Origin of the sequence: Achromobacter sp. ES-001 (genome assembly GCF_019448355.1) — a bacterium.
In the GTDB taxonomy this organism is placed as follows: domain Bacteria; phylum Pseudomonadota; class Gammaproteobacteria; order Burkholderiales; family Burkholderiaceae_B; genus Achromobacter; species Achromobacter spanius_B.
Window position 1 is genome coordinate 4462178 of sequence record NZ_CP079940.1, and the last position, 57092, is coordinate 4519269.

Genomic DNA, 57092 nt, shown 5'->3' on the forward strand with positions numbered 1-57092 from the left:
ACACCCACCCAACCCGGCTGACGCGCCAGGCCTTGTCGAACCACAATTGCACCAGCGCGCGGTAGTTGCCCGGCTGCGTGGCCGCCGCCGCGCACAGGGCGCGTTTCAACGCCGTCTGCACCACGGCGGCGTAAGGCGTGTCGCGCAGGCGCTTGCCCGCCGCGCCGGCGCCTGCCGCCGTGTCCTCGTCCTTGGCGACCAGCGTGAAAGACCGCGCGCTGGCATAGCGAATCGATAGCGGCGAGCCGGCCAGCAGCCGGCGCAACGCTTCGCTGGGCGTGTAGGCGCCCACCACGGCGGGCGCCTGCCTGCCCGCCGTCAAGGTGCTGTCCACCAACACGGTCAACCCGCTGGCCAGGCTGTATTCCACCAGCGCCTGCGCCAGGGGCTGCGCGGCAATCTCGAAGCGCATGGGCTTGGCGGGGGGTGCCGCGGCATGCCCAGTCGGCGACAGCGCCAGCAGGCCCCAGGCCAGACACGCGCGCAAGGCCACGCCACGGCCCTTGAAGACGCTCTTCATAAACGTGACCGCAAGGGAAAAGTGCCTGACATGGCCGCAACAGAGAACGCCATCAGCGCCCGCGCCTGGAAAAGCCGCCATGCTAGAGCGGCTGAATGACGCATTCGTGACACTTGACGCGCGCGGCGCGCGCCGCCGCCACGCAACGGTCACCTACGGGGTGCGGGCGGTCTCTATACTTTTTGGATTGCGTCGGCCACGTTTGGCCGGACCGTTCAAGGGAGCGCGCATGCGCAAGGTGCGGGGGGCCAGGGGCCTGTGGCTGGAGATCGTCGTGATGGGCGGCGGCGCGCTGGGCGTGGTTGGCGCGTTGGGGATTGTGGGCGCGGGCGCCATGGCGCAGACCGTGGAGGCGCGGACCGTGCAGGAGCAAAAGCCGGCGCAGTCGGCCCTGCCACCGGCTTCGGCCCGATCAAGCGGCGCGTGCATCGAGACCGAGGTCAACGGCTACCGGGCCTTGTCCTACGACTGCCTGAACCAGAAGATGGCGCCGGACACCACGGCTAACCGGCCGTCTCCGGGGCTGGCGTCCGAGGCCATCACGCAACGCCCGCCCAACCAGATGGGCCTGCCCACGCCCGCCACCATCGGCAACCGCATGGGCAACACGTTTGGTACGTCAGCCTATCCGCAACGGCCGCAGCCGTAATGGAAGTACTGTGGCGCATTCCCGCGCGGCGCTACACCGTGCGGCAGATGAAATAGATTTTCTTGACGAACTGATCCACTTCCCAACGCCCCGTATACCCCTCGGGCATCACGAAGGCTACGCCCGCAGTCAGTTCGTGCACGGTGCCGTCCGGATCGACCAGCCGCGCCGCGCCTTCCACGATGGTGCCAAATTCGATATAGCCCGTCGTGTTCGCCTGGAACGCCCCGGCGGTGCTTTCCCAGACGCCCGCTTCCGCCTTGCCGGCGTTGCCTTCAAAGGCGGTGACGGTCTGAAAGGCCGCATCGCCCGAGATCGGGCGGCGGGGCTTGCCGGGCACCGGATTCTTCATCGGGCCGGCGTCGATGCGGACTAGCCGCGATGAGTCGTGCTTCATGGCTTACCTATGCAAAGTTGTCTTGATTTCAGTGCGCCGCCACCACCAACACCTCGGCCATGGCGCGGCTGACCGTGCGCATGCGGTGCGGCAGTTCGGAATCAAAGTAGACGGAATCACCGGTTTCCAGGCGGAACTGGCGTTCGCCCACCTGCACTTCGACAGCGCCTTTGAGCACCAGCAGGAATTCTTCGCCCGGATGCGGGAACACCGCCGTCGCGTCAGGAAATTCGCGCGGCGGATGCACCACAAACGGTTCCATCGCCTTGACCTTGCGACGCCCGGCCAGTGATTCGTAGTGGTATTGCACGCCCGGCCCGCCGCGTTGCAGCGCCTCGCGGTCGCCCACACGCACCACGCTGACCACTTCGTCTTGCGCGGCGCCGTCTTCGCCGACCAGTTGGGATACGCCCACGCCATAGGCTTCAGCCAGGCGCAGCACCGTCGAAATCGACGGTTCGCTCAGGCCGCGTTCCAGCTTGGACAGGTAGCTTTTGGTCAGCCCGGTGCGCTGCGCCAGCTGTTCCAGGGAAAGCGCTTGCTGGCGGCGCAGGGTGCGAAGGCGGGGGGGCAGGTCGATCATGGCGGGGGGTGGAAAATCGGACCGGTAAGAATGCCCGAAACCTGCGCCGCCGTCGAGCCGGCCCTGCCCGGCCTGGCTGCCCGATCCGCGCCGCATCCTGCTCGCCTGTCCGGTGCCCTAACCGGTCCCCTATCCGGTCTTCTATGCGGTTTCCTATCCGGTCTCCTATCCGGGCGCCCGCTGCCTCGGGCTACGACAACACGTCCGGATGCGCGCGCAGCGCCCGGCGGGCGTAATACGAAAACCCCACCTGCGACCGCTTGGGCGTCAGGATCCAGTCATGCGCTTCGCGTCCCAACGCGGGCGGAATAGGCTGGATCTTGCCCGCCGACATCGCCAGCAACTGCATGCGCGCCGCGCGTTCGAACTGCAAGGCCAGCACGCAGGCCTCTTCCACCGACCCGGCCGCAATCAACATACCGTGGTGCGACAACAGAATCGCCCGCTTGTCTCCCAGCGCCGCCGAGATGATCTCGCCTTCTTCATTGCCCACCGGCACGCCCGGCCAGTCCTTCAGAAAAGCCACATCGTCGTACAGCGTGCAGTTGTCCATGTGCGACACCTCCAGCGGTACCTCCAGCATCGACAGCGACGCCACGTGCAAGGGGTGCGTGTGGATAATGCAATTCACATCAGGGCGCGCGCGATAGATCCACGAATGAAAACGGTTGGCCGGGTTGGGCATGCCGCCGCCCTCTTGCACGCGCAAATCTTCATCCACCACCAACAGATTACTGGCCGTGATTTCATCAAAGCCCAGGCCCAGCCGCTGCGTGTAATAGCGGCCCGCTTCGGGCGTACGCGCGGTGATCTGCCCCGCCAGGCCGGAATCGTGGCCGCCATCGAACAAGATGCGGCACGTCAGCGCCAGCTGTTCGCGCAAGCTCCATTGCGGCGTATCGAACTGGCGCTGCATCTCGGCTTGCGCACGCGCGATCAGTTCGTCTTTTCCCAGGTGCATCGTATCGGTCATCATGTCTCCGTCGTGCCGTCCTTCATCAACGGCGTAAATCCCGGCCGCGCACATGGGCGCGCTTGCCGGGGTGTCCATAGCATAAAGGGCGGCCGCGTCGCGCCCGCCCGCCGGTCAATCCATCTTGATGTTGGCGCGCTTGACGATGTCGGTCCACTTGGCATTCTCGGCTGCGATAAAGCGCCGATATTCCTCTGCCGACCCCGTGTACAACTGCGTGCCCTGCGCCGCCAATCGATCCTTCAATTCCGCCGACGCCAGCGTCTTTTGCAACGCGGCGTTCAAGGCGGCCACCACCTCGGGCGGCGTGCCTGCGGGCGCCAGCAACGCGTTCCACGAACTGATCTGCAAGGCCGCATCGCCCACTTCCGCGCTGGCGGGCACGGCGCTCGCCGACGCCAGCCGCTTGTCCGCCGCCACCGCCAACGCGCGCAATTTGCCCGAGGCCACGTGCGGCATGATGATCGGGCTGGCGTCCATCACCACATCCACCTGTTCGCCGATGGCCGCGTTGACTGCTTCGCTGCCGCTCTTGAACGGCACATGCACAATATCCACGCCGGCCGTCAGCTTCAACAATTCCAGCCCCAGATGCGGTGAACTGGCATTGCCCGCCGACCCGAAATTCAACCGCCCGGGATTGGCACGCGCGTAGGCAACAAACGCGGCAAAGTCCGCAGCCGGCAACCCGGCGCGCGTAGCCAGCACGAAAGGCGACCCGGACACCATGCCCACCGGCACGAACTTGGCGGCGTCGTAGCTCAGCTTGCTGTAGATCAGCGGATTCACGATCTGCGTGCCCACGGTACCCATGAAGACGGTGTAGCCGTCCGCCGGCGCGCCGGCCGCCAACTGCGCGGCAATCACCCCGCCGGCCCCGGGCCGGTTTTCAATGACGACGCTTTGCCCCAAGGCATCACCTATCCCCTTGCCCACCTGCCGCGCCACGATATCCGTGATCCCGCCCGCACCAAACGGCACCACCAGCCGGATCGGCCGATCGGGATACGCCGCATGCGCCCCACCCGCCCAGGCGGCCATTCCCGCCGTCACACACATCGTCGCCAGCGCGGCGAACTTGCCAAGCACCTTCATGTCATTCCCCTTGGACGGGCTTTATTTGCCCTAATGACACAAAGTGTCCTACAGAACATTGATTTTCCGCAAGGGGAATTTTGGATGGAGGGTGTATGAGGGGCGGCGAATAAAGTTCGCGATTTTTGATGAAGTTCGCCTGTTGGCTTTGGGGGGCAACGTCTGCTATTGCGCGGGGGAGCTTCTTTTCTTCTGTGCAGATGAACGGCCTGCGGGTTGGAGAAAGGCGAACTTCGCGTTAAGCGCGATTAAATTGGCGCGACAGGCTAAGCCCGCAGATTCGGGGCTTTCCCTAAGGGCATTAGACAAAGGGCGACGGACGTCTCGAGGCACTCCGCTCCAGGTTGGGAGCGGTAAGAGAAGAAAGCTGTCTTGTGTGGAAGGCCCGGAGGATCCTGCGGTCAGTGGCCGGTTTCGGCCATCTACAGCCGTTGGCCAGCGTTTTCGCGCGGACATTTGAACATCCGATGCCCACCAGACACCGGACGTTCAAACACATGCGCAATCTGCTAAGGCGTGGGCCTTTACGGTCGTTCGCGCCCCGTCGTGTTTTGTGCGCAACAAGTGGCTGTCCAGACGGCCCCGTAGGCACCCGTCGCGCTTCGATTAAGCCGAGTGTTCGATAGTGGCTGGTCGGAAAGGATGCTGCGAACAGCCCAAGCTGTGTAAAATTTGCGTCGCAGGACCGATGGCTCTCGAAAGGAAGATCGGGTTGTGCTTGTAGCATCACTCACAGAGAAGCCATGGGCGTGCGTGTGAGACAAATGAAAGCCCCGCGGTTAAAACTCACACTGAAATGGCAAAAGGGAAGAAAGTCTCGTATGGACGATAACGAACGCGAAAAACTATTAAACCTTGCATTTCGCCCGCATTATCCGATCGAAGATCGCGAAAGCTTCTTCGGTCGCGAGCAGGAACAGCAGCGCGTGATTCAGGCACTGCACAGCCCTGGGCAGCACGTCGTCATTTATGGTGAGAGAGGCGCTGGCAAAACCTCGTTAGCGCGGGTGAGCACGATCGGCAGCCCTCGAATTGACGTTTTCTGCGAAAGCGATTCATCTTTCTCAAAGCTTGCACGTGACGTGATCCTTAAGTATCAGAAGGCATTTCCCACCAAGTTGGTTTATGACGCCGCGACCGATCGAGTATCCATCGAAGGGGTCATGCGTTCAATCGACAATTTGGATGGAAACAGCCTGAAATCGCTGCTGCCAAACGAGCCGCTCGTGATCATCTTCGATGAGGTTGATCGACTTCCGGCAAATACGCTCGCGAGCCTTGGCGAATTCGCAAAGAATGCAGCCACCGACCTCGGTAACTCGACTCTTGTGTTCGTCGGCGTTGGCACTACAGTAAACGATCTGCTACGCGGTCACGAGTCCGTCTTCCGAAACATCAAATCTGTGGGGCTAGGCAGGTTTGAGCGAGACTCAGACATAAAAGCGATTTTGGAAAAAGGAGGCGGCATTCTAGGACTCAAATTTTCCACGTCAGCCGTCTCCGATATCATCCTCGCGTCTGACCGCCTGCCGTTTTATGTCCAGTTACTCGGGATCACGTCCGCTCGTGTGGCGATGATCGAAGGCTCGAATATAGTCACAAAGGAGCACGTTACAAGAGGTGCTGAGGATGCGGCTCAAGACGCGGATGAAACGCTGCGTGACGCGTACGAATCGGCAATCCTCTCCTCGCGGAGTGACGTCTACAAGTACATCCTGTGGGGATTGGCGTCGTTGGATGGGCGCATGGAGGGCGCCGTCGGACAGATCGCGGAAGTAGCATCAAATTTTGCGTATGGCAAAAACATAAGCGCACAGGTGGCGGGTACCGCTTTGAAAGAGCTGATCTCTGACAATCGACAGAGCATCATTTCGGCTCGCACAATGGGGCCGAGGAAAACCTTCTATTCTTTTTCACACCCGTTGATGCGCGGGTATGTAAGGTTGCGAATTCATGCCGCTAACAACCGCACTGAGTGACTTTCAAAAAAATACGCAGGTCTGCTTGCATTCATATTGGCAGATTAGAGCCGCGAACGCCGCAATGATGCATTTCACTCAATCTGGACCGTGGACGACCCTCCCACTGGAGTTCGGTAACTTGCCTCACACGGCGCAAGTTCCACCACCGCAAAAAGTGCCAGTTAGCGCAGCATTACGTGAGATTGAGAGCTATATCAAGAACGGAAGGGCCGTCACGGACTTCTTTTTCGCGGTGATCTCGTACTTCGAGTCTTTCCTTTCCGCAGCGTTGGCCGCAAAAACTCTATCCACCGATGGGACACTCGGCCAGCTCATGGCGCGGGCGAAGCAGGGATATTCCCTCCCAACTTCGCCGGAAACAGAAATGGCTGACGAAGTTCGGGAGCGTCGGAATATGCTGGTGCACCATCAGGGAGTAGCACAGCAGCGCTACGTGTCTGTTGCCAGTGTTACATCGCTACCTGACCACATCCGTTCGGCAACGCTTGGACAGGCTTTATCTATCGACGACAGTTATTTTGCCTACGTGTGTGACGGCCTAATCACTTACGCGCGACTTTTTTAGTTGCACCCTAAGTGTGAGTCAGCGCAGTGCGCATCTTCCGCCACGCCGCTATAGACGGCGGATGCCGAAGACAGAAAAGTCTTCGTACGCGCGAAAGAGAGGCAGCCAATATAAAGGGTTATGCGTAGCGACTTGCTGAGCGGCTTGAGAACTGGACGACCGTGAAACCTTGGAAGCGGACGCGGAAGCCACGCGAGAGCGAACGACGGCAACGGGTCGGTAGCGGACAGCGTCCCCTCTACACGAAACCAGAGCAGCGTGCAGCTCCACCGCCCCAATCCCTGCCCGCCAAACCGGCGGCAAGACGCCTCGCTGGCGTCCGCCGCGCGCCGGGCTCGCCTTAATCGATGACAATATTCTCCCGCTTCACCACATGAGACAGCTGATCGACCTCACGCCCGATGCGCGTGGACAATTCCTTCGGATTGCTCATGACGACGCTACCCTGCGCACTGAGTGAAGACTTCGCAGCGGGCTGTTCCATCGCAAGCTTGGACTGCTCGTACAAGGAGTCGACGATCTGGGCAGGCGTGCCTGCCGGGGCGAACAGGCCCAGCCAGAAAGTGACGTCGATGTTTGGATAGCCTGCCTCGGCCATCGTGGGGATATCCGGCATTTGGGAAATCCGTTGCTTCTGCGTGACCGCCAGGGCTTTCAACTTGCCGGCTGCCACTTGCGGTGCGCTGGCCAGCGTATCGAAAGACGTGTTCACCTCGCCCGCCATGACCGCCATGCTTGCTTGCGAGGCCGACTTGTAAGGGACATGGGTTGCCTTGAACTGCGTGTCGTTGCTCAGTTGCGCAAACGCCAGATGGGCCAGGTTGCCTTGGCCTCCCGACCCATACGTGAGCTCGCCCGGATTCTTTTTGGCGTACTCAACCAGGTCCTTGACCGACGCGATGGCGTGCTTCTTGGCCCATTCGGGGTTGACGTTCAGAATGAACGGCGCGTCCAGTACCAGGGCGATGGGCGCGAAATCCTTGGTCTTGTACGGGGAGTTCTTGTAGATCAAGGGGTTGACGGTGATGCTGCTGCTGTTGGTGGCCAGCAGCGTGTAGCCATCCGGCGCCGAACGGGCCACCTCGGCCGCGCCGATCGATCCATTGGCGCCGCCCTTGTTTTCCACGATGACGGGCTGCTTGAGCGTCTTGGACAAAGAGTCCGACAGCAGGCGAGCCATCGTGTCCGTGATTGAACCGGCCGGAAACGGCACGATGATCTTGATGGCTTTGGTGGGCCATGCCTTGTCCTGCGCGAACGCGGCGGTAGTCCCCAAGCCCAATGCCGAAGCCACGGCAAGGTGCGCGGAAGCGATGAGGAAGTGACGGCGGGAATCGGATGTAGCCATTTTTTGTCTCCACGAAGTTAGGTCTTGTGCATTGCGTCGTGCTTGCGGGGCTTGTCAGGCCGCCTTTCTGGTTGCGGTGCTTCCGATGATTCCGTCGCGCTCCAGCGACTGTTGCTGATCCACGCTCATGCCCAGCACGCGCGAAAACACATCGCCATTGTGCTGCCCGAGCGTAGGCGCCGGACGCACCGCCGCGACCGTAGCGTCCGGCTCCCTGAACCAGGGCGTGGTCGCCAGAAACTCGCCGATATAAGGCCGGGAAGTCGCCTTGAAAAACTCACGGGCTTTCAGATGCGGGTCATCGAGCAGCGTCCAGACCGGTTTGACTTCTCCTGCGCTGATGCCCGCCTGTTGCAGTTCGGTCATTGCGCTTTGCGCGGAGCGCGCGCGGGTCCATGCGTTGATCCTGCGGTCTATCTCTTCCTGCCGGGTCCGTCGGCCGGCCGCCTTCTCCAGAGCAGGGTCCCGGGCAAGATCAGTTGCCTGCATGACCGCCAGCAATGCCTGCCATTGCGCATCGCTCGTGATGCTCACCACCACCCAGGCGTCATCGCCCGCGCACGGGTAAATTCCTTGCGGGGCATGAAGAGGATGCGCGTTGCCGATGCGGGGCGTGGTGTTGCCGTGCACCGACTGTTCAATGACGAACGGCGCTGTCATGGGCAGCATGCATTCCACCTGAGACAGGTTGACGTGGCGGCCCTTGCCCGAGCGCTGCTGCTCGAACAGCGCCAACAACGCCGCAGCCCCCCCGTTAAAGCCACCCACGGGATCACCATAGGCGTAGGAGGTCAGCGCCGGTGGGTCCTGCGCGAAACCGGTGTGATGGGGCAGACCGCTAGCCTGCTCCAGCGTGCCGCCATAGGCCCTGATCGTGCTCCATTCGTTGCCCGACCCGAATGCCGGCATGGACACCATGACCAAGCGCGGATTGACCTGGGACAGCACGGCGTAGTCCAGCCCAAGTTTGGGCAGCACCTCGGTCGAGTAGTTCTCGATGACGATATCGGCCTTGGCCACCAGATCGAGCAGGACCGCACGCCCTTGCGCGCGCGTCAGATCAAGCGTGATGCCCAGCTTGTTGCGGTTCATCAGCGCAAAGTTCGAGTTCTTTTCGTACAGCTTTTCTTGATAGAACTCATCGGTGTAATGCGTGCCCCGCCACCAGTCCGGATAGCGCGTGCTTTCAACCTTGATGACTTCCGCGCCAAAGTCCGCCAGCGTCCTTGCCGCCAATGGCCCGGCCCACCCCATCGTCAGATCGACCACGCGGATGTTTCGTAAGGGCAGCGCGCCCGGCGCAGCCGGGGTGAAGTCGGCGGCCGGCGTCAGGCTCTGCACGTCGCGGTAGCGGGGGCCGTCAGCGTCCAAACGCGCTGCCTTACCGCCCGGCAAGGGGCCCGCATCGCCCATGGGCAGCGGAACGACAGGCCCCTCGAATTTGGCCGCCCCGACCGTGACGGGAACAAAAGCGCCGCGTTCGCGATGCACGCTCTGTTCAAGCAGTTCTGCCATGGTCGGCACGATGACAGCGGGAAATTTTTCCTTGCGCAGCACGTCGAACCATTCCTGGGCTGTCCTGGCGCGCAGGCTGGGAACCAGGAACGCATCGATTTCGTCGGCATGGGCCATACGGGTCGGCCCGCTTGCAAACCGCGGATCCGCTGCCCGGTCCGGGTGGCCGATGGCCGCGCACAGCGCAGCCCACTGCGGGCCGGTATGGGCGAACAGCCCAATCCAGCCCTTCTTGGTCTCGTAGATGCCGGCCGGATGCGTCGTGCAGAACCGGTTGACCCCCAGCCTGGCCAAGGGATGCCGACCATCCTGCACCATGCCGGCTTCCATCTCGACCAGCGAAAACGCAATCTCATGGATGCTCAGCAGATAACGCCGGCTGCCGTCGGATCGTCCCAGCAACGCGGCGGTCGCGCTGGAGAATGCGGCGACACCGGCGGCAATGGCGGTCTGAATGTCGTGCGGCAGATGGGGCGGCCCCTGCTGTGCGCCACTGCAATACACCGCGCCGGCCAGGGCGCGGCACACGGCCTCGGTCCCCGCGAAACCACGGTAGGGTCCGGACTCGCCGAACCAGGTCAGACAGATTTCGATCGGCACATTGCCCTGGCCGTCATTCCCATCGCCGGCGTAGGCGGGGCGCGTCAGGACCTCCGAGCCTTCGTCCAGGGCGCGGGCGTCAAGAATCACGTCGCATGTCCGCGCGATCCGTGACAGCCACGCGGCATCCGCGCCTGTCTTTCCTTGTCGTGCCACGCTGTGCTTGTTGGTATTTAGCCAGGCATGCAAGGCGCTTGCGGGCTCGTCATTGGCCTCGTTCAACAGGGGCGGCAGGCGGCGCAGCGTGTCGCCGTCGGCGTCCTCCAGCTTGATGACCTCGGCGCCAAAATCCGCAAAGAGCTTCCCGGCATAAGCCACTGCCGCACCGCAGCCGATTTCCAGCACGCGCACCCCGGCGAAGGCGAGCCGGCTTTCAGATGTATGCATCGTCGCAACCTGTTCCAAAACACTTGCCCCGATCACCAGGTATCGACAAAGGCGCGGCGGGCCCGGCCGGCGCGCAAAGAGGCCGACGCGATGCCTTGGCGTATCCACGTGCGGGTCTGCGCGGGGTCGATGACTGCGTCGATCTCCGTCGTGGACGCGACATTGATGGCGTGCCCGCGCTCGTAGGCGCGAGCCACCAACTCGTCGTAAAGCGCCTGGCGCTGTGGCCCCTCGGGGACATACTCAAGCTCTTTCTTGAAGCCCAGCCGGATGGAGCCTTCCAGGCCCATGGGGCCGAATTCGCCGGTTGGCCACGACACCGCGCAACTGGCCGAGCGAAAGCCCCCGCCGGCCATGGCCATGGCGCCCAGACCGTAGCCCTTGCGCAAGGCAATTGCCAGGATGGCGACGCGCAGCTTGGCCGCGACCACGAACATGCGCGACACATGCCGCACTTGTGCCTTGGCCTCTTGCTCTGGCCCGACCATGAATCCCGGCGTATCGATCAACGAAATGATGGGCAGGCCGTGGATGTCGCAAAGGTTCATGAAGCGTGCCGCCTTGTCGGCCGCATCGGCGTCGATGGCGCCTCCCAGGTGATGCGGATTGTTGGCGATGATCCCGACAGGCTGCCCTTCCACACGCGCCAGCGCGGTGTGCATTCCCAGGCCGAATCCCGAGCGCAGCATCAATACGCTGCCTACGTCGGCAATGCCTTCGATGGCCTTGCGGCTGTCGTAGACGCGCAGGCGATTCTCGGGCACCACATGACGAAGGTGGCGCGGGTCGGGCGCCACCCAATCCTTGGTGCGGCCCTGGAACATGGACAGATAGTGCTTCGCCGCCGCGACGGCCTGCGCCTCGTTGTCGACCAGGATGTCGATGACGCCATTGGCGAACTGCACCGGCGCGGGGCCAACGTCCTCCGGCCGGAAGATGCCCAGTCCTCCGCCTTCGATCATCGCCGGGCCGGCCATGCCGATGTTGGCGCTCTTGTCCGCGATGATGACATCGCAGACCCCTAGAAAGGCGGCGTTGCCCGCGAAACAGCGTCCCGAAACAATGCCTAGCAAAGGCACTTCGCCACTGAGTTCGGCCAGCGCGGCGAACGACGGCTGATACAGCCCGGACACGAACGGAAAATCCACATCGCCCGGCCGCCCGCCTCCGCCTTCGGCAAACAACACCATCGGCATTTCGTCGCGGCGCGCGCGTTCCACCAACCTGTCGGTCTTGATGTGGTTGCGTTTGCCCTGCGTGCCCGCCAGCACCGTCGCGTCATAGGCCATCACTCCGGTCAGCGACCCGTCGTAGCCGAATGCGTCGCCGTTGACGTTGCCAATGCCGGTGACAATGCCGTCCGCGGGCGTGTTGGCGATCAGGTCTTCCTTGCTGCGGCGGCTGGCCTGCGCGGCAATGACCAGCGCGCCAAACTCCACGAACGAGCCTTCATCGCACAGGTCGTCCACGTTCTCCCGTGCGGTGCGCTGCCCCCGCGAACGGCGCTTGGCCACGGCCTGCGGGCGCGCGTCATCGTAAAGCGACGCATGGCGGTCGAGCACGGCTTGCAGGTCAGGGCGCACGGCGTCCAGATCGATCGCGTCTGTCACGACATCGGTGTCGTCACCACTCGATTCCTGCTCCAGCAAGACCAGGATCTGGCCTTCAAGCACGTTGCCGCCACTGGCGGCCGGCACCTGGACGACCCTGCCATTGAAGTCGGCGACGACGGTGTATTCCATTTTCATCGCTTCGATCACGGCGATGGGTTGGCCCTTGAGCACGACCGCGCCAGCGCTCACGGACACCTCGACCAGGCGGCCGCTTAGCGGCGCGCGCGATGCCGACAGCCCTTCGGGCACAGCGGCCTGCGCTGCCTGCGGCAAGTTGGCCGCCGCCGCGCTGCGCCCACCCGAATCCCCGATCAGGCTGTCCTTGGCCTGCTGCTCCTTTGCGTACTGCTCGGCCGCTGCAAGCAGTTCCCCGAGGATGGCCTCGATGTAGCGCGTATGGTTGCGCTGCGACAGGAAGTCCTCGCGGGCCACAAGCGCCTGCAAAAGATGGATATTTGTCGCGACACCGGCAATCCGGAACTCGGCCAGGCAACGGCGCAAGCGCCGCACCACGCCCGAGAAATCGTCATTGCTGCTGAACACGATCAGCTTGGCCAGCAGCGTGTCAAACGCCGGGGCCGGCGCGTAGCCGCTATAGGCATGGGTGTCGACGCGCACTTCGGGGCCGGCGGGCGGCTCAAAACGCGCCAGCCTGCCGTGTGCCGGGCGTGCCATGCCCGTGGCATCGGTCGATTCTGCATTGATGCGCACCTGGATGGCGTAACCGTTCAGCCCCGGCGCGTTGGCCGGGTCCACGCCCAGTTCGGCCAAGCGCTTACCCTGCGCGACGCCGATCTGCAAGGCCACCAGATCCACCCCCGTGACCTGCTCGGTAATCGTATGTTCGACCTGCAACCGGGGATTGGCTTCGATGAACACAAAGTCCGTCTGCACCCCGTGCTCGTTTTCTTCGACCAGGAATTCAAAGGTACCCAGGCTGCGGTACTCCACCTTGGCCGCCATTTTCTTTGCCGCGGCAAGAATGGCGGCGCGCAGATGGGCGCTTAGCACCGGGCTGGGCGCGATCTCGACCACTTTCTGAAAGCGGCGCTGTAGCGTGCAATCCCGATCGCCAAGCGCGACCACCGACGCCCCATCGCCGGCAATCTGCACTTCGATATGACGCGCGCGATTGACCAGACGTTCCGCGTACAGCGCGTCCACGCCAAAGGCCGACATGGCTTCCGACCGGCAGCGGGCATAGCGTTCGGCGATATCGGCTTTGGACTTGACGACGCGCATCCCGCGCCCGCCGCCTCCGCCGACCGCCTTGATGACGATCCCGACCCCGCCCTGCTCGTCGAAGAACCGTTCGACGTCCGCAAGGCTTGCACCGCCCGGCGTGGCGGGCATGACGGGCACGCCGCATTCGCGGGCCAGTTGCAACGCGCGGCCTTTGTCTCCGAACAGGGCAAGGTGATCGGCATTCGGGCCGATGAACGTGATTCCCGCCGCATCGCAAGCCAGGGCAAAATCCGCCCTTTCACTCAAGAAGCCATACCCGGGATGGATGGCATCGCAATGCTCGGCCATGGCTACGGCAATGATGGCGTCGATATCGATATAAGCCGCCGGACCGGAGCCGGTCAGCGCAACCGAGGTATCCGCAACAATTCGATGCCTGGAGTTTGAATCGTCCTGGGAATACACCGCGACGCTTTCCAACCCAAGGTCGCGCACCGCGCGAATGACTCGCACGGCGATTTCGCCACGATTGGCAACCAACACTCTTTTCATAGCGATCCTATGTCTCTGCTCTAACTCTTATGCTCAAGTTCTTCGGCTGCTGCCCCTAGCCCTTGCATGTTCCTGCCAGACGAGGCGCGCCCGCGGGCAGGCGCCGATAGGCATTAACATGCAAGCGGATACGCGCAATCGCAGCCCGGCTTGATCCGGCGGTTGTCGTTAACTTGGTGAGGATGGTAGGAGTCGTGCCACAGCCGCACAATTCACATTTTTCTCTGACCCCTATAGCCGTTCGGCATGTGTCTCGATAAAAGCAGGCGGAAATGGAACTCAGGCAATTAAGAACGGTTTTGGCGATCGCGGAAACCGGCAGCCTCACCAAGGCGGCGGAACTGCTGCACGTTGTGCAGCCCGCCCTGTCCCGGCAGCTCAAGCAACTGGAAGACGAACTGGGCACTGCGCTTTTCGAGCGCAACCGGCTTGGAATGGTGCTGACGGTGCCAGGCCGCCGGTTTGTCGATCAGGTGCGGGTTTCCCTTAAGGGGCTCAATGAAGCCCGGGCCGACATCGGCGCTGCAAAATCGGATTTGCTTGGCACGGTGTCCATCGGCATGCTGCCCGGCCTGGCGGCCCCGCTTGCCGGCCCGCTCGTCATCGCGTTGCAGCAGCAGTATCCCAATCTGCGCGTGCGCATCGCCACCGGCTTTTCGGATTTCCTGCAAGAGGGGCTGGAGGGCGGCAAGCTTGATATCTGCCTGATGGGCGACTATCTGCAATCCGAACTTCTGCAGACCTCGCCCGCTTATTCCGAACCCATCTACGTCTTCGGCCTGCCGGGATCCGGATTATCCGAAGACACCCCGATGACGCTCGAGGCCGTCTCCAGAATGCCCATGGTGGTGCCGGAAGCGCGCAGCTTGCGCAACGTGATAGACCGCGCCTGCACCATCCTTGGCGTCAACCTGAATCTGGTTGCCGAGTCGGACAGCACCGCGGTCATTCTTGATCTGGTGTTACGCGGGGTCGGCTACACCATCCTGCCCGTCATCCCCATCATGACGATGCTGGCCGAAAAGCGCATCGAAGGCGCGCCCATCATCAGCCCCACGCTGCAACGCACCGTGATCATCGGCACCGCCGTGCTGAACCGCAACCCCCGCATCGTCAATGTGCTGCATGCCGAGCTGATCCGCCTGCTCGAGCCCTACATCAAACAGTTCGAGTACGTCGGCGTACGCTGGCTGGCTGATTGAATACATCCCTCTGCCTGCAACCTCCGCGTACACCCTCCGCGTGCCCCCTCTGCGCGGCACCCGGCACGCACCGGGCCACGGCCCAGCTATGCTCAATCGCTATGACCCTTGTCAAAATTAGTTAATTGTCCCGAGACGGGTCGCCCCCCTAAGATCATTCCAGCGTCGTGGCATCGCCAGCAGACAAGCCATGCACCCAACGGGTGTATGCCCCGTCCGCCTGCCGGCCGGCCGGGGCCAGGAATCTTGGGAGGCGAATGTGCAGAATTCCTCTAACAGCACACACACAGCAGGCGACGAGGCAGTCGGCCCGGAGCAGTACTTCCAGCGCATGCTCGAACAAGGGCAGTTCATGATTCAGCGCTGCGAAACCACCGGCCGCGCCGTTTTCTATCCTCGGGCCATCTCCCCGTATGGCGGCGGACGCCTGCGCTGGGAAGCGGCCAGTGGCGGCGGCACCATCTATTCGACCACCGTCGTGCGCCAACGCCCCGAACGGGGTGGAAATTACTGCGTCGTCCTGGTGGACCTTGAAGAAGGACCGCGCCTGATGAGTACCGTTGTCGACATCGATCCCCTTGCGGTGACGATCGGCATGCGAGTCCGTGCAGAAGTGCGCCGCCAGTCCTCTGGCGTGCCGCGCGTGGTGTTCGTGCGCGCGGACTGACCGCGCGTGGTGTCTGTGCGCGCGGGCTCACCGCGTGTGGTGTCTGTGCGCGCGGGCTGACCGCGCGACGCCTGTTAATTGGAATGACTTGATGGCTACTAGTACAAGAGGGGCCTCGGCAATTGTCGGGGTCGGCACCACCCCTGGCTGGAACAGCCCCGGGTTCTCGGCGTTGGATCAACTTGGCATCGCCGTTCAGGCGGCGGCGGCCGATGCGGGCATCGGTGTGGACCAGATCGACGGCTTGTTCACGTCCACGCTGACGCATTTCATGCCCGCCCTGTCCGTGGCGGAGTATCTCGGCATCCATCCGACCTATATGGACGGCACCAACATCGGCGGCTCCTCATTTCTGGCCCACCTGTTGTCGGCCACGCTTGCCCTGCAAGCCGGGCTGTGCAAAGTGGCCTGCATTTGCTATGGGTCGAACCAACTGTCGGCGGGCGGCAAGCTGACCACCCTGACTGAACCCGCGCCCTGGGAGGCGATGTATTCGCCGCGCAACCCCATCAGTGGCTACGCCTTGGCGACCGCACGCCACATGCACCAGTACGGAACCACGCGCGAGCAGTTGGCCAGCGTCGCGGTCGCCGCGCGCCAATGGGCGCAGCTCAATCCTGCCGCGCACGAGCGCGGCCCCCTGAGCATCGCCGACGTTCTGGATTCCCGGCCTATATCCGACCCGCTCACGCTGCGGGACTGCTGCCTGGTGACGGACGGCGGCGGAGCGATGATTCTGGTCGCCGCTGAGCGCGTGCCGGAATTTTCCAACACGCCGGCCTATGTCCTGGGTGTCGGCGCGGCAACCACGCATCGCCAGATTTCACGCATGGAAGACCTCACGGTCACCGGTGCCGTGCAATCCGGCCAACGCGCCTTCAAGATGGCGCGCGTCGCACCGCAAGAGATCGACGTCCTGCAACTCTATGACGCATTCACCATCAACCCGATTCTGTTTCTTGAGGACCTGGGCTACTGCGCCAAGGGCGAAGGCGGCGCGTTCGTGGCGTCAGGCGTGACCGCGCCCGGTGGCGCACTGCCGGTCAACACCAACGGCGGCGGCCTGTCCTGCAATCACCCGGGCATGTATGGCATTTTCGCGGCCATCGAAGCGGTGCACCAGATCCGCCGCTCCGCAGGCGCCCGGCAGGTTGACGGCGTCGATCTGGCTCTGGCTCACGGCAATGGCGGCCAGTTGGCCAGCCAGGTCACGGCGATTCTCGGATCGCGCGCCACCCTGTAATCGTTGAAACCGCGGACACAATCATGAGCACCACCACCAGCACGCCAGTCGTCACCCACCATCCCTTCGTGGCCGAACGTCAATTGCACAAGCCCCCGTTTGCGGCCAAGGCCAGGTCCGTCAACCGAGCGGCGGTGATAGGCGCCGGCACGATGGGCGGCGGCATTGCGATGTGCTTCGCCAACGCCGGCATACCCGTGGTGCTGCTGGAAAAAGACGCCGAGCGCCTCAGCCAGGGCATGGCGCGCATCAAAGAAAACTACGCCAACTCCGCGCGGCGCGGCCGGCTCAGCGCAGAGGACGTCGCACAGCGACTCGCCCGCATACAGGGCAGCACGCGCTTCGAGGATCTGGCCGACGTGGATCTGGTCATTGAAGCGGTGTTCGAGGAAATCGGGCTTAAACACGAGATATTCAAGACGCTTGATCGGGTCTGCAAACCCGGCGCCATCCTGGCCTCAAACACTTCTTTCCTGGACATCGACGCTATCGCGAGCGCCACTCAGCGGCCCCAGGACGTGGTGGGGATGCACTTTTTCAGCCCGGCCAACGTCATGCAGTTGCTGGAAAACGTGCGCGGCTCCGTCACCTCGGACGACGTGTGCGCCACTGTCATGGACGTGGGCCGCCGCCTGGGCAAGGTCGCCGTGCTGGTGCGGTCCTGCGACGGATTCGTCGGCAACCGCATGTTGGCCAAGCGTACGCGCGAAAGCTATTTCCTGCTCCAGGAAGGCGCCTCGTTCTTTCAGATCGACGGTGTGCTGCGCGACTTCGGCCTTCCGATGGGGCCGTTCGCCATGGCGGATCTGGCAGGGTTGGACGTGGGCTGGCGCAATCGCCAGAGCCGCCTGCAACGCCTGACGCCGCGCGAGCGCGAGTGCGACATGCTGGACCGCATGGTCGCCGCGGGCCGGCTGGGCCAGAAGACCCAGGGTGGCTTCTACGACTATGACAGCGACCGCAAGGCCACCCCATCACCGGCCGCCGAAGCACTGGTCACCGCACACCGCGCCGCCTCAGGCAGACAAGCGCGGCACATCTCCGACGAGGAAATTCTGGAGCGCTGCCTGTACTCGATGATCAACGAAGCCGCCTATATCCTGGAAGAGAACATCGTCGAACGCGCCTCCGACATCGACGTCGTCTGGCTCAAAGGCTACGGCTTTCCCGCCTATCGGGGCGGCCCGCTGTGCTATGCGGACCAGATCGGCCTGCCCGCCATTCTGGCGGGGCTGCGCAAGTATGAAGCCGTGCACGGCTCCCAATACTGGAAGCCGGCCAATCTCATCGTCAAGCTCGCTCAGGAGGGGCGAGGCTTTCACGATGACCCTGCCTGAATCCGTGCACACGCAATAAAAGAGAGCACGTCAACGCTGTTCCGGAGAGACGCAGGCACTGTCGACACATGACCTGTGTGGGCAGCGGAGCAGGCATATACAGAAGTCTTGATAAATACAACAAACCGGAGACAAGCGTGTCTGACAAGCAACTGCATCGCATTCCTTTGGGCCGCAATCTGGCCGCCATCATCCTCTGCGGCAGCAGCGCCCTGCTCGCGCCCGGGGTCGCGGCTGCGGCCGATTGGCCCAACGGCAACCCCATCACCATCGTCGTCCCGTTTTCGCCTGGCGGTTTCACGGATCTGGTTGCGCGCCGCTACGCTCAGGACCTGGGCAATGCGTTGAAGACGACCGTCGTGGTTCAGAACAAGCCCGGCGCCAGCGGCCAGATCGGCACGGCGCTCGTCGCGCGCGAGAAACCGGACGGCTACAACCTGCTGGTCACGGCCACGCAGCACGTGATCTATCCCGGCCTGCAACCCAAGCTGCCCTACGACCCGAAGAAGAGCTTCTCCAACGTGGCCATTCTGGCTTACGCGCCTAATGTTCTGCTGGTTCCCGCCAAATCTTCCATCACCAACGCCAAGGAATTCACGGCCTACGCCAATCAACAAGCTGGCGGCCTGGCTTTTGGCTCCAGCAGCGTGGGCGGCTCGGCGCACATGTCCGGCGAACTCTACAAGATGGTCGCCGGCGCCAATCTGCGCCATATCCCCTACAAGGGCGCCGCGCCTGCCGTCACCGACCTGATCGGCGCGCAGATCCCGGCGGCATTCCTGGACGCAACATCGGCCGCCGCCTTCATCCGCTCGGGCGACGTCAAAGCCCTGGCGGTCACCTCGAAAGACCGCCTGCCCAGCTTGCCCGATGTGCCCACCGTCGCCGAATCCGGCTATCCAAGCTACGAATCGCAGGCCTGGATAGGCCTCTTCGGCCCCGCCGGCATGCCGACAGCCATCGTGCAAAAATTGAACCGGATCGCCATCGACAGCGCCAACACCGAAGCCAGCATCAACTGGCTCAACGACAACAACGCCACGCCGGGCAAGCTCTCGCCGCCACAGGTCACGGGCTTCGTCGACGCCGAGCTCGACAAATGGAAAACCGTCATCGATCGAGCGCACGTCACGGTCCAATAGCATGACGAGGCGTTCGCACAAAAGGCGAATCTTATTCCGTGCGCTCAATACCGGGGCGCGCGTGGACAGCCGTCTCCCGAAGTCAACCGACTTCAGGAGACGGCCGTTTTCCGTTTGCGCGCCTTGTTTGCCAGATAGAGCTCGCCCCAGGCCTTCATCGCTTCCAGCGTCGGAGCCAGTGTGGATCCTAGCGCCGTCAGCGTGTATTCCACGCGTGGAGGCACTTCGGCAAAGACTTCGCGGCTGACGATGCCGCTTGCCTCAAGTTCGCGCAGCTGCAACGTCAACGAGCGCTGCGTAACGCCGCCGATCAGCTTTTTCAGCTCCCCGAAACGCTTGGTTCCGCTCAGCAGATAGTGAATGATCAACGGCTTCCATTTCCCCCCCGCGATGTGTACGGTGATTTCCACCGCGCATCGGTATTGATCTAGCTTGCCACGCGCCATGATGCTGCCCTGGGTCAGATAAAGCCGAAATAGTATATTTTTTATCCTTACGTATAAACAATGTGCCTACTTGTAGAAAAGCCACTGGATTTCGATAATGCCGGCTCACGGAAGCATGTCTTCCATGTCCGAGAAAAAATCCATGAAAGCTGCTTTTTACGAACGCCAGGGCCCCGCGCATGAAGTGCTTTGCGTCGCTGAACTTCCCGATCCCCGACCCGGCCCAGGTGAAGTCCGGGTGCGGGTGCATGTGTCGGGGCTGAACCCTACCGATCTCAAAGCCCGAACGGGATTCTCCTCTGCGATGCCGTACCCGCGAATCATCCCGCACCAGGACGGCGCGGGCGTCATCGATGCCGTGGGCGATCCGAACGAGGCCGGTCGGGTGGGTCAGCGGGTATGGATCTTTGAGGCGCAGTACGGCAGGCCGGCAGGAACGGCGGCCGACTATGTCGTGGTGCCGTCGGCGCAGGCGGTGCCACTGCCGGATAACGCATCTTTCGAGGTCGGGGCGTCACTGGGCATCCCGGCCTTGACGGCCCATCGCTGTCTCTTCGCCGATGGCGACATCCGTGGCAAGAACGTGCTCGTGCAAGGCGGCGCCGGCGTGGTCGGCACCGCCGCCATCCTGCTGGCGAAGTGGGCGGGCGCTTGGGTCGCGGCCACCGTCATGAATGAAGCACAGGCCACCGTCGCTCGCGCGGCGGGCGCGGATCTGGTGTTGGACCGCCTGAATGATGACGTGGCCACGGCAATCAAGGCGCGCACGGGCAACGCGGGCGTGGACCGCATCGTCGACGTCAACGTGAAGGCGAATCTGGACATCGACATGGCATGCCTGGCGCCAGGAGGTGTCATCAGTTCCTACGCGATGTCGCATGCCGACGATGCGCTTGCGTTGCCATTGTTAAGCGCGATGATGCACGGCTGCGTGCTGCGGTTCGTGTTTATCTATACGGTGCCCATGGCGGCGAAAATCCAGGCGATCCGGGACATAAACGCCTGCCTGGCCAGCGGCGACTATGCCCCGCATATCGGGATGAAAGTCGAACTGGATAAAATAGCCGACGCTCACGTCGCGCTTGAATCGGCATCTGTCGTGGGCAAGGTGCTGGTCGCCTTGTGAAGCGTTTGCCAGCCCGGTGTGCCACGCCGCACGGTCTGGCCGCTATCCGTGCGCGCCCCCGCCCTCCACCGTGCTTTTCAAGGAACCCCATTCCATGAGTACCGCAACAGATGCAGCAACCGTCGCCATCGTCGGACCCGGCGCCATCGGCACCACGGTGGCGGCGGCCTTGCACCAGGCCGGCCGTACGCCCTTGCTGTGCGGGCGCACGCCGCGCAGTGAACTGATTCTTGAGGACGGCGAGCGCCGCATCACGGTTCCGGGACCGGTGCGCAACGATCCCGGCCAGCTCGATGGCACCGTCGATATCGTTTTTCTTGCCGTCAAGGCAACCCAGACCGAGGCTGCGGCAGGTTGGCTGGCGGCGTTGTGCGGCCCGGACACCGTCGTGTGCGTCTTGCAGAACGGGGTCGAGCAAATGGAGCAGGTCGCCCGGCACGCCCCGACGTCCCCAAACGCCTCGGACTCCCCTGGCGCTCGCATCATTCCCGCCGTGGTGTGGTTTCCCGCGCAGGGGCAGCCGGACGGCTCGGTGCGCTTGCGTGGCGAGGCGCGCCTTAGCTTGCCGGACACGCAGGCGGCGCACGTGGTGGCCGAGGCGCTGCGCGGCACGCTGTGCGCGGTGGACGTCACCGCCCACTTCCAGACGCTGGCCTGGCGCAAGCTGTTGCAGAACGCGGTGGCGGGCCTGATGGCACTAACCCACCGCCGCGCCGGCATGTTTGCGCGGCCCGACATCGCCACGCTTGCCATCGCTTATCTACAGGAATGCCTCGCCGTGGCCCGCGCGGAAGGCGCGCAGCTGGGCGACGAGACCCCAGAAGAGATTCTTGCAAAGTTCCAGGCCGCTCCGGCCGACATGGGCACGTCCATTCTGGCGGACCGCCAGGCGGGCCGGCCGCTGGAATGGGATATCCGCAACGGCGTCATCGCGCGCCGCGCCCGCGCGCATGGCATTGCCACGCCAATCAGCGACATCGTGGTGCCGCTGCTGGCCGCCGCCAGCGACGGACCGGGCTGAGCTTCGGCAAGCCTCGGCCGCAAGCTGCGCATCGGGAACGCGGCTTGCTGGATAGGTGTTTCTTCCAACAGAGGAGACATCATGGCCGACGACCTGAAGGATCGAGGACCCCAAGACCGGTCCCGCATCAATGTGAACGAAGCCCACGAACTGCGCTACTGGACGCAGGCGCTTGGGGTTACCGAAGGGCAACTGCGCGAGGCGGTGCAGGCGGTGGGCGCATCAGCCGCCGCGGTTCGCAAGCATCTGGGTAAATGAAGTCGGGCCGGCGCGTCAGTGCCGGCCCTTTTCTGTTTCTTGTTGACGAGGCGCCAGCCCTTCCCGGAGACACGGGCATGAAAACAAGCGTCGAGCGACTTCCGCAATTTGCCGGGCGGCTTCTTGTCCTGCTGCTGGCGGCCTTCGGGCTGTTCCTGGCGGCCATGGTGTTTTCCCTGCATCTTTCAGTGGAAAAAAGCGACGACATGTCGGCCGAACGGCAACGCCGCGAGCTGGCCCAGGCCGTCAGCAATGTGCTGGACGACGTGTCGCAGGCACAAGAGGGGGTGGCGCTGTGGGACATGCTGCTGGATGAACTTGCCAAGCCCAAGCCCGACCAGGCCTGGCTGGACGAGAACGTGGGCACCCTGCTGCACCGGCTGTTCAACCAGGACGTTATTTTCATCCTGGGTCCGGACGATGCCCCCGTCTACGCCAGCGTGAACGGCCAGGCGGCCTCGCCGTCGATGTACCTGTCGTACCAGGCCGCCATCAAAAGATTCGTCGACTTGGCGCGCGGTCGCATCAGCCGGCCCAACAACGACCATGAACGCTTGCCAGGCCAGGCGCCGGCTACCGAGGCCACTTTGCGCACGACCCCGTCCGCCGTGCACGCCACGGATCTTGCCATCGTGCAGGATCGGCCCGCCGTCGTCAGCGCCATGCATATCGACCACTTTCAGATGCGGCCCGCCACGCCGGGAGCCGCTCCGCACAATCTGCTTGTCAGTATCCGGTATATCGATGGTGATTTTCTGTATGCGTTTTCGCGCGGCAATCTGGTTGAAGGGCTGCACTACCATCCTGAACGCGTCCACCACGACGATGACGGGGAACGCGAGCTGGCGTTGACCTCATCGGACGGCGCGCCTATCGGATATCTGATGTGGCGGCCCGACCTTCCCGGCTCGGAATTATGGCGGGCGATGCTGCCCGCCTTCGTCTCCATGATCGGTGGCGCCCTGGTTATTGTGGCGTTCCTGGCGCTGCGCACGTACCGTTTATTGCGCGACCAGCAATCGCATCTGAGCGCGCTGCGCGCGGCGCACGTAGAGCTGAAAGCCAGCGAAGCGCATGCCCAGCACCTGGCCTTTCATGACGTGCTGACCGGCCTTGCCAACCGCGCCTACTTCGCCACCTTTGTCGACCAGGCGCTGGTGCGCAGACAACCCGATTCCAGCTGCGCGGTGCTGCTGCTGGACCTGGATCACTTCAAGCAGGTCAACGACACCTGGGGGCACGCCGCCGGCGACGCGCTGATCCAGGAATTCGCGCGACGCGTCAAAGCCATCCTGGGGCCGGACGATGTGATTGCACGCCTGGGAGGAGACGAGTTCGCGGTGCTTGCGCAGAACACCTCCGAAGCGTCCGCCAACGCGTTGACCCGGCGCATCCTGGCCGAAGTGCGCGCCCCGTTCGAGGTGCTGGGCGGGCGCGCTTTTGTCGGCGCTAGCATCGGCATTGCCATGGCGCCCCGCGATGCAACGACGCGCAGTGAATTGATGCGCAAAGCCGATATCGCGCTGTACCGCGCCAAAGAATCAGGCAGAAATCAGTATTGCTTCTTCGAACCGGAAATGGACGAGACGCTGAAGGCCAAGGCGTTGATGGAAGCGGACCTGCGCGCCGCACTGGCCGACGGCGGCCAGCTAAGCGTGCATTTCCAGCCGCAGATCGACAGCAGCACGCATCAGCTGGTGGGCGTCGAGGCGCTGATCCGTTGGCATCACCCGACCCAAGGCGCGATGCCGCCACAGATTTTCGTGGCGGTTGCCGAGTCGACCGGGCTGATCGTGGAGCTGGGCGATTGGGTGCTGCGCGAAGCGTGCCGCGCCGCGTTGCAATGGCCGAGCCTGTCCATCGCGGTGAACCTTTCCCCGGTGCAGTTTCGCAGCACCGGCTTTGCTGCCCGCGTCATCGAGTTGGTGACTTCGGCGGGCGTCAGCCCGACGCAGATCGAACTGGAGGTCACCGAAGGCGTGTTCATCGAGGACGACGGGCGCGTGCAAAACGCCATCGGCCAGTTGCGCGCGGTAGGGTTCCGGATCGCGCTGGACGACTTTGGCACCGGTTATTCCAGCCTGAGCTATTTGCAGAAATTCGCCGTGGACAAAATCAAGATCGATCGCAGCTTTGTGGCCAATATCGGCGAAGGCGCGGATTCCACCGCCATCGTCAATGCCGTCGTGACGCTGGGCCGCTCGATGGGGCTGACGGTCAACGCCGAAGGCGTCGAGACGGCGGCGCAACGCGATTTTCTTCGCGCTGCCGGCTGCGACGAGCTGCAAGGCTTTCTGTTTTCGAAGGCAGTGCCGGCGGAAGAAATTACGCAGCATTTGCAAATGGCACGCGCGGCGGACTGAACGTTGGGCGAACGGGCGAACGCGCCCGGGGGCCAGCGGGCCAGCGGGCCACCGGGCCACCGGGCCGAATGCCGCTTACGCCTAAACCGTGCCCGCAAAATGTGGCGAGCTGCCAAAGTGTTCGATCAGCAATTCCGTCAAAACGCGGATCTTGCGCGCGGGATGCTGGCCGGGCGGCCGGATCACGTAGGCGCCCGCGGGCGGCGGCGGGTAGCGCGTCATGATGGGCACCAGCGCGCCCGCCACCACGTAGTCATGCGTCAGGCAATCGGGCAGGTACGCAAGGCCCAGGCCGGCAGCGGCCGCCGTAACCAGGGCCGCGCCGTTGTCGGCTTTGAAGCGCCCTTGCGGACGCACCGTGATGATCTTGTCGCCGTCCATGAACTGCCACGCCTCGGTGCCCTGCATCAGCGCTTGATGGGCGCCGAGTTCGGCGGGCGTTTCCGGCGCGCCATGCGTCTTGATGTAGTCGGGGCTGGCAAGCAGCTTGCCCAGGATGGGGCCGACGCGTCTGGCGACCAGGTTGGAGTCTTGCAGATAACCGACGCGGATCGCGCAGTCGTAGCCTTCGGCGATAAGGTCGACAAAGCGGTCGCTGTAGCAGGTCTGCACGTGCAGCTTGGGATGGCGCCGCGCCATTTCCGCGACCACCGGCGCAAAGTGCGTCAGGCCGAACGACACGGGCACGGCCACGCGCAGGCGGCCGCGCAGCTCGCCGGCGGGCACGATGGTTTCGCGCGCCAGGTCTATTTCGGCGCAGGCGCGGGCCGCATGGTCACGGAAGGTGGCGCCCGCTTCCGTCAGCGCCGCGCCGCGTGTCGAGCGTGCCAGCAACTGCACGCCAAGCTCTTCTTCCAGGCGCAGCAGGCGACGGCTGACGATGGACTTGGACACGCCCATCCGAAGCGCGGCCGGCGACACGCCGCCCGCGTCGGCCACCTCGATAAAAGTCTGTAGCTCTTCGATATCCACTTGGCGTTGCCCCCGTTTTGCGACGCAGTTCGCCGCAGGATAGCACTACGCAATCCGGCACCGACAGCCCCAACCGCCGCGATGGAAGACGCCGCGCGCCGGTGTTCCGCAACGCGCGACACAGCTCATCGCGCAACGTCACTACCGCATCCCGGGCCACAAAAACATAATGCCCATTCCGGGGACGGCGCTACCCGCATCCGCCACCCGGCACTGCATGTTGCAGAGCACCCCCTCCAACCACAGCAAGCCAGGGATCACCAATGAAATTTCGTAATGGCCTCGATTCGCTACTCCGTCCTGAAGACTCGTTATTGGTTCTGATCGACCATCAGCCCTACCAGCTGACCAACCTGAACAGCCACGACCCGCACATGGTGGTCAACAATTCGACGGCGTTGGCGAAGGCCGCCAAGGCGTTCAACGTGCCCACCATCCTGACCAGCGTGATTGCTGACCGGGGCGGCCGCATTTTTTCGCAGATCACCGATGTGTTCCCCGGGCAAGAGGTCATCGACCGCACGCTCATCAACACGTGGGAAGACAAGAAGGTCGTCGAAGCGGCCAAGGCCACGGGCCGCAAGCAGCTGATCATTGCCGGCTTGTGGACCGAGGTCTGCGTGGCGATGCCGGCGATCCAGGCGGCGGGCGAAGGCTGGGATGTGACGGTGGTCACCGACGCGTCCGGCGGCGTGTCGGTCGAAGCGCACGAAGTGGCGCTTCAGCGCATGGCGGCGGCCGGCGTCAACTTGATGACGTGGCTGGCGGTGGCCGCCGAATGGCAGCGCGACTGGGCGCGCCTGGGCACCGCCGAAGCGCTGACCAATGTACTGGTCCAACACGCGGCCGGCAGCGGCATCGCATACCTGTGGGAACAGCAGTTGCTGAATACGCCCGCGCCCGCCACCGCAAGCTGATCGCGGCGGCGCCCCGAACCGGCGCCAGGACGGCATAAGTTGCCCTGCCTGGCGCCGGGGCCATTCCGGCCCGGGGCAAGGTGCCGAGGAACGCTGATATGACGACAAACGCTGTCTTGCTGATGGGAGGCACCGGTTCCATCGGCCGCTTGAGCGCCCGTGCTTTGCGGGCCGTTTACCCCGATGTCCCGTTGTTGATCGGCGGGCGCGATGCGGCAAAAAGTGCCGACGCGGCGGCCGGGCTGGGCAACGCCGAAGGCGTGGTGATTGACCCGCGCGCCAACGATCTCGGGTTGGGCGAGCGGCCGGTAGCGGCCGTGGCCGTGTTTTACGCCGATGATCGATTGGCCGGCCTGCGCTTTGCGCAGCGTCGCGGTGCGTCCCACCTGGGAATTTCTTCTGGTGTCTATGAAATTGCGCCCGAAGTTGCTGCGTACATGCAGTCGCCCGGCACCTGTGCCATCGTGCTGGGCTATGAATGGCTGGTGGGCGCCACCACCATCGCCACGTTCGATTGCGCGCGCGCCTTTGCGCAGTTGCACGACATCAAGATCGGCGCCCTTGTCGACGATCAGGACGGCGGCGGGCCTGCCGTGGCCGAGGATTTCGAGCGCCTGAACCGCATGATGCCGGCCGCCTTGACGCTGCGTGATGGCCGCTACGTCTGGCGTGGCAAAGAAGACGCCCGGGCCGAGTTTCGCGCCATCGACGGCACGGTGATGCAAGCGCACGGCTTCTCGTCCATCGATGTGGCGGGTCTGGCCACGGCAACCGGGGCGCCCAACGTGCAGTTCAATATCGCAACCGGCGTCAGTTCATCGCGGCGGCGCGGTGAACCGAAATCGACCGAGATCATCATTGAGCTCGCGGGCAAAGACCATGACGGCCGTGCGCTGCGGACCCGTCATGCGGTGTTCCACCCGCGCGGCGCGGCCCATTTGACGGCGCTGGGCGTCAGCATGATTCTTGAGCGGCTGGCCGGCCTGGACGGCAAACCGCCCACGCCGCCGGGGCTGCTCTTTCCCTTTCAGGTGGTCGATCACGGTACCTACCTGTCGCGCCTGCGGGCCGAGGGCGGCAGCATCATCGCGCTTGACCCGGTGCAGTAGGGGCCGGTGACAACCGCGTCAAATCCGGGCGTCGACGACATGGCCATCAACCCCTGCCGCTATCTGGGCATCACGGGCTTTGCCCTGATCGCCGCCTGCTACGGTTTCGCGCGGTTTGCCTTCGGGCTCTTCCTGCCTCGGATCGACGCGGAACTTAGCCTGTCTTCAACCCTGAGCGGCTTGATGTCGGGCGCGGCATTTCTGACTTACTGCGTGGCAGTCATCCTGTCGGCCTGGCTGACCGAACGCCTGGGCCCCCGCTTTGTCGCCATCGGCGCGGCGCTGATTGCGGCGGCGGGCATGGCGGGTATCGCGGCGGCGCCCTCGGCGCCTTGGCTGGCGGGCGCCGTCATGCTGGCCGGATCCAGCACGGGTTTGGTATCGCCCGCGCTGGCGGCGGCGGTTGCGGCGGGCGTTCCGCCTGGCCGCCAGAACGCCACCAACGCCTTCATCAACGCGGGCACCGGCGCGGGCGTGGCCTTGTCCGGCCCCGTCGCGCTGATGATGGGCGAGCAGTGGCGCGTGGCCTTCGCGGGCTTTGCCGCCGTGGCTTTCGGGTTGGCGTTTGCCGTGGCGTTCATCCTGCCCCGGCGCACGCAGGGCGCGACCGCTGGCGCTACTGCTGATGGCGCTATTGCCGGCGCTACTGCTGTTGCCGCTACTGCCACTGGCGCCAGCACCACCGGCGTTACCACCACCGGCGCTGGTACCACCGGCGTTGCTACCACCGGCGCTACCACCACCGGCACTGCTACCACCGGCGCCACCACCACCGGCAACGGCATCCCGATGTTAAGTGGCGTCTTGCGGCGCTTGATCGCGGCGGCCTTCCTGACGGGCGCGGCCAGCACCGCGATCTGGTCTTTCGGAGGGCAGTTGGTCGGCCTGCGCTTGAACTGGAGCAGCACCGGCGCGGGCCTGCTGTGGACCGCCATCGGCGCTGCCGGGATCGTGGGCGCGGGCGCGGGGCACTGGATCGCACGGTTCGGCATTGACCGCGTGCACCGAGTGTTCCTGACGGCCATGGCCGCAAGCGTGCTGCTGGTCGGCATCGACGGCACGTCCGCGCCCTTGGCGCTGTTGGGCGGCGCGCTGTTCGGCGTGGCCTACATCACGATCACCGGCGTCTATCTGCTATGGGGCGTGTCGGCCCTGCCCCAGCGCCCCGCCACCGGCGTGATGATTGCGTTTCTGGCGCTGGCCATCGGCCAGACGGCGGGCGCGGCGATCTTCGGGCTGCTGATGGACCGTTTCACGGCCAATCACGCCGTTATCCTGTTTGCCGCCCTTGCCTTGACGGCAGGAATCGCACGGGCCGAGACCGCCGACAATGCCCAGCGCCGCCGATTTCCGGCGTGCAAGAAACAGTCGCAACAATAATTTACGAACGCGCCCGACGCGGTTCTACGACCTGGCTTGACGCCGCCACCGCCGCCGACGGGTCACAAGCCGCGTCCGCCGTGGGTCCGCACGGTAACGATGCCACCCCGGCCACGCTTGCCGACCGCGTCAGCCCTTGCGTGCGCGGACGCGCGCCATGTTTCAGCGGCCACCCAACGCTTGCAGCGTTTATCCAAGCCAGTAGGATGCGCGGTCATTGAACCGACTCCGCCCCTCCAAGGACCGCCCCCCATGACGCTGCCGCGACCGCGAGTTGCCCTTTCCGCCCTGACGCTGACCTTGACCCTGGCCCTGCCGCTTGCCTTGTCCGGGTGCATCACCCTGCCGGATTCAAAGGGCGAAGGCACGATGGACGACCCGCGCTACGCGCAGTTGCTGGACCTGATTGACGAAGCGCTCAAGGCGGACATGGCGGTGGTGCTGGTGGCCGACGTGATGCCGCACGCCACGCTCAAGGATGCAATGTCCATGACGAAGTGGACCGGCAACACGGTCTGGATGCACGAGCAACAGCCGAAGATCACCTTCGGCCGCAAGTTTCAGAACAACTCGCTGCAACGTGACGAGAAGGCCACCTATCTGTTCAAGGCGTTTGAAGTGCACATCCTGCCGCCCGGCAAATACCTGCTGACCGGTGGCGACGACTACAAGCTGAACGCCTTGCTGGACCAGGTGGGCGCGCGTAGCGGCCCGGTGGGCTCGGGCCGCGGCGCCAACGGCACCGCGTATCTGTCGCCGGAGCTCTACCGCGAGTTCTATAAAGAGACCAACTGGCACGAGGGGACCACGGGCTCGCAGCTCAAGACGCGCACCGTCTGCACGGCGGTGCATCGGGGCACGGGCGCCTGCGTCGCCTGGGGCGAAGAGCAGTACACCGAAACCACGCAAGGCTCGCGCGCCGGCTATTACGAAGAGACGGCCTGGCGCGACATCCCGGCGATCAAGGTGCAATCGCGCGTGCCGCCGAAGCTGGCGCTGGCCAGCTTTACGCTCAAGGGCGGCCAGTTCGTGCTGAGCCAGCGCATGCACATGAAGACGCCCAGCTACCAGTACAAGCCATCGGCCTGCCGCGCGGTCGACCCCAAGATGATCGAATGCCCGCTGGAAGACTTCACCGTCTACACGCGCCCCGCACCGATGGACTTCGCGCAAATGCTCATCGCGCAGCGCACCAACGTCAGCAACGCGCACCGGCAACTGCTGTCCACCTTGCAACCCATGCAGATCACGCCGCTGGGCAAGCAAGGCATGGAAGACCCGGTGTGGGGCGTGCCGGTGTCGATGAAGGGGCGATAAGGCGGGAGGCCAAGTGCCATCGGCGTCATGCAGCCCTGTCCGCCCTTCCCGCTCTTAACCCCTGGCGCGGATTTTCACGCCTGCCCAATCTTCAACCATCCGCGCCACGTCGGCGTAGTCGGCGTTCCGGCCATGGATAGCGGTCGTCATCACCAGCATCTCGCGCACTGACGAGCCCACAACCATGGGCACGCCATGACACTCGGCTTCTTCCAGGCACAGGCGCACATCCTTGTGGGCAAGGCGCGCAGCGAAGCCCACGTTGAAGGTGCCGGTCAGCACCGCACGGGGAAACTTTTCCAGGGTGGCCGAATTGCGGCCGGACCCGGCGTTGATGACGTCCAGCATCACGCTGGGGTCCAGCCCGGCCTTGACGCCCAGCGCCATCGCCTCCGACGTAATGGCCACGGCGGTGGCGGACAGCAGGTTGTTGGCCAGCTTCATGACTTGGGCCTGGCCGGCTTCGGCGCCCAGATAAAAGGTCTTGCCGAAGTGGCTCAGCAACTCGCCCAAAGCGTCGTAGCGCGACGGGGGGCAAGCCACCATGATGGCCAGCGTGCCGCGTTCCGCGCCGGTGGGTCCGCCGCTGATCGGCGCATCCACGTAGTCGATGCCCTGGGCTGCCAGCGTGTCGTAGGCGCGCCGCGCCGCCACTGGGCCGACGGTCGATAGATCCACCACGCATTTGGCGCGCGACGCGGCGGCCAGCCCGCGCTCACCGCCCAATACCTCGTCTACCACCTTGCCATCGGGCAGGCTCAAGAACACCACATCGGCCGCATCGCCAACGGCGCGCGGGGTGTCGTGCCCCTCGGCGCCCAGCGCTTCCAGTTGCTGGCGCACGGCTGAATCGGTATCAGCAACGTGCAGCGTATGGCCGGCCTGGATCAAGCGTCTGGCCAGCGGGTTGCCCATATTGCCCAATCCGATGAATCCGTAAATTGTCTTGCTCATTTTTGTTCCTTGGGCGCGATGCCGGCGGCGCATCAGCGCGGTTGCAGGCCAATTTGTGTGGCCAGTTCGGAAAACTGCTGTTGGTCTTGTTGCAGGACACGCGCGAAGGCGGCGGGGCTGCGCTCTTGTGCTGACGGAACGCGCGCCGCCAAGCTGTCGATGCGCGCCTTGAAGTCAGGTGACTGAACCGCTTGGCTCAGGACCCGCGCCAACTTGTCGACCACGGCGTCGGGCGTGCCACGCGGCGCCACCAGGCCATTCCAGATCTGCATATCGAACTGGGCAACCCCACCCTCGGCGAAGGTGGGCACGTCGGGCATCTGCGGCAGGCGCTCGGGCGATGCCACCGCGATGGCCTTGATCTGCCCGGCTTTATGAAGGGGCAGCATCGTGACGGTCTGGTCCAGCACCGACTGTATGGTCCCGCCCATCAGGTCGGTGATGGCGGGGCCCGACCCGCGATACTGGACCAGTTGCGCTTGGACGCCGGCCATGCGCAGGAACATCGCTTCGGCCAAATGCGCGGTGGTGCCCGGTCCGCCTGAGCCAAAGTTCATCTTGAGTTCGCCGCTGCGCATGCCCGCCAGCATCGACGGCAGGTCCTTGATGCCGCTTTGATTGCTGACGCTAAGCACCATAGGCACGTTGGCAACAGTGCCGACGGCCTTCGTGTCCTGCACGATGTCCAGGCCCGCCTTGGGGTATAGCAAGGGAATCAGCACCATGGATTGATTGCTGAACATCAGGGTGTAGCCATCCGGCGCCGAACGCGCCAGACGCTGAAATGCCAGCAGGCCTCCCGCGCCCGTGACGTTTTCGACCACGAAAGTGGTCTTGGTGGCCTTGCCCAGTTCGGTGGCAACCAGCCGCGCCAGCGCGTCCACGCTGCCGCCGGGCGCAACGCCAACCATGATGGTGACGGGCTTGGATGGGAAGGCGTCCTCGGCTTTGGCGGTCTGGGCGAGGCTTGGGCCCGGGCCCAGCACCAGGCCCAGACCAAGCCAGAGTGCCGCGCCCGGCAAGCGGGATGCGATGCGTCGCTTCATGTCGTCTCCTTCGTTCAGCGGCGATGCGGTGTGACGCCGCGTTATCGATCTGCGATATGCGCTATGCGATATGCGCCTCAGCGCCGGCGCAACAGCTCCACCAGCGTGCCGACGCCGCCCGCTTTGTCCAGATCCAAGATGGCTTGCAAGCAGCCGTCGGTGGCGCTGGGCGGCAGCCCGCTCAGCGGGAACAGGTGCAGGAATTTGTCGCGCACGTCTTGCCAGTCGATGCCGCGCGCGCCGGAGCCTCGGGGGGCACAGCACGTCGCGCGATGCACGGCGCCGTCGCGCAGGATGATCGATACCGTGCCGCCGTGGCGGTGGGGAAAGCGGTCGGGTAGCGGCGGCGGGTCCGGATCGAATTCGACTTTGTTCTGCAAGGCAGAAATGACGGGGTCCGCCATTTTGGTCTCGTCCATGTGGGCCCAGCCAAAGCCATCGTCGGCGATGGCGGCGGCCACGAAGTACGGCAGGCTGTGCGCCGCATCGACCAGATTGCGGGGGTGTGGCTCGCCTTTGAAGTTGGTCCATTGCACGGCGGCCGACACAACGATGCGATCGATGTCGGCGGGCCGGACGGTGCCGGCGCGCGCGGCCTCGGCCGCCGCCTCGGCGCATGCGTGAAAGGGGTGTGCGCCGGGCATCAGCTTGATGGCCAAGTCGGTGACGATGTCCCACGATTCGCCCCAATCGCACACGATGTCCTCGCGCGCCTGCCCGCCCAGTGCATCAAGAAACCCGCGCGGCGCTTCGAAGATTCCCAGCTCGCCCTCAAATCCGCGCTGCGCCGCGAGCGCGGCGCGTATGCCTGCGCCGGCGGCCTGGCCGGCGTGATATTCCCGCGCGCAACTGGTGTCGGCCGCAATGGCCATGCCGCTGGCTGACGTTGCCGACAGCGCCATGGCGTGCGCCAGCTGCAAGGCGTCAAGGCGCAGCAACAAGCCCGCGGCGACGCAGGCGCCGAACACGGTTGACCATGATCCGTGAAAGCCGCGTTGCATGCGGCCCGGGGTCAAGGATTCGTCGATGCGTCCGGCGACTTCGTAGCCCAGCACCATGGCAGCCAGCACATCGCGACCGCTCGCGCCCTGCTGTTGGCCCACCGCCAGCGCCACGCTGGACACGATGGTGCCGATGTGGGCAATGCTGCGCATGTCGCTGTCGTCCGATGCGGCTGCGTCGCTGGCCACGGCGTTGGCGCGCGCGGCTGCTGCCAGCGGCAAGCGCCGGCCGTCGAACCACAGGCTGGCGGCGGGCGTGCCGCCATTGGCCAGTTCGATGTCGCGAATGATACGGGCCGATGCAATGTCATAGCCCATCGCGGCGCTGGCCAAGGTGCTGGCCAGGCTCATCTTGGCGTGTTCAAGCGCCAGGGCGGGCAGCGCGTCGGCGGGCGTGGACATGACAAGGTCCGCCAACTGACGCGCCAGCGGGCGCGCCTTGGAAGAAGATTGCACAGTGGTTTCCTTGAAGAGTGCGTGACGGCGGGAGTCACCGCGCGGCCGTTGCTGCGTGAGCCGTTGCCGCGCGAGCGTTACTGCACGCCACTCACTGAGCGGCCGTTCCCAGTTCCTTCAGAACGGGAACCCATTTGGCAAGATCCTGGCGCACCAGGGCCTCGAAAGCGGCCGGTTTGGGCAACGGCGTGTCGGGCAAGGTAAAGCCCTGTCCGATCAGCTTGTCACGCAGTGCGGGCTGGCTCATGACCTTGTCCAGCGCGGCATGCAGGCGCGTTGACACGTTGGCCGGCAAGCCAGCCGGACCGACCAGGCCCCACCACAGCGTGACCGAGTAGTTCGTCAGGCCGCTTTCCTGCATCGTAGGCACGTCAGGCAGCAGCGTGGAACGCTTGGGCCCGGTGACGGCCAGCGCCCGCAGCTTGCCGCCGCGCACCAGCCCGATAGCGGCCGGCAGGTTGTACAGGCCCATGTCCACGTCGCCGCTGATGATGGCGCCCAAGCCTTGGGGCGCGCCGGTGTATGGCACGTGCAGCAGCGGCTTGTTCAGCATTTGCGCCACGGTGGCGCCGGCGATGTGGTGGCTGGTGCCCACACCGCTTGAGGAATAGCGGAAGGTTTCCGCGGGCTTGGCCTTGATGGCGGCCAGCAGCGACGGGGCATCCTGGTACGGCGATTTTGTGTCAACCACCAGCAGGTTCTGCACGTCGGCAATTTCGCTGATGAAAGTGAAATCCTTGATGGAGTCGTAGCCGGGCGATTTATAGAGCACCTGGTTGTTGACGAAGGTGCCTTGCGCGGCGATGCCTAACGTGTAGCCATCCGGCTTGGCGCGGGCAATATCAACCGTGCCAATGGTGCCCCCGGCGCCGCCCTTGTTATCTACCACCAACGGTTGACCCAGCTCGTCGGACAAGGCGGATGCGACGACGCGCGACAGCGTATCGGCCGCGCTGCCCGCCGCGAAAGGCACGATCAGGCGGATGGATCGTTCGGGGTAAGCCGCCTGCGCGCCGGCGGCCCACGATGCCGTACCGAAAGTCACCGCCCACGCCACACCGCCCATCACGCCCAATGCCGCGCAAAACCGGGGCAGCGGCGCCATGACGCTAGCGCGCCGTCGAATAAATCCGTGCATGCTTGTCTCCTCCTTGTGGCGCCGCACTGCATGCGAACGCTTGATTTAGTTTTATCAATCAAGGCAGACTGTAGGCGCGTTCTTTCTCAGCGTCTGTCGAATCTTATTGTTCGACCATTGAGTTGTTTTCAATCATGCACAAACTCAGAAATCGCCTGGGCCCACTGCGGGTTCTGGATGCCGTCCACCGAGGCGGCGGCGTGGGGCGCGCGGCCGAATTGCTGCACGTCACGCCCGGTGCGGTCAGCCACCAATTGCGCCGGCTGGAAAGCGATCTGGGGGTGCAATTGGTGCATAAGGACGGCCGCGACATCGCCTTCACCACCGTCGGCACCGAGCTTGCCCTGGAGGCCGCCGAACTTTTCGATCAACTGGAAGCCGCGTTGGCCAGGGCGGCCGAGGCCGGCGCCAACCGCCGCATCCGCGTCAAGGTAATTCCCAGCTTTGCCATCAAATGGCTGATGCCACGGCTGGGATCGCTGTATGCGCAACACGCCGATATCGACATTGAAGTAGCCACGGTGGCGCGCGCCGATGACACCGAATTGCACAACGCCGATTTCGTCGTGCGTTGCGGCGACGGCCACTGGCCCGGCCTGCGGGCCGACTTGTTATTTCCGGACGAGTTGGTGTTGGCGTGCTCGCCCGCGCTGGCCAAGCGCGTGCATCGCGCGCAAGACGTACTAGGCGAAACGCTGCTGCAATCCATGATTGCACCCGACTGCTGGGACCGCTGGCTGCTGTCGGCGGGCTTGAGCGCAAGCAGCGACACCCGTTTCATCCCGCTGGCCAATGCCGTGCTGTGCTTGCAAGCGGCCGCCGAAGGGCTGGGCATCGCGGTAACGCAACGCGCCTACATCACGCAGGACTTCGCCACCGGCCAGTTGGTCCAACCGCTGGCCCACACCGCGCGCAGCAGCAACGGCTACTACCTGGTCAGCAAGCCCGACCGCGCCGCCACCGCGCCGTTCAGCACGTTTACCGATTGGCTGATCAGCGTGAAGCAGGCGCGCGGCGGACCTTGATGCGGGTTGTTTTACGCAATCAATTCACGGTGATGTTCGCTTCTTTGATCAGCTCGGCGAAACGCGGAGCGTCCTTTGCGATCAGCGCCTGGAACGCAGCCGCGCCCTGCTGCTTGGCGTCCGGGGCCTGCGCGGCAAGCTTGTCCAGCGACTCGCGCACCCCGGGGCTTTTCAAGGCCGCCGCCAGGGCCTGCTCCAGCCGCGCGATCACGGCGGGCGGCGTGCCGGCTGGCGCGGCGATGCCGTTCCACACGCTCATGTTGAAGTCGGGTACGCCGCCTTCCGCGAAGGTGGGCACGTCGGGAATCTGCGGCAGGCGCGAGGCAGCGGCCACGGCCAGCGCCGTGACGCGCTTGCCTTCGTGAATCGGAATCATCGTGACGGTCTGGTCGATCACCGCGTCCACCGTACCCGCCATCAAATCCGCAATGGCCGGGCCGGCGCCCCGATACGGGACCTGCATGCCCTGCGTATTCGTCACATGCAGAAAGTACGCAGCAGCGATATGGCTGGTGGACCCCGACCCCGCATTGCCGAAGTTCACGTCGGCGCCATTCTTTTTCAAACGCGCAACAAAGTCGGGCAGCGTGGTGATGCCGCTTTTCTTGCTGACGGACAGCACCATCGGCACCGTGGCAACCAGCCCGATGGCGCTCATGTCGCGACGCGGGTCGAACTTGGCCTTGGGGTACAGCGACGGCGCAATGGCCAGCGACCCCATGTTGCCGAAGGTGATGGTGTAGCCGTCGGGCGCGGCGCGCGTAACGCGCTGGTTGCCGATCATGGTGCCGCCGCCGCCCAGGTTTTCCACCACGACGGTCTGGCCCAGGTTCTCGCCCATGGCTTGCGCCACGATGCGGGCCAGTCCGTCGGTGGACCCGCCGGCCGCGTACGGCACCACCATCGAAATGGCACGCGTGGGATAGTTTTGCGCCAGGGCGTTGGCGCCAAGCGTGATCAGGCCGGCGCCCAGGGTCGCCAGAAAAATCTTCTTCATGGTTTGCTCCTCGCTATTTGTGCCGGCAATAGCCGGCCCTCCGCCTTGTCTTGGCGGTTGGGGTGATGCAGGTTGAAAGGGGCGCGGCGGCTGCCGCGCCGTGGTGGAGACGGCCTAGCTTTTCTTGGCCGACAGCTCCACGCCGGCCAGTTGTTCGGACAGACGCGCCACGGCGGTGTGGTCCTGGCCCTTGCCCAGCGTTTTGCCCGCTGACGCCCAGAGCTCGCGGCACAGCGAGGCAAACGGCGTGGGCGTGCCGGTATCGGTGGCGATGCCCAGCGCAATGCCCAGGTCCTTGACCATCAGGTCCAGCCCGAAGCCGGAATTGAATTCCCGCGACAGCACGAACTGCTTGAATTTTTTCTGCGTGGAATTGTTCATGCCGGTGGACGCGTTCAGCACGTCCACGATCACGTTGGGGTCCAGGCCGAACTGCTGGCCGATGATCATGGCTTCAACGCCGATCAAAAAGCCGCCCGCCGACACCAGGTTGTTCAACGCCTTCATGGCATGGGCGCTGCCGACATCGCCCACGGGGGTAATCGACGTGCCCATCGCGGACAGCGCGGGGCGCACGCGTTCCAGCGTGGCGGCGGGGCCGCCGAACATGATGGACAGTTCGCCGGTACGCGCGCGCGGCACGCCGCCCGACACGGGCGCGTCCACCATCTGGCCACCGACGGCGGCCACGGCCTGGGCCAGCCGCTGCGTATGCGTCGGCACGCCCGAGCTCATTTCCACCACGACGCTGCCGGGGCGCAGACCCGCCAGCGCGCCCTGGTCGCCGCCCAGCACCTGTTCCACGATGGCGCTGGTGGGCAGCATCGTGACGATGATGTCGGACTGCGCCGCCAGTTCGGCGCAGGTGGTCGCGGCCTGGCCGCCGACCTCCTGCGCGAATTTATCGGCCTGGCCGGGCACGGCATCAAACACCGTCACCGCGAAGCCCGCCTGCACCAACCGCGCCGCCATCGGCCAGCCCATGCTGCCGATGCCGATCAGGCCCACGCGTTCTTGCGATGCGCTCATGCTTGCTGCTCCTTGAAGGCGCCCTCTTCCTCCAGCACCTGGTTGGCCACCTTGAAGGCGTCCAGCCCGGCGGGGATACCGCAGTACACGGTGGCTTGCAGCAGGATTTCCTTGATCTCTTCAACCGTCACGCCATTGGTCAGCGCGCCTTTGACGTGCAACTTGATTTCCGCCGGTCGGTTCAGCGCCGTCAGCATCGCCAGGTTCAGCATGCTGCGCGTTTTCTTTTCCAGGCCGGGGCGGCCCCAGGCGTAGCCCCAGCACCATTCGGTGGTGATGTGCTGGAAGGCCATCATGAAGTCGTTGGCGCGGGCCAGCGAACCGTCCACGTATTCGGCGCCCAGCACTTCGCGGCGCAGCTTCAGGCCTTGGTCGAACAGGGCTTGGGTTTCGGATTTGGTGTCTGCCATAGGTTCCTCGTTGGTGATGGTGACGGGTGTCAAACCGGGTCTGTGCCCGGTCGCGGGTTTGTCTGGAGTCGGTTCTAGTTTGTCTGATTGTCAGTCAAGTTTCGTCCGAACGTCAATAGTCGGATTGTCCGACAATCATCTTGACTGCTTAAAGTTTGAGCACAATAATGCGGCAAAGCGCCGGGCTGGCTGCCGTGCGCCCTCAACCACAAAAGCCAGGAGACAACCATGAAAAGCTTCCCCAAACAGGCCGTGCGCCACGGGCGTCGGGAATTTGTCGCGGGGCTGGGCGCGGCCGCGCTGGCAGCCACCCTGCCGGGCCGCGCGCAGGCGGCGCCGGCCGACATCAACGTCGGGGTGATCCTGCCCTTGTCTGGCGCCAACGCGCAGTTCGGCATCAATTCGCGGCAGGGCCTGGAACTGGCCGCCGACGAGATCAATGCGGCAGGCGGCATCAAGGCGTTGGGCGGGGCCAAGCTGAAACTGATCATCGCGGACGCCACGTCCCAGCCCACTACCGCCGCCACCGTCGCGCAGCGCCTGATCACGCAGAACCGATGCGTGGCGCTGATCGGCGCCTATGCCTCGTCCTTGACCCTGGCCGTGTCCGAAGTGACCGAACGGCGTGGCATCCCGCTCTTGACCATGTCGTTCTCGGACGTGCTGACCGAACGCGGCTTCAAGCACATCTTCCAGGTGGTCTCCAAGGGCTCGGTGCTGGGCCGCGCGCAATACGACTATGCGGCCTCTGTCGTGGCCGGCGCGTCCGACATCAAGAAGATCGCGCTGCTGTACGAAGACACCGCCTACGGCACGTCGCAGGCGATCGGTGTGCGCAACGCGGCCAAGGCGGCGGGCGCGCAAATCGTGCTGGACGAGGCCTACCCGTTGGGCATTACCGACGTCACGCCACTGATCAGCAAGCTGCGCGCGTCGGACGCCCAGATCGTGTTTCCGATTTCGTACTTGAACGACAGCCTGCTGATCATCCGGGTGATGCGCCAGCAACGCCTGACGGTGCCCATCGTGGGCGGCGCGGCGGGCTATGTGATTCCCGACTTTGCCAAGGCGCTGGGGCAGTATTCCCAGGCCGTGCTGTCGATTGCGCCGGCCAACTACGACCAGGCGCCGGAATACACCGAGCGCTATCGCAAGCGCTTCGGCACCTTCATGCCGCACGAGGCGCTGGAACACGCGGTGTGCGCGGGCGTGCTGGCGCAAGCGCTTGAGGTGGCGGCGTCCGACAAGCCCGAGGCGGTGTCCAAGGCGCTGCGCGCGCAGAAGTACGACCAGGGTTGGGCGGGCGTGATGTCGGGTGGCGGCGTGCATTTTGACGCCAACGGCCTGAACACGCTGGCGCAGCCGATCATGGTGCAGTGGCAGAACAACGAGCTGGTCTCGGTGTGGCCCAAGGCGCTGGCCAAGGGCGCCGTCATCGCCGCCAGCTAGCGCGCGCCGCACACAAGCAAGCTTACGAACCAAGCACAAGGGACAGTCATGCAATTCTTGCAGGCGCTGGTGGACGGCATGTTGCTGGGCGGCGTGTACGCGGTCATCTCGATCGGGTTGACGCTGGTCTTCGGGGTGGTGTCCATCGTCAATTTCGCCCAGGCCGAGTTCCTGATGGTGGGCATGTTCGTCGCCTACTTCGCCTGGAAGCTGCTCGGGCTGGACCCGCTGCTGGGGTCCTTGCTGTCATTCGCGGTGGCCTTCGTGCTGGGCGTGCTGACGCAAAAGTTCCTGATCAACCGGGTATTGAAGGCGCCGGCGGTGGCGCAGATATTCCTGACGGTGGGCCTGCTGATCGTCATGGAGAACCTGGCGCTGATCCTGTTCGGCTCGGAATTCCGCTCGGTGCAGACGCCGTATCAGATGACGGCGCTGGCGGTTGGCCCGATTCTGCTGAGCGCACCGTACCTGCTGGCCTTCACGGTGGCGTCGGTGGCCGGGTTGACGCTGTGGTGGGTGCTGAAGAAAACGTGGTGGGGCATGGCGGTGCGCGCCACGGCGCAGGACCCGATGGCGGCGCGGCTGTCGGGCATTTCCACGCATCGCGTGCATCAGCTGGCCTTCGGGCTGGGCGTGGGCCTGACGGCATTGGGCGGCGGCATCATCCTGCCCTACCTGACGGCGTCCACCACCGTCGGCGCGCAGTTCAGCGTGCTGATGTTCACGGCGGTAGTGCTGGGCGGGCTGGGCAGCGTGCTGGGCGCGGTGGTCGGCGGCATCGCGGTCGGCGTGATCCAGTCGCTGTCGTCGCTGGTGCTGCCCATGCAACTGCAAAACCTGGTGCTGTTCGCCATCTTCATCCTCGTCCTGGCCGTGCGCCCGGAAGGTCTTTTGAAAAGGGCTGCATGATGGCGACGACTCGACAATTCCTGCCATGGGCCGCGTTGTTTGCCGTTGCGCTGGGCGCGCCGTGGCTGATGCAAGACCAGGGCTACGGCATTCGCGTGCTGACGCTGGTGCTGCTGTTTGCCGCCATGGGGCAGTCCTGGAACATCGTGGGCGGGCTGGCCAACCAGATATCGTTAGGGCACGCCGCCTTCTTCGGGCTAGGCGCCTATACCTCCACCCTGCTGCTGCTGCGCTACGGCATTTCTCCCTGGCTGGGCATCGTGGCGGCAATGGCCGTTGCCGCAGTGGCGGGCGCGCTGCTCAGCCTGCCGACCATGCGGCTGCGCGGCCATTATTTCGCGCTGGCCACGCTGGCGTTCGGCGAGGTGCTGCGCGCGGTGGCCAACACCTGGGCATCGGTGACGGGCGGGCCGGTAGGCCTGTCGATTCCGTTTGCTGAAGGCGTGGCGCAGATGCAGTTCAAGTCCAGCATCCCCTACTACTACCTGATGCTGGGCGCCGCGTTGGTCACGTCGGTGGTCTTCGCGCTGATCAGCCATTCGCGCCTGGGCTACCGCCTGCGCGCCGTGAAGGCCAACCCGCAGGCGGCGGAAGTCATCGGCGTGAACACCGCACAAACGCGCATACTTGCCGCCGTGATCTCGGCGGCGTTGATGGGCGCCTGCGGCACGCTGTACGCACAGTTCATCTATTTCTTCGACCCCGACACGGTGTTTTCGCTGGTGGGCATCTCGGTGCGCGTGGCGCTCATCTGCATCATCGGCGGCGTGGGCACGGTGGCCGGCCCGCTGATCGGCGCGCTGGTCATCATCCCCCTGGAAGAAGTGTTCAACGACTGGCTCTCGGGCCACACGGCGGGCGTATCGCAACTGGCCTTCGGGCTGATCCTGATCGCCATCATCCTGATCGAGCCGCGCGGCCTGTCGGCGCTATGGACGCGGCTGCGCAACCTGACGCGGGGCCAGCATGCCTGACATCCTGAAGGTATCGAACGTGCAGCGCCGCTTTGGCGGTTTGAAGGCCGTGGACGATGTGTCGTTCAGCGTGGCGCGCGGCGACATCCTGGGCCTGATCGGCCCGAACGGCGCGGGCAAGACCACGCTGTTCAACCTGCTAGTTGGCCTATATGCCAGCCAGGGCGGCCGCATTGAATTGGACGGTGTAGACGTCAGCGGCCTGCGCCCCCATCAGATCGCGGCGCGCGGCATGACCAAGACTTTTCAGAACGTGGCGCTGTTTCCCGAAATGACGGTGCTGGACAACGTGCTGGTGGGCGGCCTGCTGCGCCACGACGTGCCGCGCGCGCGCCAGGTCGCCCGCGACAACCTGGACCGCGTCGGCCTGTCCGCCATTGCCGCCAAGCCGGCCGGCGAGCTGTCGTTTCCCGAGCAGGCCCGGGTAGAGCTGGCGCGTGCGCTGTGCACCGACCCCAAGGTGTTCTTGCTGGACGAGGTGATGGCGGCGCTGAACGAATCCGAAATGGATGCCCTGCTGGATCTGATCCGCACGCTGCGCGACGAGGCGGGCATCACCTTCATCGTGGTGGAACATCACATGCGCGCCATCATGCGGCTGTGCAACCGCATCCTGGTGCTGTCGTTCGGCCAGAAAATTGCCGAGGGCAGCCCCGCCGAGATCGCGTCGAACCCGACGGTGATCGAGGTCTACCTGGGCAAATCCTTGGAACAGTCGGAGGCGGCGGCATGAGCCTGTTGCAGATCCAGAACCTGACCGCCGCCTATGACCGCAGCCCGGTGCTGCACGAGGTGTCGCTGGACGTGCCCGAAGGCGGCTTCATCGCGGTGGTGGGCGCCAATACGGCGGGCAAGAGCACGCTGCTGCGCTGCATATCAGGGCTGCTGGACAAGGTCAGCGGCAGCATTCTTTTCGACGGCCGCGACATCCTGCGCTTGCCGCCGCACCGCATTCCGGAACTGGGCATCGCCCACGTGCCCGAAGGCCGCCACGTCTTTCCTGACATGACGGTAGAAGAAAACCTGTACCTGGGTGGCTACACGCGCCGCCGCGACATGGCGGGCCTGAGGCGCGGTTGCGACCGCGTCTACGCCCTGTTTCCCCGGCTGCTTGAACGGCGCCGCCAGGCCGCCGGCACGCTGTCCGGGGGCGAGCAGCAGATGGTGGCCTTTGGCCGCGCGCTGATGCTGGAGCCCCGGTTGTTGCTGCTGGACGAGCCCAGCCATGGCCTGGCGCCCAAGATCGTCGAGGAAATGCACCAGGCCATGATCGACATCCACCGCAGCGGGCTGACCATCTTGCTGGTGGAACAGAACACGCGCCTGGCGCTGTCGGTGGCCGAACACGCCTACGTGCTGCAATCGGGGACGATGGTGCTGTCCGGCCACAGCGGCGCGCTGTTGGAAGACAGCCGTGTGCGCGCGGCGTACCTGGGGTTATAGCGATGGCCTGCCGGCGGGATATATTGCGTCTTTACGTTGAACCGGCGGTGCGCCGCGGCCGGGCCAAAAGGCCCTGTCGCCGCCTGCGCGCACCGCTACGCAAAGCGAGAGACAGCCATGCCCCCTAACGGCGCAGTATTTGAAAAACCGACCACCCTGCGCACCCGCGTCGAGGAATTCCTGCGCGCCTCCATCATGGACGGGCGCATCAAGGGCGGCGAACGCCTGCGCGAAGCCGAACTGTGCGAACAGCTGAACATCAGCCGCAGCACGCTGCGCGAGGCGTTGCGCACATTGGAAGCCGAACGGCTGATTTCCATCGAACCGCATCGCGGCCCGACGGTGGTGCGCATCACCGAGAAGGCCGCGCGCGATTTGTATTCGCTGCGCGCGCTGCTGGAAGGCTTTGCCGCGCATGAATTCGCGCGGCTGGCCAGCGACGCCGACGTCGAGCGCCTGCGCAAGGCGGTGGACGCGCTGCACCGCCAGGCCAAGGGCGGCAACAAGTCCGCCTTGCTGGCGGCCAAGCGCGATTTCTATGACGTGCTGCTGTCGGGCTGTGACAACGATCTGATCAAGGACATGCTGCCGGGCCTGCTGTCGCGCATCAATCTGCTGCGCGCCACGTCCTTCGCACGGCCGGAACGGCTGCCGGAAAGCATGGCCGAAATCGACCACATCTTCGAGCGCATCCAGGCTCGGGATGCACCAGGCGCCCAGGCCGCCGCGCAGAACCACATTGTGAATGCGGAACGCACGGCGCTTGAAGTGCTAAGGCGCCAACAAGAGGAGACATCCACCCGTGAAGGCGATCGACCAGGAACTGAGGGCCGCGACGGCCCTGGCGCAGCAGGATAGCGAATTCATCGCGGCCACCCGGGGCCTGCCCAGCGCCATCTGGCTGCAAGTGGGCGCGCAGCCGGAGGACCGCATGCTTGCCTGGGCCGGCCAACCCGCCGCCCCGTCGCAGTGCCTGGTCATCAGCGCGCCGCCGGACACATGGCGCAAGCTGCTGCAACCCGCCCCGCCACCGGGTTATCAGTCGTTTACCGCCGCGCAGCGCCAGGCCCACGGCCTGCGCGTCAAAGGCGATGCGCTGGCCATTGCGCAGGCGCTGCACGCCCTGGAACGCCTGTTCGAGATTTTGCGCGGCCAGCATGACGCGGCGCCCACCCTGCTGGACCGCAGCGCCATCGCGGGCCATTACGTCAACCTGGAGCTGGGGGTGGCTGACCGGGGCGCGACTGCCCGGGGCGCGACCGACCGGGGCACGAGCGACCGGGGCGCGAGCGACGGGGGCACCCCCCCCACCTCTCTGTACGTGGAAACCAGCGGCCTGGCGGACGGCCCGCCGCTGTTGATGCTGCACACCGCCGGCGCCGATTCGCGCCAATATCACGCGCTGATGGCCGACGCCGAGCTGCGTCGCCAATGGCGCATGATCGCCTTTGACATGCCCGGCCACGGCCGCAGCATGCCCTTGCCCGGCCAGGCCTGGACCGAAGCGGGTTTGACCCGGGACGCGTATCTGCGCACCTGTGTGGCGGTGATCCGCCAGGTGGTGGGCGCCCCCGCCGTCCTGCTGGGCTGTTCGATGGGCGCGGCGATGGCGCTGGTCGTCGCCGCCCGCAGCCCGGACGATGTGGCCGGCGTGGTGGCGCTGGAGGCGCCGTACCAGGCCAGCGGCCGGCGCACGCCGCTGCTGTGCCATCCCCAGGTCAACCAGGCGGCCCACAACCCGGCCTATGTGCGCGGCCTGATGGGCCCGGCCGCCACGCTGGGCGCGCGCCGGGACGCCGCGTGGATCTACTCGCAAGGCGGCTTCAACGTGTATGCCAACGACCTTTGGTTCTATAGCGAAGACTTCGATGCCGCCGAACACCTGGCGGGGTTGGACACGCGCCGCTTCGGCGTGTCCCTGTTGACGGGCGCCTACGACTATTCCGCCAGCCCGGACGACAGCCGCCGCGTGGCGGCGCGCATTCCCGGCGCGCGCTTCACCGAGATGCCCGAGCTGGGCCATTTCCCAATGGTTGAAAACCCGCAACGGCTGATGCAGTACTTGAAGCCTGAACTGGACCACCTGCGCGCCACCAGGGGAATTGCATGACGCTGCCGAACCACGAAGTCTATGCCTTGCGCTACGCCACCGTGGCGCGCCGTCGCAGCCAGAACTTCATTACCCCGCCCGACCCGCACGACGGTCCCATGCCGATGGATTATTTCGTCTGGGTCATCCGCCATGACAAGCGGGTGTGGCTGGTGGACACGGGCTTTAACGAGGCCGCCGCACAGGCGCGGGGCCGGGAGTTTTTGCGTTGCCCGATCGATGCGCTACATACCCTGGGCATCGCGCCCGCCGATATCCAGGATGTGATCGTCACGCACCTGCACTACGACCACGCCGGCAACATCCGCAAGCTGCCACGCGCCCGCCTGCACCTGCAAGAAAGCGAACTGCATTACGCCTGCGGCTGCAACATGCGCTTTGACATGCTGCGCCACGCCTATGCCGTTGAGGACGTGGTTGATGTGGTGCGTGGGGTATATGACAAGCGGGTGGCCTTCTACCACGGCCACGACAAAATCGCGCCCGGCCTGCAACTGCTGCACATCGGTGGCCACACGCAAGGCTTGCAGGCGGTGCGCGTGCATACGGCGCGCGGCTGGGTGGTGCTGGCCTCCGACGCCAGCCACTACTACGACAACATGGGCCTGGACGCGCCCTTTCCCATCGTGTTGAACGTGGCCGACATGCTGGCCGGCTATGACACGCTGCTGAAGTTTGCGGATTCCCCCGACCACATCGTGCCCGGCCACGACCCGCTGGTGCGCGTGCGCTACCCCGCCGTGGTGCAAGGCAATGCCGAGATCGTGGCGCTGCACCAGGCGCCTTTGCGCAATGCCGAATCGGGGACAAATTGCGCGCCCGCTTCCTCCGAGTCTGGTTAACAGAAACTTGATCCCGGTCAATGGATGCACGCGCCACGGTGCAAAGATGACATGCGCACCCACGGCCATCGGGCCGTGGGCGACCAAGATCTGGAGGCATCGTGAAAAACGTTTTGATCCCCGTGGACGGGTCCGCCAACGCGCTGCGCGCGGTTCACTACATGGTTGAGCACATCCGCGAATATGGCCCCTGCACCGTGCATCTGCTCAATGTCCAATTACCCATCGTGTCGGGCTCGGTGCTTGCATTCGTATCGCAGGAAATGATCCAGGACTACTACAACGACGAGGCCAAGACGGCATTGGCCGATGCGAAAGCGGCGCTGGACAAAGCGGGCGTCCAGTATGAAGCGAGCATGCGGGTTGGACCCATCGCCGAATCGGTCAAGGCGTATGCCACCGAGCACCAGTGCGATCACATCGTCATGGGTTCGCGCGGGCTGGGAGCGGCGGGCAGCCTGCTGCTGGGGTCTGTCGCCTTGAAGGTACTGCACGCGGTCCACATCCCGGTCACGCTGGTGAACTAGGCCGACGGCTTATCAATGCCCCGGCATGGCCGCTCATCAACTCGGCCGCCCCGCCCTTTTCGCTCGACCCTGCTTGACCCAGATCAACATTGCGGCCTGGCAGAAGGCCACTATGGAATCAACGATTCCACAGGACAGGATACGGCCCCGCCATTCCGGAGAACACCATGCTTGCGCGCGATCTCATGACCCCCGCCCCCTTTTGCGTGACCGCCAGAACCCCTGTATCGCAGATCATGCATGCCCTGCTGGACCGCGAGATCAGCGCCGTGATGGTGCTGGGCGACGACGGCGCCTTGATGGGAATCGTCAGTGAGGGCGACTTGGTCCGTCGCAAAGACAGCGGGCATCAGAAAAAGCTGGATCATTGGCTGGCGGCGCTGGCGGAAGGCGAGTCGCTGAATCTGGATTTCCTGCACAGCCTGCAACTCAGCGAGCAAACCGCCGCCAACGTGATGAGCAGCCCTGCCATCACGGTGCGGGAAACGGCCGGCGTGGCCGAGATTGCGGACGTGCTGCTCACGCATGGGATCAAGCGCGTGCCCGTCACGCGCGAAGGAAAGTTGGTGGGCGTGGTCAGCCGGCGCGACATCCTGCGCGCGCTGCTGGCTCAGGAAACATGATGCCGCTCGGGCGGCAAGGGGCCTGACCATGGGACGCATCGGCATTTTCTTTTATTCACGCACCGGCACCGGACGCATGGTGGCCCAGCGCCTGGCATCGGTCAGCGGCTGGCCCGCTTACGAAATCCGCGATGTCTCGCCGCGCGTGGGGTTGCAGGGCGATCTGCGCTGCGTGCTGGACGTTCTGCTCAAGCGCAGCCCGCCGTTTCGTTACGACGGCCCCGCGCCGGACCAGTTTGAACACGTGGTGCTGATCGCGCCCGTGTGGATGCGGGCGCTGGCGGCGCCCATGCGCTCGTTCCTGACAGCGCACGGCCGGTTAATCCGGGCGTACTCGGTGATCTGCGTCATGTCCGGATATGGCGGGTTCCGCGCGGTGGACGATATGGTCCGCGCCGCGGGAGCCAAGCCTCGCTCTGTGCTGCTGTTGAAGGAGTCCGACGTTCTGGCCGAGGAATGCGATGCGTCCCTTTGCCGCTTTCGCGAGCAGACGCTGGCTGCCCCGGGCCCGGGCGGCTGGAACGACCCGCTGCTGCCCTCGATCGACGTCTGACGCCTGCCCCTGACGCTTCGGCCGGGCGGCGTCATCGTTCGTACGTACTAGTGCGCATTTCGCACTGCGCAGCGCGCATGGCGCGGTGTCGTGATGTCTATGGATTCGCGCAGTAATGTGTGCTGCAATGATTTGTCGCCGTTCAAGGCCAAGTCGGGGCTTCGCACATTTTGCAATGACGCCATCGCCTATCGCCCCGCCGCTGCTGGACATCATCCAGTCCGCTACCGAGCCGATCATCACGATCGACGAGCATCAACGCATCGTGATGTTCAACCCGGCGGCCGAACGCGTGTTTCTATGCCAGGCCCGACAGGCCATCGGCGCCAGCCTGGACATCCTGATACCCGTGCGCTTTCGCGCGGTTCACGCCAAGCACGTCAGCCGATTCAAGGATACGGGCATGTCGGATCGGCAGATGGGCCTGGGCGCGCCGCTATGGGGTCTGCGTTCCAACGGCGAAGAATTCCCGATGGAAGCGTCCATCTCGCAAACCCGGACCGACGCCGGCGTATTCCTGTCCATCTTCCTGCGCGACATCACAGAACGCCAACGCATCGACCAGGCCCTGCGCGCCTCGCGCGACGAGTTGACGCGGCTGTCCAACGCCTTGCTGCATGTGCGCGAACAGGAAAAGAAACACATCGCACGCGAGCTGCACGACGACCTGGGCCAGAGCCTCACGGCGCTGACCATGGAACTGGCCCAACTGGAAGCCGGGCTGGCGCCGGAGGACATAGGCGCCCGCGAGCGGGTGCGCGCCATGCGTCGGGTGATCAAGGCGACCTTCGCTTCGCTGCGGCGCATTGCCTCGGACCTGCGGCCCGTCATGCTGGATGACCTGGGTCTGGCCGCCGCGGTGGAATGGTTGGTCGCCAATTTTGTGTCGCGCTATGGCATCGACACCCATGCCGACATACGCATGGGGCCGGCCGAACCCTCCAAGCGTGTCGCCACGACGCTGTTTCGGGTGGTTCAGGAAGCGCTGACCAATATCGCCAAGCATGCCCAGGCCCCGCAGGTGCGTGTCCAACTTTCTTGCGACCAAACGCACTGCAAACTGACGGTGCAAGACAACGGCGTGGGCGCGACGCCGGAAAGCCTGACCAAGAAGCTGCCCCTGTCGCTGGGGCTGCAAGGCATACGCGAGCGCGTGCGGCTGCTTAACGGAGAAGTCACCATCAACACCCGGAAAAAAGGCGGATTCCGGCTGCAGCCGACGTGCCCGCGCAGCATCCCGAGTCCCCATGGGAGGAATCGTGATTACCGTCATGCTGGCAGACGATCACACCTTGCTGCGGGAAGGCCTTCGGCGCCTGCTGGAGCAGGCGGGCGACATCCTGGTTCAAGGCGAAGCGGCAAACGGCGTCGAAGCGATGCAGTTGCTGCGGCAACATCAGGGGGATCTGCTGGTGCTGGACATGTCGATGCCGGGCCGCGACGGCGTGGAACTGATCCGGCAAATCAAAAATGCGCATCCGACGCTGCCCATCCTTGTGCTGACCATGCATGGTGAACAGCAGTACGCCGTGCAGGCGATCAAGGCGGGGGCGGCGGGATACCTGACCAAGGACAGCGCCGCCGAAGAACTGGTGCAGGCGGTGCGAAAAGTGGCGGCGGGGGGGCGCTACCTGAGTCCCTTGCTGGCCGAGAGCATCGCATTCGAGCGGCACGGCCAGACCGGCGACCTGCCGCATTCGTTGTTGTCCGATCGCGAACTCTCCGTGTTCCGTTACCTGGCTTCCGGCCTGGACAACTCAGACATCGCGCGGCGCTTGTTCCTTAGCGTCAAGACCGTCAGCACCTACAAGAGCCGGATCCTGGTCAAGATGAGCCGGCGCAACCAGACCGACCTGGTGCGTTATGCCATCCGGCATCGCCTGATCGACGATCACGACCCGCCGGATGACTAAGTGCACCGTGTAGGAATATTCCTACGCGCGTCAGGCTTCTTCGGCGTCAACTGATGAGCCGCGCTGATAGCCGGAGGCCGGCAAGACTTCCATACTACGGTCGAGCCTGCGGGTGTGAGCAGCGCTCTGATCCTCGGACGAGGAAAGTCCCGTCGTTCCAACCTAGCGAGATGCCGCCATGGACGCTGCCCTTGTCAGTCCCAGCAACATCGCATGGCAGCCCGCCATGCCTTCCGCTTGCCAGACGTGCTCGGCCGAACGCTTCTGCCGTCCGGTGGGGCAAGCCGAACCGTCTTCCATGTTCCCCGTGAACCGTAGCCGCAAGGTGATTCATCGCGGCGAATCCGTCTACCGGACCGGAGACGCGTTGCAGAATTTCTTCCTGCTGCGTTCGGGATCGGTCAAGATGCGGGTCACCAACTCCTCGGGGCTGGAGCAGATCACCGCGTTCCCGGTTGCCGGCGCCATGCTGGGGTTGGATGGCATCGAAACGGGTCACCATACCTGCGACGCCATCGCCCTGGAAGATTCACTGGTTTGCGTGCTGCCGTTCGCCGATCTGATGCGCAACTGCCGCGACGACTTTGGCGCGGCCCAGCATTTCAACCGTTTGATCGCCCACGACACCAACCAGTACTGCCGGCTGCTGCTGACCCTGGGTTGCATGTCGGCGGAAGAACGGGTGGCAGGCTTCCTGATCGGCATTTCCGAACAAATGTCCGCCAGCGGTTATTCGCCCATGGCCTTCACGCTGAAGATGACGCGCGAGGACATCGCCAACCATCTGGGCATGAAGGTCGAGACCGTCTGCCGGGTGTTTTCGCGGCTACAGGAAGCGGCATTGGTGCAGGTGCGCAAACGGCAACTGGAGATCCGTAACGTAGACGCGCTGCGCAAGATGAGTTGCGGTTAGCGGGTCGCGCGGCGCCGGTGCGCCGTCCATCACGGCAGTTGACCGAAAGACGCAAATGCATATTAGAATCAATAACTTTTCATTTGCCCAAGCGTTTCTCTCTCATGTCCCACCCTCCCAAGGCCAGGAAAGACTGGCTCGCCCATTACGCGGAGATGATCGGCAAATGGCGCGGGCGGGGGCACGAGGATGGCGAGGACGCCATGCACGACACCGTGGTGGGCATGCTTGAAGGCGACGTCGCGGCAATTTATGATCCCCGCGCCTACCTGTCGCGCGGCACCTCGAACCGGCTGGTCAGCAAGCATCGGCATGTGAGCACGCTGGAAATCACGTCGCTGGACGACATGGCGCGCAGCGACCACCCCGCCACGCCGCCCGCCGATGACGGCGTGCGGTTTCAGCAACTGGCCGACGAACTTACCCGCGCACTGGAAGACCTGCCCCCTAAGTGCCGGCACGTCTATCTGCGATGCCGGCTGGAAGGCTGGACGCATACCGAGATCGCGCAAGAAATGGGCCTGTCGCGCAGCATGGTGGAAAAATACATGACGCGCTCGGTGCGTCACATCAACGAACGGCTGCAACACCATGCCCCACTCTGAAACCGGCTACCCGAACCCCGGCCACGGTGGCGGCGACCCCGGGCACCCGCGCATGCCGCCGCGCAATGGCGACGGCGGCAGCGATGGCAGCGACGCGCTGGACCATCCCGCCGACGCCGCCCACTGGTTTGCGCGCATGCAGTCCGGCGAAGTCACCGCCGCGGACCGGCAGGCCTTCGCGGCCTGGCGCGATGCCAGCCCCGACAACGACCGCGATTACCGCCGCCTGAGCGCCCAATGGGACGCCGTGCTGTCGCTGCCGCAGGCGCGCCTGCGCGGCTTGATGGACGCCTCGCTGACGGCGCCCCGCCCGCCCGCGATGTCGCGGCGGCGCTTTGGGCTACGGGTGGCGGCGGCCTGTGCGGTGCCGCTGGTGGCCGGCTTGGTGGCGGCGCCGTTCGTCTTTGACGGCAACGACACGCTGGTCAATTACGCCACGCGCAAGAATGAGCGGCGCGAGGTCACCTTGCCGGACGGCTCGGTGCTGAGCCTGAACGGCGACACTCGCGTGGCGGCCCGTTTTGGCACGGGGGAGCGGCGCGTGGAACTGGAACAGGGCGAGGCATTTTTCGATGTGCGGCACGATACGTCGCGCCCGTTCGTGGTGGTCGGCGGGCTGGGGCAAGTCACCGTGACGGGCACCCGGTTCAATGTGCGGCGCGACAGCGACCGTTTGCAGGTCAGCGTGGAATCCGGGTCCGTGCGTTTGCAGACGGGGTCCTGGTGGCGCCGGCACGAACGCCGGCTGAGCGCCGGCCAGCAAGCCGTTGCCTACCCGGGCAGCACGTTAAGCGAGGTCGCCGCCGTCAATGTGCAGGACCTGACGGCGTGGCAGCGCGGCAAGATCATATTCAACAACGTGCCGCTGGCCACCGTCATCAGCGAGATGAACCGCTACCTGCCCCGGCCCGCCAGCCTGGACGCCCCGGCGCTGGCGCAACACCGCGTGTCCGGCATCTTCAGCGTGGACGACCCGCTGGCGATGATCGATGCGCTGCCGGCCATTGCCCCCGTCACGCTGGACCGCCAACAGGACGGCGCGATACGCATCGTGGCGCGTTGAGGGGGAGGCGCTGATCCACGGGTCAGCCGATCCGCTGGTCCCGGGCGCGCCGGCCCTTTTGTAACACACCGGTTACACAATAATATCGATTCTTATTCCGGTTTTCGTGGGGCTCATGCGTCTAGATAGGAAGGGGCCGACCGCCCCAGGGCACCCTGCCCGATTCCGTTGAAACCGGCGCGCCGTGCGGGCGCGCCTTCCACCCGAGCTACCGATCTTGAAACCCGTATCTGCCCGACCCGCTTTGCGAGTGCCCTCGCGCGTGCCCTCGCGCGTGGTTCTCAGCGCGCTTGCATTCTCGCTATCGCTTGCCTTCGGCATGGCACCCGCCGCGCACGCGCAGGAAGCCCCCGTCAGCGTCAACATTGCCGCGCAGCCGCTGGGCGACGCGCTGTTGCAGCTGGGCTCGCAGACTTCCTTGCAGATCTTTTATTCGCAGGACATTCTTGCCGGCCAGCAGGCACGCGCCCTGTCGGGCAAGCTGTCGCCCGAAGACGCGCTGCGCCAGCTGTTGCAGGGCACCGGCATCGAGTACACGCGCAACGGCAACAACGTCACGCTGTCGCGCCCCGGCACGGCCGGCGGCACCGTGCAGCTTGAAGCGGTGACCGTCACCGCCGGCATTCTGGGCGAGCTGGCCCCGCCCTTTACCGGCGGGCAGCTTGCCACCGGCGGCAGCCTGGGCGTGCTGGGTTCGGAAGACGTGATGGACACGCCGTTCAGCACCGTGAACTACACGTCCGAACTGCTGTACGACCAACAGGCCCGCACGCTGGCCGACGTGGTGGTCAACGACGCGTCGGTGCGCACGTTGACCTCAAGCGGCGGCTTTGGCGAAGACTTCCAGATCCGCGGCTTTGCCGTGGGCAGCGGCGACGTCAGCGTGAACGGCCTGTATGGCCTGGTGTCGTCCAGCCGCGTGCCGGTGCAGATCCTGGAACGCGTGGAAGTGCTCAAGGGCCCCGGCGCCTTCATGCGCGGCATTCCGCCCAACGGCAGCATCGGTGGCGCGATCAACGTGGTGACCAAGCGCGCCGAAGACGAACCGCTGGCGCGCGCCACGCTGGGCTACGCCAGCAAGGCCAACTTCACCGGCCAACTGGACCTGGCCCGCCGCTTTGGCGAAGACAACGCCTGGGGCCTGCGCTTTAACGGCGTCAAGCGCGGGGGTGAATCCACGTTGCGCGACGGCAAGCAAGGCCTGGACATGGGCGCGCTGGGCATCGACTATCGCGGCGCGCGGCTGCGCTGGTCAGCCGACGCCATCCACCAGGAAGACGTGATCGAGAATTTCCGCTCGCAGATCGGCTGGCAGGCCAACGTGACCGAGCTGCCCTCGCCGCCCGACGGCGACATCAACTTCTACCCCGGCACGCGTCTGTCGCAGCGCGACAGCACGATCATGTCGCGCCTGGAATATGACTTCACCGACAACCTGACCGGCCACATCGCGGCGGGCTATCGCGACGGCAAGGTGCGGCAGATTTTCCCCGTCACCGTCAACATGGCCGGCGCGCGCCAGTCGGTGGACCAGGACGGCAATTTCAACGTCATGACGACGTACTACGACTCGTACTCGAAAACGCGCAGCGGCGACGCCGGCCTGACCGCGCGCTTTGCCACGGGCCCGGTCAATCACCGCGTGACGCTGGGCGCGACCTACATGAAGCAGGAATTGGGCAACGCCTATTCCACCGGGTCGGCCATCGTGGCGTCCAACATCTACGACCCCACGCCCATTCCCGACGGCCCCGCCGTGCGCCTGACGCCGCAAAAAGCGTCCGACACCACGCTGACCAGCTTTGCGCTGGCCGACACGCTGTCCTTTGCGCAGGACCGCATCCTGTTGACGGCCGGCATCCGCCACCAGGTCGTGGACGTAGACAGCTACAACACCGCCGGCGCGCGCACCAGCGGCTACCGGGCCAGCGCCAACTCGCCCATCGGCGGCATCGTCGTCAAGCCGCTGCAGAACGTGTCGGTCTACGCCAACTTCACCGAAGGCCTGACGCGCGGCACGATCGTGGGCGACACCTACGAAAACCGTGGCGCGGTGCTGGCGCCCTACAAGTCCAAGCAGTATGAAACCGGCGTGAAGGTGGACTGGGACGGCAACATCATCACCACCCTGTCGCTCTTTCAGATTGCGCGCCCGTCCGGCCAGGCCGACGACAGCAACGTCTACGGCTACTTCGGCGAACAGCGCAACCGTGGCCTGGAACTGACCGGCTACGGCGAACTGGTGCGCGGACTGCGCCTGATGGCCAGCGCCGCCTTCATCGACAGCGAACTGACCAAGACGCCCGGCGGCGTCAGCCAGGGCAACCGCCCGGCCGGCGTGCCCGCCAGCACCTACAACCTGGGGCTGGACTGGGACACGCCATGGGTGCAGGGCCTGAGCCTGAACGGCCGCGCCATCCGCACATCGTCGGTCTACTTGAACAACGCCAACACGCTGCGCCTGCCCGGCTACACGCGCTTTGACCTGGGCGCGCGCTACGCGACGCAGATCGCCGGCAAGGACGTCGTGTTCCGCGCCAACGTCGAAAACGTGGCCGACAAGAAGTACTGGCTGGCCTCGGGCTCTTTCGTGACGAACGCGGCGGGTCGCACGTATATGTTGTCGGCGTCGATCAACTACTGATGCGTTAAGGCAGACCGGGCGACGCGCGGCGATCAGAAATCCCAAATCACCGGGACCCAGCGAAACGCGTCGCCCGCCACCGCAATCCGGCCCACCGACGGGAACGGCAAGTGGGCGGCCACCAGCAGCCCACGGTTTTCCGCAAGCTCGCGGAACAGCCCGATGCGAACTTGGGCGGATACGTCGGGGTCGTGCTCAAAGCCGTTGTGCCAGTCCGGGTGGTCAAAGCCCACGGGAAACATCGCGTCGCCCGCAAAGGTCAGGCGTTCGCCGCCCGAGACCAGATCGACCACGCTGTGGCCTGGCGTATGGCCACCGGTGACGCGCACCGTCACGCCCGGCGCCACCTGATGCTTGTCGTCGAACAGGCGCAGCCGGTCGCGGTATTCGTTATAGAACGCGGTGGCCGTGGTACGCAGCACGTCGGGCACCGGCTTGGGCATCACCGTCTGCGAAAAGTCGGGCGACGTCCAGAACGCGACCTCGGCAGCCGCCACGTGGATGCGCACGTCCGGGCGCAGACGCTTTTTCACATCGTCCACCAGCAGGCCGCCAACATGGTCCATGTGCATGTGGGTGATGATCACGTCCGTCACGGATTCCAGCGCAATGCCCGCGCAAGCGAGCCGCTGCGGAAACAGCCCGGCACGCGGGAAGCCGGGAAACTGCCCGCCCAGGCCTGCGTCGATCAAGATGGTTTGCTCGCCGCTGCGGGCCACCATCACGTTCAGTGGCCAGTCGAACGCATCGGGCGGCATGAACATGTGGTCCAGCCAGTCCGCCAGGTCGGCGGGGTCGGCGTTGGTGGCCATCGTGGACGTGGGCAGGGGCAGGACGCCGTCACTGACGACCATCGCGTCGATGTCGCCGATGCGTACCGCGTAACGGGACGGGACCAGGTCCACGGGGGGTTGGACGCCGGCATGCGAAGGCGAGGTGGTCAGGGGGGTATCGGTGCGAAACATAACGAATCTCCTAAGTGGCTGAACAGCGTAGCCATCCTAGGCGCGGCCCCGGATGCGCGGTAGCCACGCGAGGTGAAGCGCCATGTTGCGAACGGCGCACCAATCGCTGGCGGGTGTTACGGCTTGCACACCGCGGCGCGCTGACCCATTGCCCGGCTGACCCATTGCCCCGGCAAAGTGCGGCAAAATACGCGGCTGCACGCCCCGACTTCTACCTGGCGCTTGCGTCCGACATGACCGATTCATTGCTACTTTTCGAGCGTCACCGCCCGCGCCTGTTCGCGCTGGCGTATCGCATGCTGGGCGCGGTGGCTGAGGCCGAGGACGTGGTGCAGGAAGCATGGCTGCGCTGGCACGGCGCCGACCACGCCTTGGTGGAAAACGCCGAGGCCTGGCTTGTCACGGCCACCACGCGTTTGTCCATCGACCGCCTGCGCGCGGCCAAGCTTGAACGCGCCCAGTACACGGGCGTATGGCTGCCCGAACCCATGCTGATGGCCGCGCCGTCCACGCCTGAACAGATCCACGAATTCGCGGACGATGTGTCCGTGGCGTTTCTGTTCATGTTGGAACGTCTGTCGCCCGACGCGCGCGCGGCCTTCCTGATGCACGACGTGTTCGATGCCGATTACGAAGACATCGCCGACACGCTGGGCAAGACACAGGCAGCCTGCCGCCAGCTGGTACGGCGCGCCCGGCTGCAACTGCGCCAGGGCGCGCCGCGTGAAGCCGTCTCGCGGGCGACCTTGCGCCGCTTGTTGCTGGCCTTTGCCGACGCCATGCAGCGCAGCGATTTCCACGGCTTGCATGCGCTATTAAGCGACGACGCCGAACTGATCGGCGACGGCGGTGGCAAGGCCACCGCGTTTGCGCGGCTGGTGGGTGGCAAACGGCTGGCGCAATTGTTCTACGCGGGCAAGCGCCGCTTTGGCGACGGCCTGCGCGCCGAGGTCGTAGAGATCAACGGGCAATGGACCTTGCTTCGATACATCGACGGGCAACTGGAATCGGTGCAGTCGTACGAGACGGACGGACAACG

Annotated in this window: 52 protein-coding genes and 1 pseudogene (2 of these 53 running past the window's edge); 35 read left to right on the plus strand and 18 right to left on the minus strand. The window is 64.8% G+C overall.

The features are described 5' to 3' along the window. A protein-coding gene (locus KYT87_RS20055; RefSeq protein ID WP_240433936.1) for a secretin and TonB N-terminal domain-containing protein crosses the window boundary here: on the minus strand, positions 1 to 520 show its 5' portion. The gene continues 164 nt to the left of window position 1, outside the view; 520 of the gene's 684 nt are visible here — the first part of the coding sequence; its start codon is at positions 518 to 520; the stop codon falls past the left edge of the window. A 229-nt stretch (positions 521 to 749) separates the two neighbouring features. Here KYT87_RS20055 and KYT87_RS29880 point away from each other — a divergent pair, with 229 nt between their 5' ends. After that, entirely contained in the window at positions 750 to 1169 is a 420-nt protein-coding gene (locus tag KYT87_RS29880; RefSeq protein WP_255593346.1) for a hypothetical protein, read from the plus strand. 31 nt (positions 1170 to 1200) lie between these two features. Here the strand turns inward: KYT87_RS29880 and KYT87_RS20065 are convergent, their stop codons facing one another. The 4 genes from KYT87_RS20065 to KYT87_RS20080 form a co-directional block, all read right to left on the minus strand. Beyond that, the gene (locus KYT87_RS20065) at positions 1201 to 1566 is read right to left on the minus strand and encodes a cupin domain-containing protein (RefSeq protein WP_219990681.1); all 366 of its coding nucleotides are present in this window, start codon (positions 1564 to 1566) and stop codon (positions 1201 to 1203) included. A gap of 28 nt (positions 1567 to 1594) precedes the next feature. After that, positions 1595 to 2149: a helix-turn-helix domain-containing protein gene (locus KYT87_RS20070; RefSeq protein ID WP_120156490.1), complete on the minus strand. Its 555-nt coding sequence runs from the start codon at positions 2147 to 2149 to the stop codon at positions 1595 to 1597. Between the two features lie 190 nt (positions 2150 to 2339). Beyond that, positions 2340 to 3122, minus strand: a complete 783-nt coding sequence (locus tag KYT87_RS20075) for an aldolase (RefSeq protein WP_219990682.1) — start codon at positions 3120 to 3122, stop codon at positions 2340 to 2342. Positions 3123 to 3236: 114 nt separating this feature from the next. Then, entirely contained in the window at positions 3237 to 4217 is a 981-nt protein-coding gene (locus KYT87_RS20080) for a tripartite tricarboxylate transporter substrate binding protein (protein WP_219990683.1), read from the minus strand. 821 nt (positions 4218 to 5038) lie between these two features. On the opposite strand from KYT87_RS20080, the gene KYT87_RS20085 reads away from it, so the two are divergent. Both KYT87_RS20085 and KYT87_RS20090 read left to right on the plus strand, forming a co-directional pair. Beyond that, positions 5039 to 6196, plus strand: coding sequence for an AAA family ATPase (locus tag KYT87_RS20085; protein ID WP_219990684.1), 1158 nt, complete (start codon positions 5039 to 5041; stop codon positions 6194 to 6196). Beyond that, positions 6171 to 6764 (plus strand): hypothetical protein, encoded by a 594-nt coding sequence (locus KYT87_RS20090; protein ID WP_219990685.1) that lies wholly within the window; start codon positions 6171 to 6173, stop codon positions 6762 to 6764. The genes KYT87_RS20085 and KYT87_RS20090 overlap by 26 nt, the downstream gene beginning before the upstream one ends. Before the next feature lie 340 nt (positions 6765 to 7104). Here KYT87_RS20090 and KYT87_RS20095 read toward each other — a convergent pair whose 3' ends face one another. Genes KYT87_RS20095 through KYT87_RS20105 form a run of 3 tightly spaced genes read right to left on the minus strand, consistent with a single transcriptional unit; the run spans position 7105 to position 13964 of the window. After that, positions 7105 to 8112: a tripartite tricarboxylate transporter substrate binding protein gene (locus tag KYT87_RS20095; protein ID WP_219990686.1), complete on the minus strand. Its 1008-nt coding sequence runs from the start codon at positions 8110 to 8112 to the stop codon at positions 7105 to 7107. A gap of 54 nt (positions 8113 to 8166) precedes the next feature. After that, positions 8167 to 10614: a CoA transferase gene (locus tag KYT87_RS20100; RefSeq protein ID WP_219990687.1), complete on the minus strand. Its 2448-nt coding sequence runs from the start codon at positions 10612 to 10614 to the stop codon at positions 8167 to 8169. A 32-nt stretch (positions 10615 to 10646) separates the two neighbouring features. Further along, on the minus strand, positions 10647 to 13964 hold the full coding sequence (locus KYT87_RS20105; protein WP_219990688.1) for a carboxyl transferase domain-containing protein: 3318 nt from the start codon (positions 13962 to 13964) through the stop codon (positions 10647 to 10649). Between the two features lie 299 nt (positions 13965 to 14263). On the opposite strand from KYT87_RS20105, the gene KYT87_RS20110 reads away from it, so the two are divergent. The 5 genes from KYT87_RS20110 (at position 14264) to KYT87_RS20130 (ending at position 19555) form a co-directional block, all read left to right on the plus strand. Then, positions 14264 to 15166, plus strand: a complete 903-nt coding sequence (locus tag KYT87_RS20110) for a LysR family transcriptional regulator (RefSeq protein ID WP_052946018.1) — start codon at positions 14264 to 14266, stop codon at positions 15164 to 15166. A 259-nt stretch (positions 15167 to 15425) separates the two neighbouring features. After that, positions 15426 to 15833 carry a Zn-ribbon domain-containing OB-fold protein gene (locus KYT87_RS20115; protein ID WP_240433938.1) on the plus strand — a complete coding sequence of 136 codons (408 nt, stop codon included), beginning with the start codon at positions 15426 to 15428 and terminating at the stop codon, positions 15831 to 15833. A 91-nt stretch (positions 15834 to 15924) separates the two neighbouring features. Next, on the plus strand, positions 15925 to 17076 hold the full coding sequence (locus KYT87_RS20120) for an acetyl-CoA acetyltransferase (RefSeq protein WP_219990689.1): 1152 nt from the start codon (positions 15925 to 15927) through the stop codon (positions 17074 to 17076). A 23-nt stretch (positions 17077 to 17099) separates the two neighbouring features. Continuing rightward, positions 17100 to 18413 carry a 3-hydroxyacyl-CoA dehydrogenase gene (locus KYT87_RS20125; protein ID WP_219990690.1) on the plus strand — a complete coding sequence of 438 codons (1314 nt, stop codon included), beginning with the start codon at positions 17100 to 17102 and terminating at the stop codon, positions 18411 to 18413. A gap of 137 nt (positions 18414 to 18550) precedes the next feature. Further along, positions 18551 to 19555, plus strand: coding sequence for a tripartite tricarboxylate transporter substrate binding protein (locus KYT87_RS20130; protein WP_255593347.1), 1005 nt, complete (start codon positions 18551 to 18553; stop codon positions 19553 to 19555). Positions 19556 to 19647: 92 nt separating this feature from the next. On the opposite strand, the gene KYT87_RS20135 is transcribed toward KYT87_RS20130, so the two are convergent. Beyond that, positions 19648 to 20001 (minus strand): helix-turn-helix domain-containing protein, encoded by a 354-nt coding sequence (locus KYT87_RS20135; protein WP_104144115.1) that lies wholly within the window; start codon positions 19999 to 20001, stop codon positions 19648 to 19650. A gap of 124 nt (positions 20002 to 20125) precedes the next feature. On the opposite strand from KYT87_RS20135, the gene KYT87_RS20140 reads away from it, so the two are divergent. The 4 genes from KYT87_RS20140 to KYT87_RS20155 all read left to right on the plus strand — a co-directional run bounded on the left by KYT87_RS20140 (position 20126) and on the right by KYT87_RS20155 (position 24769). Then, complete coding sequence (locus KYT87_RS20140; protein ID WP_255593348.1) at positions 20126 to 21127, plus strand: NADPH:quinone reductase; 1002 nt, start codon at positions 20126 to 20128, stop codon at positions 21125 to 21127. 94 nt (positions 21128 to 21221) lie between these two features. Then, positions 21222 to 22148, plus strand: a complete 927-nt coding sequence (locus KYT87_RS20145; protein WP_219990692.1) for an oxidoreductase — start codon at positions 21222 to 21224, stop codon at positions 22146 to 22148. Between the two features lie 81 nt (positions 22149 to 22229). Beyond that, the gene (locus KYT87_RS20150; protein ID WP_219990693.1) at positions 22230 to 22406 is read left to right on the plus strand and encodes a DUF3606 domain-containing protein; all 177 of its coding nucleotides are present in this window, start codon (positions 22230 to 22232) and stop codon (positions 22404 to 22406) included. Positions 22407 to 22483: 77 nt separating this feature from the next. Further along, positions 22484 to 24769, plus strand: coding sequence for a bifunctional diguanylate cyclase/phosphodiesterase (locus KYT87_RS20155; protein ID WP_219990694.1), 2286 nt, complete (start codon positions 22484 to 22486; stop codon positions 24767 to 24769). Positions 24770 to 24850: 81 nt separating this feature from the next. Here KYT87_RS20155 and KYT87_RS20160 read toward each other — a convergent pair whose 3' ends face one another. Continuing rightward, positions 24851 to 25741 carry a LysR family transcriptional regulator gene (locus KYT87_RS20160; protein WP_219990695.1) on the minus strand — a complete coding sequence of 297 codons (891 nt, stop codon included), beginning with the start codon at positions 25739 to 25741 and terminating at the stop codon, positions 24851 to 24853. Between the two features lie 263 nt (positions 25742 to 26004). On the opposite strand from KYT87_RS20160, the gene KYT87_RS20165 reads away from it, so the two are divergent. The 4 genes from KYT87_RS20165 to KYT87_RS20180 all read left to right on the plus strand — a co-directional run bounded on the left by KYT87_RS20165 (position 26005) and on the right by KYT87_RS20180 (position 30464). Then, a complete protein-coding gene (locus KYT87_RS20165; protein ID WP_104144119.1) occupies positions 26005 to 26658 on the plus strand; it encodes a hydrolase in 654 nt (217 codons plus the stop codon). Between the two features lie 98 nt (positions 26659 to 26756). Continuing rightward, complete coding sequence (locus KYT87_RS20170) at positions 26757 to 27767, plus strand: NAD(P)-dependent oxidoreductase (protein WP_219990696.1); 1011 nt, start codon at positions 26757 to 26759, stop codon at positions 27765 to 27767. 6 nt (positions 27768 to 27773) lie between these two features. Further along, positions 27774 to 29147, plus strand: a complete 1374-nt coding sequence (locus KYT87_RS20175) for an MFS transporter (RefSeq protein ID WP_255593350.1) — start codon at positions 27774 to 27776, stop codon at positions 29145 to 29147. Between the two features lie 252 nt (positions 29148 to 29399). Then, complete coding sequence (locus KYT87_RS20180) at positions 29400 to 30464, plus strand: hypothetical protein (protein WP_219990697.1); 1065 nt, start codon at positions 29400 to 29402, stop codon at positions 30462 to 30464. A gap of 54 nt (positions 30465 to 30518) precedes the next feature. Here KYT87_RS20180 and KYT87_RS20185 read toward each other — a convergent pair whose 3' ends face one another. The 4 genes from KYT87_RS20185 to KYT87_RS20200 form a co-directional block, all read right to left on the minus strand. Then, a complete protein-coding gene (locus KYT87_RS20185; protein WP_219990698.1) occupies positions 30519 to 31418 on the minus strand; it encodes an NAD(P)-dependent oxidoreductase in 900 nt (299 codons plus the stop codon). Positions 31419 to 31450: 32 nt separating this feature from the next. Further along, on the minus strand, positions 31451 to 32464 hold the full coding sequence (locus KYT87_RS20190) for a tripartite tricarboxylate transporter substrate binding protein (RefSeq protein ID WP_219990699.1): 1014 nt from the start codon (positions 32462 to 32464) through the stop codon (positions 31451 to 31453). Positions 32465 to 32541: 77 nt separating this feature from the next. Then, on the minus strand, positions 32542 to 33921 hold the full coding sequence (locus tag KYT87_RS20195; protein ID WP_219990700.1) for an MmgE/PrpD family protein: 1380 nt from the start codon (positions 33919 to 33921) through the stop codon (positions 32542 to 32544). Between the two features lie 91 nt (positions 33922 to 34012). Next, positions 34013 to 35059, minus strand: coding sequence for a tripartite tricarboxylate transporter substrate binding protein (locus tag KYT87_RS20200; RefSeq protein WP_082134472.1), 1047 nt, complete (start codon positions 35057 to 35059; stop codon positions 34013 to 34015). Positions 35060 to 35193: 134 nt separating this feature from the next. Here KYT87_RS20200 and KYT87_RS20205 point away from each other — a divergent pair, with 134 nt between their 5' ends. Then, complete coding sequence (locus KYT87_RS20205) at positions 35194 to 36084, plus strand: LysR substrate-binding domain-containing protein (RefSeq protein ID WP_046804814.1); 891 nt, start codon at positions 35194 to 35196, stop codon at positions 36082 to 36084. A gap of 19 nt (positions 36085 to 36103) precedes the next feature. Here KYT87_RS20205 and KYT87_RS20210 read toward each other — a convergent pair whose 3' ends face one another. From KYT87_RS20210 to KYT87_RS20220, 3 genes are all read right to left on the minus strand, one after another. Further along, the gene (locus KYT87_RS20210; protein ID WP_219990701.1) at positions 36104 to 37081 is read right to left on the minus strand and encodes a tripartite tricarboxylate transporter substrate binding protein; all 978 of its coding nucleotides are present in this window, start codon (positions 37079 to 37081) and stop codon (positions 36104 to 36106) included. A gap of 114 nt (positions 37082 to 37195) precedes the next feature. Continuing rightward, positions 37196 to 38110 (minus strand): NAD(P)-dependent oxidoreductase, encoded by a 915-nt coding sequence (locus KYT87_RS20215; RefSeq protein WP_219990702.1) that lies wholly within the window; start codon positions 38108 to 38110, stop codon positions 37196 to 37198. Continuing rightward, on the minus strand, positions 38107 to 38520 hold the full coding sequence (locus KYT87_RS20220) for a carboxymuconolactone decarboxylase family protein (RefSeq protein ID WP_046804811.1): 414 nt from the start codon (positions 38518 to 38520) through the stop codon (positions 38107 to 38109). Before KYT87_RS20220 ends, KYT87_RS20215 begins: the two co-directional genes overlap by 4 nt. Positions 38521 to 38748: 228 nt before the next feature. On the opposite strand from KYT87_RS20220, the gene KYT87_RS20225 reads away from it, so the two are divergent. The 17 genes and pseudogenes from KYT87_RS20225 to KYT87_RS20305 all read left to right on the plus strand — a co-directional run bounded on the left by KYT87_RS20225 (position 38749) and on the right by KYT87_RS20305 (position 55088). Then, positions 38749 to 39969 carry an ABC transporter substrate-binding protein gene (locus KYT87_RS20225; protein WP_219990703.1) on the plus strand — a complete coding sequence of 407 codons (1221 nt, stop codon included), beginning with the start codon at positions 38749 to 38751 and terminating at the stop codon, positions 39967 to 39969. Positions 39970 to 40017: 48 nt separating this feature from the next. Then, positions 40018 to 40878 carry a branched-chain amino acid ABC transporter permease gene (locus KYT87_RS20230; RefSeq protein WP_046804809.1) on the plus strand — a complete coding sequence of 287 codons (861 nt, stop codon included), beginning with the start codon at positions 40018 to 40020 and terminating at the stop codon, positions 40876 to 40878. After that, positions 40875 to 41852 (plus strand): branched-chain amino acid ABC transporter permease, encoded by a 978-nt coding sequence (locus KYT87_RS20235; protein ID WP_104144126.1) that lies wholly within the window; start codon positions 40875 to 40877, stop codon positions 41850 to 41852. The genes KYT87_RS20230 and KYT87_RS20235 overlap by 4 nt, the downstream gene beginning before the upstream one ends. Next, positions 41845 to 42585, plus strand: a complete 741-nt coding sequence (locus tag KYT87_RS20240; RefSeq protein WP_219990704.1) for an ABC transporter ATP-binding protein — start codon at positions 41845 to 41847, stop codon at positions 42583 to 42585. Before KYT87_RS20235 ends, KYT87_RS20240 begins: the two co-directional genes overlap by 8 nt. Next, a complete protein-coding gene (locus KYT87_RS20245) occupies positions 42582 to 43295 on the plus strand; it encodes an ABC transporter ATP-binding protein (protein WP_219990705.1) in 714 nt (237 codons plus the stop codon). Before KYT87_RS20240 ends, KYT87_RS20245 begins: the two co-directional genes overlap by 4 nt. Positions 43296 to 43412: 117 nt before the next feature. Further along, entirely contained in the window at positions 43413 to 44153 is a 741-nt protein-coding gene (locus KYT87_RS20250) for a GntR family transcriptional regulator (protein ID WP_219990706.1), read from the plus strand. Then, positions 44098 to 45405, plus strand: coding sequence for an alpha/beta fold hydrolase (locus KYT87_RS20255; RefSeq protein WP_219990707.1), 1308 nt, complete (start codon positions 44098 to 44100; stop codon positions 45403 to 45405). The genes KYT87_RS20250 and KYT87_RS20255 overlap by 56 nt, the downstream gene beginning before the upstream one ends. Then, the gene (locus tag KYT87_RS20260) at positions 45402 to 46247 is read left to right on the plus strand and encodes an N-acyl homoserine lactonase family protein (RefSeq protein WP_219990708.1); all 846 of its coding nucleotides are present in this window, start codon (positions 45402 to 45404) and stop codon (positions 46245 to 46247) included. The genes KYT87_RS20255 and KYT87_RS20260 overlap by 4 nt, the downstream gene beginning before the upstream one ends. Before the next feature lie 101 nt (positions 46248 to 46348). Next, a complete protein-coding gene (locus KYT87_RS20265) occupies positions 46349 to 46774 on the plus strand; it encodes a universal stress protein (RefSeq protein ID WP_104144132.1) in 426 nt (141 codons plus the stop codon). Between the two features lie 167 nt (positions 46775 to 46941). Continuing rightward, positions 46942 to 47397 carry a CBS domain-containing protein gene (locus tag KYT87_RS20270; RefSeq protein WP_046804803.1) on the plus strand — a complete coding sequence of 152 codons (456 nt, stop codon included), beginning with the start codon at positions 46942 to 46944 and terminating at the stop codon, positions 47395 to 47397. A gap of 28 nt (positions 47398 to 47425) precedes the next feature. Beyond that, the gene (locus KYT87_RS20275) at positions 47426 to 47950 is read left to right on the plus strand and encodes a hypothetical protein (protein ID WP_219990709.1); all 525 of its coding nucleotides are present in this window, start codon (positions 47426 to 47428) and stop codon (positions 47948 to 47950) included. A gap of 268 nt (positions 47951 to 48218) precedes the next feature. Further along, positions 48219 to 49106: pseudogene (locus tag KYT87_RS20280) on the plus strand (histidine kinase); the annotation flags it as partial. 103 nt (positions 49107 to 49209) lie between these two features. After that, entirely contained in the window at positions 49210 to 49863 is a 654-nt protein-coding gene (locus KYT87_RS20285; protein WP_219992740.1) for a response regulator transcription factor, read from the plus strand. Positions 49864 to 50041: 178 nt separating this feature from the next. Beyond that, a complete protein-coding gene (locus tag KYT87_RS20290) occupies positions 50042 to 50776 on the plus strand; it encodes a helix-turn-helix domain-containing protein (RefSeq protein ID WP_046804799.1) in 735 nt (244 codons plus the stop codon). Positions 50777 to 50880: 104 nt separating this feature from the next. After that, the gene (locus KYT87_RS20295; RefSeq protein ID WP_219990710.1) at positions 50881 to 51381 is read left to right on the plus strand and encodes an RNA polymerase sigma factor; all 501 of its coding nucleotides are present in this window, start codon (positions 50881 to 50883) and stop codon (positions 51379 to 51381) included. Further along, the gene (locus KYT87_RS20300) at positions 51368 to 52444 is read left to right on the plus strand and encodes a FecR family protein (protein ID WP_219990711.1); all 1077 of its coding nucleotides are present in this window, start codon (positions 51368 to 51370) and stop codon (positions 52442 to 52444) included. The genes KYT87_RS20295 and KYT87_RS20300 overlap by 14 nt, the downstream gene beginning before the upstream one ends. Positions 52445 to 52661: 217 nt before the next feature. After that, positions 52662 to 55088: a TonB-dependent receptor gene (locus tag KYT87_RS20305; protein ID WP_240433942.1), complete on the plus strand. Its 2427-nt coding sequence runs from the start codon at positions 52662 to 52664 to the stop codon at positions 55086 to 55088. A 32-nt stretch (positions 55089 to 55120) separates the two neighbouring features. Here KYT87_RS20305 and KYT87_RS20310 read toward each other — a convergent pair whose 3' ends face one another. Continuing rightward, the gene (locus KYT87_RS20310; protein WP_219990712.1) at positions 55121 to 56053 is read right to left on the minus strand and encodes an MBL fold metallo-hydrolase; all 933 of its coding nucleotides are present in this window, start codon (positions 56051 to 56053) and stop codon (positions 55121 to 55123) included. A gap of 233 nt (positions 56054 to 56286) precedes the next feature. Between KYT87_RS20310 and KYT87_RS20315 the strand changes: the two genes are divergently transcribed. After that, positions 56287 to 57092, plus strand: partial view of an RNA polymerase sigma-70 factor gene (locus tag KYT87_RS20315; RefSeq protein ID WP_219990713.1) — the 5' portion only. 67 nt of this gene lie beyond the right edge of the window; only the first 806 of its 873 coding nucleotides appear in the window; its start codon is at positions 56287 to 56289; its stop codon lies off the right edge, out of view.

Bases quoted from the DNA above. Each gene is read 5' to 3' on its own strand.
- KYT87_RS20225 (WP_219990703.1), top strand. From the start codon at position 38,749: ATGAAAAGCTTCCCCAAACAGGCCGTGCGCCACGGGCGTCGGGAATTT.
- KYT87_RS20180 (WP_219990697.1), top strand. From the start codon at position 29,400: ATGACGCTGCCGCGACCGCGAGTTGCCCTTTCCGCCCTGACGCTGACC.
- KYT87_RS20155 (WP_219990694.1), top strand. From the start codon at position 22,484: ATGAAAACAAGCGTCGAGCGACTTCCGCAATTTGCCGGGCGGCTTCTT.
- KYT87_RS20185 (WP_219990698.1), bottom strand. From the start codon at position 31,418: ATGAGCAAGACAATTTACGGATTCATCGGATTGGGCAATATGGGCAAC.
- KYT87_RS20290 (WP_046804799.1), top strand. From the start codon at position 50,042: ATGGACGCTGCCCTTGTCAGTCCCAGCAACATCGCATGGCAGCCCGCC.
- KYT87_RS20150 (WP_219990693.1), top strand. From the start codon at position 22,230: ATGGCCGACGACCTGAAGGATCGAGGACCCCAAGACCGGTCCCGCATC.
- KYT87_RS20215 (WP_219990702.1), bottom strand. From the start codon at position 38,110: ATGAGCGCATCGCAAGAACGCGTGGGCCTGATCGGCATCGGCAGCATG.
- KYT87_RS20085 (WP_219990684.1), top strand. From the start codon at position 5,039: ATGGACGATAACGAACGCGAAAAACTATTAAACCTTGCATTTCGCCCG.
- KYT87_RS20210 (WP_219990701.1), bottom strand. From the start codon at position 37,081: ATGAAGAAGATTTTTCTGGCGACCCTGGGCGCCGGCCTGATCACGCTT.
- KYT87_RS20250 (WP_219990706.1), top strand. From the start codon at position 43,413: ATGCCCCCTAACGGCGCAGTATTTGAAAAACCGACCACCCTGCGCACC.
- KYT87_RS20170 (WP_219990696.1), top strand. From the start codon at position 26,757: ATGACGACAAACGCTGTCTTGCTGATGGGAGGCACCGGTTCCATCGGC.
- KYT87_RS20105 (WP_219990688.1), bottom strand. From the start codon at position 13,964: ATGAAAAGAGTGTTGGTTGCCAATCGTGGCGAAATCGCCGTGCGAGTC.
- KYT87_RS20135 (WP_104144115.1), bottom strand. From the start codon at position 20,001: ATGGCGCGTGGCAAGCTAGATCAATACCGATGCGCGGTGGAAATCACC.
- KYT87_RS20080 (WP_219990683.1), bottom strand. From the start codon at position 4,217: ATGAAGGTGCTTGGCAAGTTCGCCGCGCTGGCGACGATGTGTGTGACG.
- KYT87_RS20095 (WP_219990686.1), bottom strand. From the start codon at position 8,112: ATGGCTACATCCGATTCCCGCCGTCACTTCCTCATCGCTTCCGCGCAC.
- KYT87_RS20240 (WP_219990704.1), top strand. From the start codon at position 41,845: ATGCCTGACATCCTGAAGGTATCGAACGTGCAGCGCCGCTTTGGCGGT.
- KYT87_RS20270 (WP_046804803.1), top strand. From the start codon at position 46,942: ATGCTTGCGCGCGATCTCATGACCCCCGCCCCCTTTTGCGTGACCGCC.
- KYT87_RS20120 (WP_219990689.1), top strand. From the start codon at position 15,925: ATGGCTACTAGTACAAGAGGGGCCTCGGCAATTGTCGGGGTCGGCACC.
- KYT87_RS29880 (WP_255593346.1), top strand. From the start codon at position 750: ATGCGCAAGGTGCGGGGGGCCAGGGGCCTGTGGCTGGAGATCGTCGTG.
- KYT87_RS20190 (WP_219990699.1), bottom strand. From the start codon at position 32,464: ATGAAGCGACGCATCGCATCCCGCTTGCCGGGCGCGGCACTCTGGCTT.
- KYT87_RS20145 (WP_219990692.1), top strand. From the start codon at position 21,222: ATGAGTACCGCAACAGATGCAGCAACCGTCGCCATCGTCGGACCCGGC.
- KYT87_RS20220 (WP_046804811.1), bottom strand. From the start codon at position 38,520: ATGGCAGACACCAAATCCGAAACCCAAGCCCTGTTCGACCAAGGCCTG.
- KYT87_RS20245 (WP_219990705.1), top strand. From the start codon at position 42,582: ATGAGCCTGTTGCAGATCCAGAACCTGACCGCCGCCTATGACCGCAGC.
- KYT87_RS20065 (WP_219990681.1), bottom strand. From the start codon at position 1,566: ATGAAGCACGACTCATCGCGGCTAGTCCGCATCGACGCCGGCCCGATG.
- KYT87_RS20310 (WP_219990712.1), bottom strand. From the start codon at position 56,053: ATGTTTCGCACCGATACCCCCCTGACCACCTCGCCTTCGCATGCCGGC.
- KYT87_RS20230 (WP_046804809.1), top strand. From the start codon at position 40,018: ATGCAATTCTTGCAGGCGCTGGTGGACGGCATGTTGCTGGGCGGCGTG.
- KYT87_RS20140 (WP_255593348.1), top strand. From the start codon at position 20,126: ATGTCCGAGAAAAAATCCATGAAAGCTGCTTTTTACGAACGCCAGGGC.
- KYT87_RS20235 (WP_104144126.1), top strand. From the start codon at position 40,875: ATGATGGCGACGACTCGACAATTCCTGCCATGGGCCGCGTTGTTTGCC.
- KYT87_RS20200 (WP_082134472.1), bottom strand. From the start codon at position 35,059: ATGCACGGATTTATTCGACGGCGCGCTAGCGTCATGGCGCCGCTGCCC.
- KYT87_RS20205 (WP_046804814.1), top strand. From the start codon at position 35,194: ATGCACAAACTCAGAAATCGCCTGGGCCCACTGCGGGTTCTGGATGCC.
- KYT87_RS20295 (WP_219990710.1), top strand. From the start codon at position 50,881: ATGTCCCACCCTCCCAAGGCCAGGAAAGACTGGCTCGCCCATTACGCG.
- KYT87_RS20070 (WP_120156490.1), bottom strand. From the start codon at position 2,149: ATGATCGACCTGCCCCCCCGCCTTCGCACCCTGCGCCGCCAGCAAGCG.
- KYT87_RS20165 (WP_104144119.1), top strand. From the start codon at position 26,005: ATGAAATTTCGTAATGGCCTCGATTCGCTACTCCGTCCTGAAGACTCG.
- KYT87_RS20275 (WP_219990709.1), top strand. From the start codon at position 47,426: ATGGGACGCATCGGCATTTTCTTTTATTCACGCACCGGCACCGGACGC.
- KYT87_RS20260 (WP_219990708.1), top strand. From the start codon at position 45,402: ATGACGCTGCCGAACCACGAAGTCTATGCCTTGCGCTACGCCACCGTG.
- KYT87_RS20090 (WP_219990685.1), top strand. From the start codon at position 6,171: ATGCCGCTAACAACCGCACTGAGTGACTTTCAAAAAAATACGCAGGTC.
- KYT87_RS20300 (WP_219990711.1), top strand. From the start codon at position 51,368: ATGCCCCACTCTGAAACCGGCTACCCGAACCCCGGCCACGGTGGCGGC.
- KYT87_RS20100 (WP_219990687.1), bottom strand. From the start codon at position 10,614: ATGCATACATCTGAAAGCCGGCTCGCCTTCGCCGGGGTGCGCGTGCTG.
- KYT87_RS20125 (WP_219990690.1), top strand. From the start codon at position 17,100: ATGAGCACCACCACCAGCACGCCAGTCGTCACCCACCATCCCTTCGTG.
- KYT87_RS20075 (WP_219990682.1), bottom strand. From the start codon at position 3,122: ATGACCGATACGATGCACCTGGGAAAAGACGAACTGATCGCGCGTGCG.